We start from the raw sequence: 41,840 nt of genomic DNA on the forward strand, positions 1-41,840 counted from the left end.
TTATTTATGCTGTGTGGGTCGGTGAGAACCCTCGCCAGAGTTCGATAAATTGCGAAAGCAATCTAGGCAAACTGCACCCACCGTCACTATCAGGTAGAAATTAAGCTGCGCTGGAAATGACCTCGCCCTGCTCACTCAAGTCTTCGCCGCCAAACGCACCTAAGACAGCGGGAATAAACTTGGCAAATTCCGCCGTCATAATCGCGAAATCAACATCAAACTGTTCCGCAGCGCTTTCTGTATTCACATCACCAATTTTGTCTTGAATTAAATCACCAAAATTTAAGCGTTTGATGGTGAGTTGGTCATCGACAACGAATTCGATATCTCCGGTCCAGCGCAAGGCTAATTTATTCACAAACATACCGGCCTGAATATGGCTGCCTATTTCCGCAGCGCAAAGATTTTGATTTTTGCAGCGAATCACTGAACTTTCATCGGCTTTGTCTTTGAGTTCGCACTCCCCACCCAGTTCAAAACCGGCGGGCGCCGCACCCTGGATTAACCATTCAGTCATTTGGTGTTGGGCAACGTTTTTCGCTTTGACTGGTATCACCGGAAGGCTGCCCAAAGACTCTCGCAGGAAGTTCAGCAACTCTTCCGCCTTGTTATGTGAAGCCGCGTTGACGATCAATAAACCTTGTTCCGGGGCGATATAGGCAAATACGCGATTTGAGCGAGTAAATGCGCGCGGAATTAAAGAGAACGTAATTTCGTCTTTCAACTCTGTACGCTCTTTACGGCCGGGTACGCGATCTTCCGCCAACTTAATTTCTTCGATCTTGTCAGCCAGCACCTCATTCACCACCGATGCCGGTAAAATTTTATCCTGCTTTTGGGCGCATATCATGATGCAGCCATTGCCGGCGTGGATATATTCACTGCCCTGATTACCCAAGGGCATTGTCCAACCGTAGCTAGATACATCCTGACTATTACAGGGTGTAAACGACTTTTCGGCGAGCTTTTCGTTGACCTCTTCGGCGGTCAGGGTGAAAGGTTTGGTAAAACGGTAGATAAGAAGATTTTTAAACCACATGTAAATGTCTGCCTGTACTGCTGTATATGAAGCTATCGAATTGATCGCGTATTGTATTACCTAAAGCGGCTCGATGTTTGAATAAATTTATCAAACTTCGGGTGACGAACCTTCACGCTTTGCAAAGTCTGCACTCATGTCAGCGCACTGCGCTTCATCGAAGTAGCGCTTGCAAACTTTCTCAAGTGCCACTCCGGGACTGCGTTCACAGCGCCAATCAGCCTCATTGAAACTTTTGCCGCCGCGAGCACAGCGCTGCATTGACTCATCCAATAAAAGCGCTTCGCTCTGCTCATACCACTTATCTAGATCATCTAAAATTTGTGCTTTCATTGCCGTCGCTGAATCGCGCTTGGCCGTATTCCAGGTAGCCAAGCGCGCGATGCCCTGACGCTGCCAGCTCGCCCACAAATTAGCCAAGCCAGCTACCTGGCCATCTTTTGCTATAGGTTGGTTTTCTTCGATATCTTCCAATAAGGCCGACTTAAGCTTGGCGAGTTCGCGGGGCGATAAAATAGTATCGCCAAGCACGTTATTAAACTGCGTGTTTATACGTTGCTTATACCACTCATAGCGGCTATCAAGCTTATCCCGAAAATCGTCGTCAGGTAGATCGAAGCTAGTGCTTTCTTGACCAAAGCTAAGGTATTCGGCCCCCTGCTCATCTGCCCGAATACCAATACCTACGGGCTTGCCCAGCTCGTAATTTCGGTAACTTTGCAATTGGCCATAGTGCATTACCGTCACTGGACCGTGGTATAACCATTTTCCATCGTAAATGGCGTCAACATTTACCGATGCCTTTGTGATAACACCGTGATGGTATATTCGCAGACGGTGAAATAAGCCGCCGTTATCAAGGTCTTTGGCCGCAATCTCTATGACTGACGCGGGGTAATCCTCACTGAGCGCATAATATTTTGCATTCTCACAATCGTAGGCGAAAGCCTGCAATAACTTCTGTGGCACCGTTAGGTTTGGCGCTCGCTCACAATTACCTAGCAGCTCTAAGTTCGAAAAACTTCCCGGCTCATAATAGAAATACTGAATGGGGTTCTGCACAATTTGGTAGTTAAAATATTGCCGCTCAACCGTGTAAAACGTGTTATCTGCGCGCTGCGCGCTGACTTTTATGACACCTCTCGGCAAACCGCCCCGAAAGCTGACATCTAAGCGGAAGGGGCCGGTCAGATTGCGATGCACGACAGGAAATGCTTCGGGCCGCCCCTCAGGACTAATATCTCGCCGATACTGTAGATATTGGGTTTTGCCGTCCATCGCCATTAGCGGCGGCGCGCGAAAAGGATGTAATTCCGGGTAGTGCGCTAACCAGTGGCTTCGCTTCCCTTCCGCAAGTACTCGCTGCTGTGAATCAACAATAGTAAAAGCGCCAAGAAAGGACAGGCTGCGCGCCGAGGCGTTTAATTTGAAATCACCGTTAAGTCTAATCTCAAGACGCTCATTATTACCGTCCGTATAAGACTGGCGTAACTCACCGCGCTGCGGATAGCCCTTGCTATCAAATTTCCCGTCAAATTGGCTGTTAGCTGTATCTTCATACGCAACACTACCCTCGAGAAATACATCACGCTTGTAAATTCCACTGAATATTGGGGCCACTTGGTCGTCAAGTGCAAAGCGCTTATTTTCTACGTGACCTGCGCATCCACTTAACAGCAACACACATAGACACCACCATGCTGTATAGTTGTGTCGACTCGCCATACCCTGCTATCTCCTTATAGTCTTGTTATTTTTGCGCGATCAATCATACCCTAGTCACGCGGATTTGAATTGAACTAATTCCCAACTTTGACTTAAATGCATTAGGCATGACATCTTGCAATGCATTGATATTAAAACCATAACGAGTCCAATAAATGACACATGCTTTAGTCAGTATTTTAGTCGCTGGTATTTTTTGCCAATGGTTGGCATGGCGCTTTCGCCTACCCGCAATCGTGTTACTCGCAGGCTGCGGACTGCTACTCGGTCCTATTACCGGCTGGATTCAGCCAGCCGAAGACTTCGGCGATGGCCTCACGGCAGTTACTTCCCTGTTTGTTGCGATCATACTGTTTGAGGGTGGGCTTAACCTACAGTTCCATGAACTGCGGGAAACCGCACAAGTCACCCGCCGACTCACATCCATCGGCGTATTACTGGCATGGGGGATTGGCACTGCCGCCGCTCATTTCATTGGCAGCTTGGGCTGGGGAGTTTCTGCGTTAATCGGCGCTATTCTGGTTGTCACCGGCCCCACGGTAATAATGCCGCTGCTCAAACATGCCAAACTAAACCGGCGCACTGCATCCTATTTAAAATGGGAAGGCATTATCAACGACCCTATCGGCGTCTTACTTGCCGTGCTGGTCTATCAATATCTACTCTATTCTGGCGAAGGTCCCGCCATTCAGTCTATCTTTGCCAGCTTAGGCTTGGCGCTCGCCACATCGGCGATATTAGGCGGCGGTATCGCCTATGGTTTGGGCTACTGCTTTCGCAAAGGCTGGATTCCTGAATACCTGAAAGCCCCATCCATTATCGCCTGCGTGCTCGCCGTCTATGCCCTATCGGACCTTGTGCAACATGAATCGGGATTGTTAGCGACCACCCTCATGGGAATTGTTATGGGGAATATGGGGCTGCGTAGCTTAGATGAAATGCGCCGTTTTAAAGAATACATCACCCTCATATTAGTCTCCTTCCTGTTTGTTGTGCTCACTGCATCGCTCACCAAAGCCTCTATACAGTCTATCCACTGGGAGCTAGTGGCAATGGTGCTGAGCTTTGTATTTATAGTGAGACCACTTGCGGTATTTTTAGCGACCATCCGCACCGACTGCAGCTGGCAGGATCGAGTGCTGATTGCATGGATTGCGCCGCGCGGGGTGGTTGCAGCCGCCTCAGCTGGCGCCTTTGCACCGGCGTTGATAGACGCCGGCTTCGAAGACGCCCAATACCTCGTGCCTGCAGTGTTTATGCTGATATTCGCCACCATTCTCGCCCATGGCTTTTCGCTTGGGCCGTTGACTAAACTACTGAAGCTGGGATCGCCAAGTAAAGGGCGAATCTTAATCGTCGGCGCCTCACCGTGGACAATTGAACTTGCAAGTGCCCTGAAAAAAATCAATCAGGAAGTCGTTATTGCCGATACTGAATGGGGGCGTCTACAAACGGCGCGCCAACAGGGTGTAGAAACCTGGTTTGGGGAGGTGTTGTCTGATATGGCAGACGAAGCAATGGTGCTAGACAATATCTACACCGTGTTAGCGGCTACCGGAAACAATCACTACAACTCGATGGTCTGCAATCACTTCGCTCCCCACATTGGGCGCCACCGTGTATTTCAGCCTTACGATAGCGGTTACGAGCGCAATAAAAGAGTGGTGTCAGAGACCCGCCGAGGCATTACTGCGTTTTCAGGGAATACCACCTTTGCCGAGTTGTGGACCCGAATGATACGGGGCTGGACTATCCGCAAAACCGTTATAACCGAGACCTATAGCGAGAAAGATTTTCTCGCAAAGCTGCCTGAAGACGCCGTCCGTCTTGCCATCATCCCTGAAAACGGCAAACTGGAATGGCATAATCAAAAGACTCGCAAGCTACAATCTGGCGATACCGTTATCAGCTTCGTGCCACCGGAAGTGCGCGAATCTGAGGTTGAATTGGAGCCAGCGCCCAGCTTACCGGGATAATAATTAGACGAGGCAAACGACATGACACCACTTCGCACTCCAGACAATTGTTTCGACAATCTGCAGGATTACCCCTACTCGCCTCACTACTTACAGCTGGACGATACCGAAGGGGGTGAGCTTCGAATGCATTATATCGACGAGGGACCAAAGACGGCCCCCGTGATATTGTTAATGCACGGCGAACCCACTTGGAGCTATCTTTACCGGCATATGATTTCACCGCTGGCCGCTGCCGGCTATCGAGTCATCGCGCCCGATTTAATTGGATTTGGTCGCTCCGACAAACCGAGCGAGCGCCGCGATTACACGTATCAACGGCATGTTGACTGGGTGCGATCACTTTTAGAGCAACTCAATCTACAAAACATCAGTCTTTTTTGTCAGGACTGGGGAGGACTTATAGGCTTGCGATTACTTGCCGAAGAACCAGCTCGCTTTAGTCGCACCATCGCGGCCAACACCATGCTACCCACCGGAGATCATCACCCCGGCGAGGCTTTCATTGAGTGGCAAAAATTGTCTCAAAATATTCCGGTGTTTACGGTGGGGAAAATTATTGCAGGCGCCTGCGCTAAGCCGGTCTCTGCCGAAACTATAAAAGCCTACGACGCCCCCTTCCCTGATGAAAGTTTCAAGGCTGGCGCACGGCAGTTTCCAATGCTTGTCCCGGTCACCCCAAACGACCCCGCCGCTGAGGCAAATCGCGCCGCGTGGCAGGTGCTTAGTAAAATGGAGAAACCTTTCTTAACCGCCTTTAGCGACAAGGACCCAATTACCGCAGCAGGCGAGCCGATTTTTCGCAAGATGATTCCCGGTACACAGGGACATGACCACACCACTATCATTAATGGCGGGCATTTTTTACAGGAAGATCAAAGTGCGAGATTAGTCGAGGTGATATTAAAATTTATTGCGGATACCACTAAGCTTTAATACGAATTAAGCGTGTGCGGCAATGACGCCGCACAAACTCAACACTTACAAAGCCATAAAATCAGGCACATTGAATACCCAACTCTTTTCTTCTTTGCGACTGCTTATACGCCACCCGTCGGATGTGCGGCGATAGGTATCTACATACCAAAGCCCCAGCATAAAGACCTGCTTTTCAGCCCCCAACGGCATCTCCATGGGGTTGAAACACATCACTCGACCGCTGGCCGTGTCTCCCTCAACGCAAATTTGCACATTGGCATTCAAGTGTTGCGACGCACTAAACGCAGGCAAGGCTTCTTTTAAAAACGCCAACGTCGACGGCCTATCGCCAACCGAACCACCAAAGGCGCTGTAGTCGATATGCGCATCGGCAGTGAAAATATCATTTAATTCATCCACCGCTTTGCGATCAATAATGTCCGCATACTGATACAGCATATCTTGAATTTCAAAACGATCAGACATTTCCTGCAGGCTTAAGGCCATTGCACTTCTCCATTATTATTTTATTTAGTATGAGACCTTTGCACGATTGTTATGTTGCCCTCTGCGGGCGTCCCTTAAAGGCGCCTACTGTTGGCAAAATCGTACCCAAAGCACTCGCTCCGCTCGCGTACCCACAGAGCATAAAGGGCAGGCGCTACTCAATCGGTCATTTATAGCTATAAACACGACGGTCGGCCCCGCCCTATTCTGTGTGTTTTTTCCTTGCCAGAAAACAAAATTCAGGCTCGTGCAAAGGTCTCAGTATGCCGGTATTGCGCGCCGTCGTTTAAACGGCCGACGCGCAAAAAGACTTAAGGCACCTCTGATTAATCTAATTTAAACACTTTGCGTGCATTTTCCCGCAAAAACTTAGGCCACACCTCTTCTTTAAAAGGCACATTTGGCATGTCTTTAAAAATACGATCTAGCGACAAGCCCATCGGGAAGTAACCGGCGTACATGACTTTATCGGCACCGCGGCTGTTAGCAAAATTAATAATTTCTTCTGGGTAGTGCTTAGGTGCAAAGGCACTGGTCATATAATACAAGTTGGGGTACTTGAGCATTAACTTCCACGCCAACTTTTCCCAAGGCTCGGCGCCATGGCGCATAACAACTTTTAGTTCGGGGAAGAACCAGCAAACCTCATCAAGCAACTCGACCTTTTGCGGCGCCATTGGCAAACGCGGACCAGGAACACCAACGCAGGGGCAAAACGGAATGTCCAACTCAACACATTTCGCGTAAATGGGATACCATTTCTTATCGTTATACGGAACCTGTGGACACAGACCAGAGGCAAAACCCGTAATTGCTTTTATGCCGTAATCCTTGTGCAGACGCACCATCTTACGGACTTCTTCCATACCATTATTAGGATTGACTTCTAAGCTAGCAAAAAAGCGATCTGGATGACGTGCAAGTGCCTCTTTGGCAATCTCGTTGTGGTCGTCAATGCCCAGCATAGCGCGTTCGATATTGTGCTTATCCATTTGTTCAATGGTGTAAGCGATATAATCTTCTTTTTTACCGCTGTCAGGAATATCTTTGAACATATACTGCGCCGGCATTTTGAACATATTGCGGCTTTCTTCGTCCATCAGCAGCGGCTTCATAAATTCATACCACTGGCTATTGTCTTCGCCCGGCACGCTAAGCATCAAATCAATAACCTTAATATCATTTGGCATTGCCATGCAGTCGGCTCCTCAGGTGTATTGTAAGTGTCGATGCGAGATTGCATCAGCTAGCGGACATTTTTGACGATGGAGGTGGTAATCACAATAACAATTGGCGTCATCCCTATAAGCAAAATCGGTCAGTTGAAACGTGTGAATTTGCTTATTTCAACGCCGCACGCAAGCGCTCAGCCATATCAGCTAGGTCGCTCTGTGCGGCCGGTTTTCTGCCGTGAATTTGCATTGCTTTGCCGTGAAAGCAGGGAATGAGATGAGTGTGGTAGTGAAATACAGTTTGCCCAGCAGCTCGACCGTTTAGCTGATGGACGCCTAAGCCATCCGCACCGCTCACCCGCTTTACCACCGGCGCTAGCCGCCGCGACTGAATCGCCAATGCAGTAACTTCTTTTTCGTTGAGGGTGAATATATTGTCATGATGTTTAATGGGAATAAGGAGGGTATGCCCCGCTGAAACCGGCGCAATATCCAAAAAGCACATCACCTCGTCATCGCGATAAATAATATGCCCAGGCGCTTTACCAGAAATAATTTTACAAAAGATGCAGTTTTCCGCTGCCGTCTCGTCGCCAAATAAACCGCCCTGCACGCTTACACCTCCATCGGCCCTGCATCCAACTCGTGGACACCTCGGTAAGGACTGTGTTCTGCATCTATAGTTTGATACTGGTATACACCGCTTTCATCTAACTTTCGCGTCATTCGGCCCTCTGCACATAAATAATGCAAATGCGCTATCGCTTCACCAAGCGCCAAACCCAACTGCGACATTTCTATTTTTCGAGCGAATAACACGCTAAATAAATCGATTGCTATTTTAGGCTCAACACAGGCCTTTTCAATAGCCGACAAGTGCCCCTCATGATGATCGATAAGGTAATCCAGCCGCGCGTGAACACCATAAAATGGCGCATTGTGTGCTGGCATAACCAAGGTATCGGCGTCAAGGTCACGTCGAAACCGACGCAAGGCGTCAAACCAGTCCTGCAGCGGATTCGCTTCTGGCTCAGACGCCATCACGCTGACATTAGAGGTAATACGGGGAATAATCTGGTCGCCAGACAACATCAATTTGTCCGCCGCGCAGTAAAGCGACACGTGCTCTGGCGAGTGACCGGCGCCGGTCATTATCTGCCAATCCCGGCCTCCTATTTGTAAAACCTGACCATCTTGCAAACAATTAAATGCGGTAGGTAAAGGTTCTACTACAGAGCCAAAACCGCGCATTTTTGCGCCATCGCTTTCTAAATAATCATTACCTACACCGGCACGACGGTAATATTGCTCCGCGGTCCAGCTCATGTCGCCGGGTGGCAGCGTAGTAAATGCCCGAGCGCAGTAAAATTCGCGGAAGCTCATATACAAAGGTACACGAAGGCTCCCACACAGCCAGCCAGCCTGACCTACGTGATCTGGGTGCATGTGAGTACAAATAACGCCCAACACGGGTTTAGACGCCATCTGATTTGCCAGCAGTAACTCCCAGCGCTCGCGTGTATCACCGAGGTTTATCCCAGTATCGACAATCCACCAGCCCTTATCGTCTTCCAATACATAAAGATTTATATGGTCCAAGGCCATTGGCAGTGACATTTGCAGCCAATAAACACCGCGAGCCACCTCGAGCCACTCTCCTTTCTGTGGTAGATCGGCAAAAGGATAACGTATCTCAGAATCAGTGCTGCTACTCATAAAAGACCAACTTATTTATTACAGATACAACGATAACTTATGCCCATATGGGCACAAGTCACTCGATCGACACATACTCAGCTTGAGGGCACGCTCAAGCTTGATGTTAACTTAACTTTAATGGCAGTTGCCGCAAACGCTGTCCGCTTGCAGCAAATACCGCATTTGCCAATGCCGGCGCTAACGGCGGCACACCTGGCTCGCCGACGCCCGTCGGTGATTCAGCACTGGGCATAATATGGACTTCAATTTCCGGTGTTTCATTCATCCGCAGCATTTCGTAATTGTGGAAGTTACTTTGCTGAACCGCACCATCCACAACGGTGATATCCCCCTTCAGTGCTGCGGTAAGCGCAAAGACAATTCCACCCTCCATCTGCGCCGACACAATATCAGGATTAACCGCGATACCACACTCGACCACACAGACGACCTTGTGGACCTTGATTTTCTTCGCCTCTATCGATACCGATACAACTTGCGCCACCATGGTATGGAATGACTCATGCACCGCAATGCCCTGGAACTGCCCCGCTTCAGGCTTACCCCAGTCTGCCCTTGCTGCCGCTTCCTCTATGACTTTTCTGCGCCGTGAATCTGCGGGTAAATGGTTTAAGCGGAACTGCAATGGGTCTTGCCCGGTTCTCGCAGCGAGCTCATCGATAAAGCTCTCCATGAAAAAAGCGTTTTGCGAATGACCCACTGAACGCCAATAGCCGATCGGGATGCTCGTTTCCTGCATAATATAATCAGTCCGCATATACGGAAACTGATAGTCGTTTTCTACCAAACCTTCTGTCGCTGCCGGATCGGAACTGGCTGCCAAGCCCGCTAATTTATTGTGGAGACCATCGGGAATCCACTGCGGCATAAGCGTATTACTAACTGCCCCTACAAACTGCCCCATGATACTGGGGGCGGCAACCTTAGCCTGAAGACTGGTCACCACATTATTATCGATGGTCGCCGACATTTTGACTGAGGAGTTCGGCCGATAAAAATCACCGCGCATATCGTCTTCACGGCTCCAAACGACCTTAATGGGGAAGCCACTAAGTTGCGCCACCCGAGCGGCTTCGACCAAGTAATCGGATAAAATCCGCCGTCCAAAACCGCCACCCAGCATCTGGTTGTGAATGCGAATTTGCTCACGGCGGTATCCAGTTGCATCTGCAATCGCTGACAAGGCGATGTCGGGCGATTGATTTCCTGTCCAAATTTCGATGGATTCCGGGCTCACCACCGCTAAGGCATTCATGGGTTCCATCGTCGCGTGCGCAAGATACGGCACGTCATAGAGTGCAGTGACTTCGTCACCACTGGCCGCACTTTGCTCGCCCTTCTCTTCGACATTTTTTCCTGATTCAGTTTCTAATAAGGTATGTCGCTCGTCACGCAAAGCATCGCTGCTTACCCCACTTAACGGGCCTTTTTCCCACTCAATCGTGACAGCAGAGGCGGCCTGCCGAGCCTGCCAATAGGTGTCAGCAACAACAGCCACTGCACCATCTACATCTAGCACAGTCCTAACGCCTGATTTCGCCAAGGCGGCAATTGCATCGAAACTTTTAGCCTTGCCACCAAAATCAGGTGATCTTATCAAAACAGCCGTTAAGGCTTCAGGATACTGAACGTCTATGCCAAATTGCGAGCTACCGGTTACCTTAGCTCTAGCATCTAAACGCTGATTGTAATAACCGATATATTTGAAATCCTGGGGCGCTGTTAAGGTCACCGCTTCTGGTGATGGAACCGTGCGAGCGGTATCAACTATGTCCGCGAATAGGATGTCACCGCTTGCATGAACGACTTTGCCATCTACGACACTGAGAGACGACTCCGGTAAATTCAGTTGCTGCGCTGCCGCTGATTTCAATATCGCGGCGAGCGTAGCAGCAGCTTCTCGAATTGAGACAAAACTCAATCGAACTGAGGAGCTTCCGCCGGTTATCATCACGTAGAATTCAGGGTCGCGAAAGTCTGGATGGAACTCTGCGTGCTGCACAATTATTTGCGCAGGATCCATATTGAGTTCTTCGGCGGCCAAGGTCGTCAATCCAGTAAATACACCCTGACCCATTTCGGATTTATGAAGCTGCAGAATAACATCCCCTTGAGCCGTCACCTGTAGAAAGGCATTGGGCTGCAAGGCAGTTGAGCTCATATTTGGAAACGGTGGCGACTTGGAGCAGCCAGTTAAGTTGAAACCAATCGCTATTCCGCCACCCAATAAAGCGGTGCTTTTAATAAAATTTCGCCGAGACAAACTCATGATGCTGCCTCCGACTCTTTATCCACTGGCTGGTAATATTGCACGCTCAACTCTGCGGCACGATGAATCGCCTTGCGAACACGGGGATAAGTGCCACACCGGCAAATATTGCCTGACATTGCGGCATCTATGTCGGCGTCACTGGGGGTTTGATTCGTCTCGAGTAGCGCGACCGCAGACATGATTTGACCAGACTGACAGTAACCGCATTGCGGTACACTCATTTCCAGCCACGCCTGCTGCACTGGATGTAAAACATCGTCAGCTGACGCCAGCCCTTCTATCGTCGTAATATTTCGGCCATCTACCAATTCGACTGGATAACTACAGCTGCGGATTGGACTGCCATCTAAGTGCACAGTACATGCACCGCACAAGCCCATACCGCAACCGAATTTAGTACCGGTCATCGCCAGTTGCTCGCGCAAAACCCATAATAAAGGGGTGCCAGAATCAACGGTCAGTGTTTGCGCCTGACCATTCAATGTAAAACTCAACTCAGCCATGTTTACTCCGATAACACTTGCAATGGGCACACTATACCGACACCGAAAACCAATGTCCTGTCAGGTATTACTGCGAGGAGGTAATTATGACGAAGGAGCGACACTATGCTGATTAAATCTTGTCCATAAAGTCGATGGACAACAATACCAAAAAAGCCCTACTTTCTTTTGAAAATAGGGCTATCTAGGGTCTGTTGTCGTTTCATCACCGCCTCTGTTGCGCCTGAAAGCGCGCCAATTTAGCGGAACCCCGCCGGGACGCGACGAGTGTGGTTTGGTGGTTCCAAGTGAGCGAGGAGCAACGACAAGTGGCACGCTTTCAGGCGCAACCCAAAGGGCTGGGGCCATTTTTCCGTCTAGCGGCGTTATCAGTCGCTTATTTGGAACAACCAAACCGCGTTCCTTCTGCCTTGCCAGACGGAAAAATGTCCTCCAGCGGTGGTGGTGATGAAACGGCAACAGACCCTAGTAAATAAGCGGAATTTAAATCGTGGTACGCAAGACGCTTTTGCTAGAAGCGGAGAACCATATCAACTGAAAAAGTGTCTGCTGCCGTCTTTATCGACTCGTCGTCATCTAAAATGTAGTGGTCGTACGCTAACGTCAGACTGGCATTCTGCGCAATATCCATGCGGACGCCAATACCTGCATAGGGGTCCGTCCCTTCTACGGTGAACCGACCACTGCGACTGCTGTCCTCCAGCGTGCCATCTATCTCCCAACTATATACACCAAAGCGCGCAAACAGGCCGAATGGCTCGTTATAGGGTGTATGAACATTGATCCCTAGAAAAACACCGTCAGCATCGGCATCCATATCAACCCGACCCGCACTAAAACCATTGGTCAACACCTGAGAGCCATCCGATATCGCACTCCCGCTAAGGGAACCTAGCGACGCATAACCAAACTCCAAACCGAGTTCCGGGCTGAAATCAAAACCAAAACCAATACGGCCGCCGCTCGATTCGGTGTCCAGCGTAATGTTCGACAAGGAGCCATCACCGAAGCTGTAGCGAAAATCAGAGCGATCAAAATCGAAGGAAGAGACACCAAGCCCACCGAAAACATACATCGCAGGGCCGCTCCGGTAGTGCTGGCCGCTGCGAAGATGATCCGCTTCGGCAAACATTGGAAATAGCGAAACAGCTGCAAGACTTAACAAAGGTAGCGTTTTCATTTTTTTACTCCGCACTGAGAATGCCTGCATTATGAATAACGCTATCTGAATCGAGCCTGAACGCCACAAACACCGTTACATAAGATAAATATGCGCGACTTTGACGCAGGCGCTCAAGCACTGCGTAAACATGGTGCAACGAGCGTTTATATAGCTAATTGAAACGCAAGTCGTTTAAAGCCGAATTAACAATAAAGCGGTTTAGTACGCGGCGATTCCGACATGCGCGAATACTTCCACGCCGCGATCCGACTAAATACAGTGCTTATCAACGCCGCAAATACTTGGCCTGCTTGATGCATTGAAAGAATTACAAAGGCATTTTTTAAACACTGCAACAAATACCGCCTCAGCACTGTCACATTAGGGTCAAAGAGTTTCGCTAGGATGCAAAACAACGCGTTCTGGAAATACAACCGGTTGCGACCGAAGCAGCTAACGGGGTCAAATTAAATGGATACAAGTAACGAGGGTTCACAAACCCTACTCCACCTCAAAGGCAAGCATGTCCTTATTACCGGCACTACCGGCTTTGTCGGCAAAGTCATGCTAGAAAAAATCATGCGCTCCGTACCCGACATTGGCGGTGTTTACCTACTGATTAGAGGCACCAAAAAATACGCGAATGCTGGCAGCCGCTTCGCCAATGAAATTGCGACATCATCTGTATTTGAATTTTTGAAACTAAACGCACCAGACTATTTTAACGATTTTTGTCACGACAAAATCCACTGCATTTCTGGAGAGATAACAGAATACCAGTTTGGTTTGCCGCGGATTGAATTTCGCGACTTAGCAGCCAAAATTGATGCTGTTGTGAACTGTGCTGCAAGCGTGAACTTTCGCGAAGAGCTAGATCGTGCCCTTAAGATAAACACCTACAGTTTGCGCAATATTGTCGAATTATCAGACCTTGCAGGCAATATCCCCGTTATCCAAGTCTCAACCTGCTACGTCAACGGATTCAATAAAGGGCATATTCACGAGTCCCTCTCAAAACCCGCTCGTGTAGACATTCCTCGCCATAAAGAAGGCTATTTTGAAGTCGGCAATTTAATCGAAGAGCTCGAACTGAAAATCAATCAAACACAGGAAAAATATGAAGGTAAGGAGTTAAAAAGACAACTCGTAGATTTAGGAATCCGTGAAGCACACGCCTGTGGTTGGAACGATACCTATACATTTACTAAGTGGCTGGGTGAACAATTGCTGCTCAAATCACTTAGAGGGTATTCCTTAACGCTGCTAAGACCGTCTATTGTAGAAAGCACGTTGCGTGAACCTTCACCCGGCTGGATAGAAGGTGTAAAAGTAGCCGATGCCATTTTACTCGCCTACGCCAAAGAAAAAGTGACCTTCTTTCCAGGCAAACGCAGCGGTGTTATTGACGTGATTCCCGCCGACTTAGTCTCAAACAGCATCCTTCTTTCTTTGGCAGAACAATTTAAGAGTCCAGGCAAACACCATATCTATCAATGCTGCAGTGGTTCAGCAAACCCACTAACTCTCGGGAATTTTATAGACCAACTCATGGCCGAAGCGAAGGAGAATCACGGTAGCTACGACAAATTATTTTCGAGGCAACCCCGCAAGCCTTTCATTGCCGTCAATAAACGCGTGTTTAATGCCATTGCATTTTGCTTGGGCGCAGTCCTCTCGGTGGTAAGCCAAACACTAATCCGTTTAGGGTTTAAGCGCGGCCTCAAAGCCCATCGCAACTTAGAAGCGGCAATGACACTATCAACCCTTTTCTCGTTTTATACCGAACCAGAATATGTTTTCCATAACGACAAATTAATGGATCTAGCAAAACGCATGGGCAAAGCAGATCAAGACCTTTTCCCGGTAGATTCAAAGGCAATCGAATGGGAAAATTACTTGCGAAAAATTCATATGGCGGGTTTAAATTGCTACGCCTTAAAGGGACGTAAACAAGCACTCAATAAAGCCAGCAAGACAAGCCTTGTCAGTAGCAGCGAAAAACAGGCTGCTTGATATCTCGCAAGGTGGTGTGGATGCTAAGTTTAGCTCCACACCACCAAACAACCACCGTTAGTGACGTTTTTGTAAATTAGAAGCGGTAGCTTAGTGGAGCTTCAGTCGTGGTCTTAGCAGTCGGTTAAACCGCCCCGCCATCAATAACATCAATGTCCGCAGCCAACCGTAGATCGCAGCTTGATGCAGTCGATACAAACTGACGTACATCATGCGCGCCATCCAGCCTTCAATAAAGAAGCTGCCACCGCGCACACTACCCATCAGATTTCCTAGGGCAGAATACTCCGACAGTGACACCAGTGAACCGTGATCGCGATATCTAAAAGGCTTCAGCGGTTCACCTTTTACAATGCGTAGTAAATTGGCTGCGGTGTGATTAGCCATTTGCTGAGCAGATTGTGCGCGTGGTGGCACATTTTTACCTTCAACAAGCTCACAAGCACAGCAATCGCCTATCGCAAATATTGCTGGGTCTGCCGTTTGTAAATTAGGATCAACCACTAACTGATTGATACGATTGACCTCAAGGCCCCACTGTTTCAGTACATCCGGCGCCTTAATCCCCGCGGCCCAAACTAGCAAGGCTGCATCAATTCGCTCATCGTCTCCAGTGATAAAACCGTGTTCATCGGCTTGTTTGACCATCGTAGAGGTATGTACCTTAACCCCCATATTTTCAAGCTCAGCCTGTGCAGCACTAGCAATTTGTTCACTCAGTGCAGGCAACAGACGAGGCCCCGCCTCAATAACATGGACTTGCAAACGACTGCGATCCAACTCTTTATGTCCATAGAGTTTCAGCAAAGCAACGGCGTGATGAATCTCCGCAGCCAGCTCCACGCCCGTTGCGCCGCCACCAACAATCGCTACCGATACCGTGTCACGATAAAAGTCGGCGCTTAAGCAGTGATTTAAAAAACGCTCATGAAAGCGGTCAGCTTGCTCGCGGGTATCTAGGAACAAGCATTGCTCCCTAACGCCCAGCGTATTGAAATCGTTACCTAAACTACCCACGGTGATCACCAGATAGTCATAGGGAATTCTGCGCTCGGGCAGAATTTCTTTACCACCTGGACCAGTGGCAGGCTCTAGAATAATTTCTTTGTTCTCACGATCAAGGCCGCTCATGCGCCCTTTAGAAAAGCTATAGTAATTTTGATGAGCGTGGGCGCGATAGTCCACCGCATCTAGGTCTGAATCTATAGCTCCTGTGGCAACTTCGTGAAAACGGGGCTTCCAGATATGACTAGCACTGGCATCTACTAGCGTTATATTGGCTTTACCGCGCTTCCCTAAACGGCGGCCCAACTTTGTCACCAACGGCAATCCACCTGCACCACCGCCTACAACCACGATATTCATACTCGTACCTCTACAACTATTAATTCATATTCCTTTACTCGTCGATACTTGATTGACTGTCACCATCACTTACCACCACTACAGTGCCGGCAATTTTATCGTGCCATCCCTGCTTTTTGGGATCTAAGGCCACCCAAAGAATACCGAGGAACAAGGGAATCATAGACACGTAATAGCCAATATATCGCAGTACAAATTGCGTGGTCGTCGGCTTAGCTCCAGTGCGCGCATCTATTATGCGTAAACCGGTCATCATTTTTCCGGGAGTTGCCGATTTGTAAACCCAAAACAAAATCACAGCTAGCGGCGGCAACAGGTAATTTAACAACACATCCAAACCGGTGCCCATGCCTGATCCATTGACCCAATAAGCGCGACCGTAAATTGCCGTTATCAAAGGTCCCAGTACCAGCAAAATTAATAATGTATCGATGATCGACGCGCCTACGCGCACCCAGAAACCGGCATAATTCGGTTTGCTCATAAACAACATATCTCTGTTTGATATATGGGTTTGTAAAATGGAATTAGACTTAACATATAAGCCTTAAGCGAGACCTGGGTAAGCAGATCGGCTTGCCGCAATGCTGCAGTAAATAAGTCAAATAGGAATGCTAGAATTGATACCAAGGGTAACGCTACTCAAATTCTAGCGCCAGCACTTCCTTGCATTAAAAGCAAAAATAATCCCACGTCGGTACTGACTATAAAATCAATACTCGCACTCACACTTCTGGCCAGATCCAATCAAACTCCATTTGCTTTGCTGTACGAACGGCTAATTCACTGCCCTGCAAGCGCCCGACAATATACAAGCTCATATCAATACCGGCAGATATACCGCCAGAGCTAATGATGTTGCCACTATCTACCCACCGAGTTTCTTCGCAAACGTGTAGATTCGGGAAGCGTTCACGCAGGCTGACCACATCTTCCCAGTGGGTTGTTACCTTGTGATCTGTTACCACATCCGCGGCCGCCAACAAAAAAACACCTGTACACACCGAAGCGACCAAAGACGCCTGCCGAGCCTGAGTTTTGATCCAAGCAAGGACCGCCGGCTTATTCATTTCCAGATCATGTACACCGCCCACCACAATAAGAAGGTCAATAGTCGGATGATTAGCGAAATGATAATTAGGGCTGACCGAAAAACCCGCTCTGGCTAACACCGGCCCCGGCTTTTCTGAAATTAAAAAAACTTCAAATGGTGGCGACTCACCGCATAGCCGCGAAGCTGTCGAAAACACCTCAAACGGCCCGGCAAAATCGAGAACCTCGGCATTCTCGTAGCAGTATATTCCTACGTTCATCAAGCAACTCCCACTGAACTATAAGAGTTATACATAATAACGCGCATGAATTTGCTGACAGTAGCTCGTCAAATTCTCGTAGCGTTTGGCAATAGTATTAAACTCATTATCAATGGTAGCCAGCACAAACTCAGCCAGAAAAGCAAACGCACAGGCATCGAGAAAACTCGGTTTATCAGTCATAAAATACGGCTTGGTCCCTAATAAAATCGACAAGCTATCCATGGTGTAAACAAATATCTGTTTGACTTCATCTTTAGAGTGCCGCCCCATCCCCTGCTTATAAATCGTCGAACGGACGTTCTTACGAACCCACCACGCCGCGCCGTGATTTAGAGGAAAAGGTAAAGAGCCAAAAAATGCGGCTTTAGTTTGCGGCCATGTCTCCTCACAGACCCATCGCGAGTAGAGCAAACACCAATACAGATTCTCATCCAGCGACTTGGCAATGAGATACGCTTGCGCTCGCTGCTCAGGACTTAAAGCCGAACTCATAGTGACGTCCGTTCTAGCATTTAAATAATCTAAAATGAAGGCTGAATCGGCAATGGTTTTATCGCCATCCACAATATAGGGTAGCTTGCCTTTAGGGGCATGTTGCAAATTTGAAATAGCGGACTTGCGTTCAAATTCTAATCCCGCCATGCGCAGATACACATCCACTTTTAATACAAAAGGGCTGGCGTCTACCAATCCAAAAGCTTCATTAAACCCATACAAGGTAATCATCGTGGCCTCCGTGGCAAATCACCCAATCTACGTTCAAATAGTTCTGTTATGGTCCATTCAACATTATGCGTGTCGCCAACTGGATTTCGCGCAAAAAACCCGTCAACGCGGCAATCAAAAAGCACATTGCAAACACAAATAGCGAAGCAACAACCAAACTGCTATTCCAGCCAATCACGGCGCTTAAAAACAATAGCGCAATGACCACACAGACCAGCAAGGCACTCGCCGTACTGAAACCAATCGCTCGGTGCACGACCCGCGCTCGGCGAGTCAACATCCCCAACTCATCTCGAATTGTCGCGCCGCGCGCATCGCTGACAGATTCCAGGCGATGATGAAGATTGCGGCTGCGGTCAATAATTCTCGCGAGTCGGTTTGTGAGAACATTTAAAATACCACCAATACCCGCAAGCAAAAACACCGGCGCTACCGCTTGCTGGATTGCATGAGTAATGGTGACAACTTCGATATCAACTGCCATGTACGTCCTTAACGCGTTAAACGCGACAACAACTACAACTTATATATGAATAAAAACTTGCTCGCCTTCACACTCTACTTTAAAGGTTTTCAATGCCTGTGGCGATTTACCTAGAGCAATCAACTTGTGCGTCCAGCCAGGCATGGGCATACCGATAAAGGCGTTAGTCCAATCGACATTTTCACCCGTCAGCAAATTAAAACTGGAACCATGGAAGGGACAAACCACCGCACCATCGCAGACTTTGCCCTTAGCTAAGGGCAAACCTAAATGCGGACAGCGATTTTCTACTGCGCAAAGCTGGCCATCTATCTTGCTCAGCAATACTTTTTGACCATTCACCGTTTTACTCAATAATGCATCACTTTGAATATCGTCTAGATTTGCTACGAATATTTTTTCCATGTATCCCCCTAGTTAGACAAACCGATTACCGTCAACGGTATTAATTACTCTGGGATGACAACAAGGGCAGCGAGGTTTTGTTCACCGGCGACTTCATCACAAAGCTTGAGTGTACGCCGGTCACACCATCTATTCGAGTGATCTTATTTAGCAGCAGTGCCTGAAACCCATCCATGTCGGCAACGATTACCTTTAGGAGATAATCCGCTGATTGCCCGGTAATCAAATGGCATTCTAATACCTCCGGATACGCGCCGACATGACGTTCAAAGTTTTCAAAGCGCTCAGGCGTATGCCTGTCCATACTAATCTGTATAAACGCCATCAAATTAAGCCCAAGGGCACGCGCATTGAGTACGGCACGATATGCACCGATAAGCCCCGCCTCTTCCAAACGTCGCACACGCCGCAGGCACGGCGACGGCGACAAACCGATGCTATCAGCCAAATCCTGGTTACTAAGGCGACCGTCTTCCTGCAAGGCTTCTAAAATGCGCCTATCATAGGCATCTATATTCATTAAATTTCAACCTGACTCACATTAAAGGCATTATATTCTACTAATTTAACTTTATACGCAATTAGTCGCTATAAATTCTTTAATTCAAGCACAACTTCGCAATCCCCTGCCAATGCCAATTCCCTATACTGGGAACCGTGGAGTTACCGCTCTGCACAATACGTCCCGCTGACCGCCACACCCCGCTCTCAGCGAGCACGACAGTAGAAGCTTTTACAAAAAGCAGAGCAACAACGGCATAACGCCCGGCACACCGGGCTCCGCCGATGGACATAAAACAAACCAAATATACCAATAGAGGAAATATCAGATCATGGGCGAATTCAACCACCGCAAATATCAGCCCGCGCCACAAATCGCTATGCCTAACCGTCAGTGGCCCAACAACACGATCACCCAAACACCGCAGTGGTGTTCGGTTGATTTACGCGATGGCAATCAGGCTTTGGTTGAGCCCATGAACGTGCAACAAAAACTCCGTATGTGGGACCTGCTAGTCAAACTTGGTTTCACCCAAATTGAAGTCGGCTTCCCCGCGGCATCACAGCCCGACTTTGATTTTGTGCGAGCGCTCATCGACGGCGACCGCATTCCAGGCAATGTCACTATTCAGGTACTGACTCAGGCACGCGAAGAACTGATTGCACGCAGCTACCAAGCGCTGAAAGGCGCAAAGAATGCCATCGTGCACGTTTATAACTCCACCAGCCCGGTGCAACGTGAGCGAGTTTTTGGTTTAGACAAACAGGGCATCGTCGACATCGCGGTGCAGGGTGCGAAGTGGGTGAAGGAATACGCAGCTCATCAGCCAGAAACAAACTGGTCATTTCAGTACTCACCAGAAAGTTTTAGCAGCACCGAGGTTGAATTTGCCGTTGAGATTAGCGATGCAGTGATTGCGGAATGGCGAGACAGCGGCAATCAAATCATCATTAATCTGCCCGCCACTGTCGAGTGTGCCAGCCCCAATGTGTTTGCCGACCAAGTGGAGTGGTTCTGCAATCACACCCAGTACCGCGAAGATATTACCGTGTGCGTACACACCCATAATGATCGCGGCTGTGGCGTTGCCGCAGGTGAATTAGCGGTCATGGCAGGCGCAGATCGAGTTGAAGGTACCCTGCTTGGCAATGGCGAGCGCACCGGCAATATGGACATTGTCACCATGGCGATGAACCTATACAGCCAAGGTGTCGACCCCGGTCTGAATCTGGCGGATATGGACGAAATCATCGCAGTGGTCGAACACTGCACAGCCATTCCGCTGCACCCACGCCACCCTTATGCGGGCGAGCTGGTATTTACCGCATTCTCTGGCAGTCATCAGGACGCTATCCGCAAATGCCTGAGTAAACAGCAAGACGACGAACATTGGCAGGTGGCCTATCTGCCGATTGACCCCGCCGATTTAGGGCGCAGCTACGAAGCGGTCATTCGCATTAACAGCCAGTCTGGAAAAGGCGGCGTAAGCTGGGTGCTGGAAAACGACTACGGCCTGCAATTGCCGCGCTGGCTGCAAATCGATGCCAGCCGCATGGTGCAAGCGCGCGCAGAAGAGATTTCGGGCGAAGTGACGTCGGCGCAAATATGGGAATTGTTCGACGCTCACTATTTGCAGGCGCACAAAGATATTCGGATTGAAAACTTTTCTGTGAGCCAGGACAACACAGAGAATGCCGGCCAAGACGTATTGAGCCTCAGCTTTAAAAATCAATCCGGCAGCACTGTTTTAAAAGGTCATGGCGATGGCGCCATCAGCGCACTGGTTGATGCATGGCAAAATGAGTACGGCGACAAGATTGAGATCTTGGACTATCGCGAACACGCCTTGGGCAGCGGCACAGATTCCCAGGCTATCGCCTATGTTCATTTGTCGATTAACAACCAACGCTATATCGGCATAGCAAAACATCGCGATGTCATTTCGGCCTCGTTGCAAGCGGTACTCAATGCCTCGGTGCAGGCTGCATCGAATAGCGCAGAAGCCGAACGGTTAGCAAGTTAGTTCACGCTGTAAAAACCAAAAAGCCGCACTGAATTTTCCAGTGCGGCTTTTTTGCTTAGCCATCATTAACCACCGTAAATTGAGAGTTAGTTTGTCAGACACTTCTCTATATAGACGCGCAACTTGCGCTTGATTTGACTCATAAATTCGCGGGTCGCGCCGTAGCTGCGGCCAAGCAGTTCCGACACCGCACGAAGATCTAATTCATCGTCCATTACCCATGACAAGGCTTGCGCTCCGTCCGGATGGTCGCGGGTGAAAGCTGACATTTGCCCTTCAATACAGGCCTTTAATCTGCCCTCATCGTAGCTGTCGTTTTCATAGTGTCCGGCGTCAAACACAGCATCATTACCATCCACATACTCGGTAGCTTTGCCTGAACTGCGATAGCGATCAGCCAGCTTAGATCGAACCACCGACCACACCCAACCACGCCCCTGCCCCATCGCGGTAAAGTTTTCTGCACGGGCGATTAAGGATATAAAAATGTCGTGAAGAACATCTTCAGCCTCGTGTAATGGCACGCCCCGAAGTTTAAGGAATTGGGTCACTTTTTGAGCAAAAGCTATGTAGAGCTGGGTGACGGCTCGCTTGCGGGTATCGCCGCCTTGCTGCAGGTCAATAATAAGCGCATCGACATCCGCATTGCTTAAATTAGTCATCGCTAATAATGACCTCAATGTTAAGCTCTACGTCTATCGGCCACTCACCATCCTTCGACGCCTCAGGCAGCTTCGCTAACCATTGCGCCTTTGCTGCTTCGTCATAAAGAACAAGTATCCAAGAACCCTCTTGATCGCCTTTAGTGAGTGAAAGCACCTCTGGATTCAACGCCAATAACGCCTGCCATTGAACTGGATTTAAAGTCAGCCTTACTGGATGTGCTGCATTCTCAACCTCTGACGCCATATCCCTTATAAGCCTGGACTCTGCCATGTCTGCCGCAAATCCCTGAACGCGATATTCGCTTAGAGCTTGCTGTTTAGGCGGCGAAGAGAGCGCCTGTGGCTTAGCCGGCGCGGCCATAGCGGGTGATTCTTCGGCCTCTGCGCGACCAGCAATCTCGCTCTGCATCGTCGCTTCGCGCTCCTCGGCGATCATCGCATCGCTAAATGCGGGCGATGCCTTTTTAGCTGATTCAACCTTGCTAAAGCGCGCTTCTGACTCTTGCAGTGCAGCTTCATGTAAAGGCTTATCAATCACTCCAAAGTTAATAACCAGGCTGACACCTACAAGCAAGACCGCCGCGTAGCCAACAAATTGCAGACGCCTGGAACGAGGTAACGATCGTGATGGCGTGGCAGTTTTATCGTAAAGACCTTCACTGGCAAGACGCTGATGCAATCGCTTAAGGGCAAGTTCATCTGCTTGTCCAGGTGAACCCGCCGCCCGCAAACCCGAGCGAACGGCCTCCATAACCGCCCGCTCTTTTGGGGATTCGCATGCGGCGGGGTCCGCCAGCCGCTTTAGCCAGTTTTCAATATCGTCTGCCATTACTCTTGCGCCAGCACCATCGGAGTGAGTCGTTCAATCAGTTGAATAAATTCCGCACGCTTAGCGTCAGCCTGCTTAAAGGTGACCGCCTTGGCACGGTGTAAAACACCCTGCAGACTTGACGATCCCGCATGCTCAGACTCAGATAATAGCAGACTCAATTCAGCCACCGCAGACGCCCACTGTAAATCGACGCTCGCCGCCTCGATAGCTTTAGCTTTGGTGGTCATCAGGTGATCAAACTCAATACCTTTGTCACCGTCGGGCTGCTTGTAGCGCAACTTCACATAAGCCAGTTCCATATCCTTGCTGCCGGCTGGGAGACTGGTTTGATAGCGGCGCTCAATATCAGGCGTCTCACCGGTGCCTGCGGGAATAATCTCGTAAAGTGCGACCACCGAGTGTCCGGCGCCAATTTCGCCAGAGTCCTTTTTATCGTCCCGAAAATCCTCCGCATTCATTACCCGGGATTCATAACCCAGCAAACGATACTGCGCAACCGCAGCGGGATTAAATTCAATCTGTACTTTGACATCTTTGGCCGCGATATGCAGAGTGCGAGTTAACTCCGATCCAAATAGCCGCTGCGCCTCTATGTCGGAATCTAAATAATGCGCTACACCGTTGCCAGCCTCGGCGAGCACCTGCATCTTAGCGTCTTGGTAATTGCCGCTGCCCATGCCAATCACACTCAGAAAAACGCCACTTTCGCGCTGTTTCTCAATCATCGACTTCAGCTCACCGTCACTACTCACACCCACATTAAAATCGCCATCGGTGGCCAATATAACGAGATTAGTCGCGTTTTTATCGTACTGCTTGCGGGCAACATCGTAGGCCAACTGAATGCCTGCACCACCCGCCGTCGAACCGCCCGCGCTGAGATTGGCCAGAGCTTGATGAATTCGCTCACTCTCCGTTACAGGTGTTGGTGCCAACACCAATCCCGCGCTGCCTGCATAAGTCACAATCGCGACCTGATCCTGGGGCTTTAGGTTTGCCAGTAATGTCTGAAAACTGCGAATCAACAGCGGCAATTTATCACTGCTATTCATTGATCCTGATGTGTCCAGCAAGAAGGTAATCCGTGCGCCTTTATCACTGCTTGCGGTCACATCGCTGGCTTTTACACCGATCATTGCTAGACGATGCTTCGGGTTCCAGGGCGCAACGGCGTAATCAGACATAACAGATATCGGATGGCCATCACTGGGCTGAGGGAAGTTGTAGTCAAAATAATTAACCATTTCCTCTAAGCGCACGCTTGATGGCAGCGGCACGCCACCTTGATTGATTTGGCGGCGTACATTTGAATAGCTCGCTGAATCCACCTCTAAGCCAAAAGTCGATAATGGCGACAGCGCAACGGACAAAAACCGATTTTCGTTTTTGGCGGCGTAATTTTCTCGATCAAGTGGTGCTGGCTGCGGCGCAAGCTGGGGCGCAATATGTCGCGTCATCATCGACATTGCCTGACCAGAAACTATATGCCGCTGCTCCATCAAATCGTAGGCCTCACTCTCCATTTTCGCCTTAGCAGCAGGCTTTGCGATGCTCGGCTTCACTGCAGAGTAATTGCCTGCTGCTGGTGCGTCAGCTGGCGGCTGACTTGCATAGTCGTTGAGCGCAAGCGGATCAACTTCGTTTATCGCGTGGGACTCAGTCCCAGCAGTAAGTTTTATATCGCTGACGTCAACGTCGCGGAAAGTGGAAAAGGCGTAAATTACACCTATCACCGCCAGCATTAAGCTGAGTGTAAGACTGAATTTGAGTTTTGAAATATGGGTATACGACATGGCCATTCTCCTTGGTTTTTAGCGCGGTCATAGCTATAAACGCATGGGAGAAGCAATTGTCAGGAAGAAATAGTCATTATTTTTTAAATAAGCCCTACCAGGCTTCAATGTTATGAATTTGCTCAACAATATCGTGAGCCGTTTCTGCATTAGCCATTCGCCCGCTCGACCACTGCACGGCGTACCACAACACCGTTAAATATCGATAGATAACCCGCCAATGACGCAGTCGCTGCCAGTCAGTGTCAGTCACCGGGCGCGCCAAATACTCGGTCATCAATAGCTGTTGCTGCCATTCGTTCAAACCGTGGCCGTCTATCACCACGGCCAGCTCGTAAAAAGCGTCGCCCATCGCCGCGTATTCCCAATCAATGGCATATAGTTGACCATCATCTGCAACAATTAAATTTTCCAGTAACAAATCGTTGTGACAAAGATAAACACCGTCACTAAGTGCCGTCGCACGCTCAATATGCGAATTCACCTGTTCCGCTAAAGCGCGCAATTCAGGCGTAAACTCCGCTTTTGAATCTATCGCTCGCCAATAGCTAGCCACTTTCTTATGTACATCTAAGTGTGACGCTACAGGCGGAAGTGCATGAATACGTCGCAACATAGCCGCCAACGAGACCAAGCCAGCCTCATTCGCTTGCCAGTGCTGCCCCCCCACAAAATGGCTTACCACATACTGATGATTGGCATCGTAATGAACCAAAGGCGCGCATAGTTCAGCGCGATGCGCCAGCGCAAGGACCTCAGCTTCGGTGGCTCGGTCTAAATTCAGTGCCTCACTAATTGCTGAGTTCAAGCGCAACACCATGTCACCGTCACTTGCACTAATTAAGTAGCTTTTATTTGTTAAACCTCCCAACAAAGGCTTAAGGCATTGGGGCTTGGTTTTACTCCAAAGCGTCCAATCCTCGGGGATAATGTCTGCCAATGAACAACTCATAGCCAGGTCTTCACAACAATGTAGCTATAATAAAATGTTTACGCAGTAGTAGCGGCCAAACGCTCACGCTGATAAATCCTATTCCACTGAAAAAAGCCAATCACGACTAGGACGACATACAAAACAAATAACAGCGCAGTTAAATACAACTCACGATCTATATACAAATACACCGACGCCCCATCTATGACAATCCAGTAAATCCAGTTTTCCAGCACCTTGCGAGTGACCATATACGTTGTGACCACCGCACCCCAGGTAGTAAAGGAATCCAAATACGGCAACTCGGCGTGGGTGTTGTTGGAGAGCACATAACCAAACACCAGCGTTAACACGCCTACTGCACTAAAAACCAACAGATGGGTTCGCAGCGACCAGCAGTGAATTTGCAACTCCTGCCCCTCACTGCCTTTGCGCCACTGCCACCAGCCATACACCGCCATCGCCAAATAGAAAATCTGCAGTGCTGACTCCATTAGCAAGCTCACATCCCAGAACAGAAAGATGTAAATTGAGGTGCTAATAAACGCGGCATACCAGCAAAGGCTATTTTCCCGCATAGCAAGTATCAGATAAGCAAGAGCCAGCGCTACCGCGCCAAGCTCCCACCAGGACATGGCCGCGAGCGCACCCGTTATCGCACTCGCAAACTGCTCGTCAAACATCGCTGGCCACTGGGCTTAAATCGCCATCGATAAACTTGCAGACAAAAATAGCGCGGCCAAATTGTTCGTAAGACAAACGTATTTCTTTTTTTAATACATCCATAACCACGTCGTAATCACCAAACACCTGCGTACTCATGGTATTGGTCAGCACCTTCAAAGCCGGATGGGTATTCAGGCGATCAATAAAATTCTGGATCGCGGGAATAAATTCATCTTTAAGCGGGTACATGCTTATTTCAACAGAAAGCTTCATGTCATCTCCTTAAAAGGTGTAGTTTGCAGACACGCCAAACACTCTTGGATCGCCAAACTGATAGTAGGCCTCAGGCGCATAACCATTGGCCGGGTTATTGCCAAAGGCATTACTAAAGTAAAAACCACGGGTTTCGTAGTCTTTATCTGTCAAATTGCGGCCCCACACAGACACATCCCAGTTGCTGGCGTAGTACGTTAGACGCGCATTAAACAATTCATAGTGGCTAGATTTTTCATTGTGGCTGTTAGAGAAATAGAACTCGTCCTTGCCTTCTACTTCAAGCCGCAAGACTAGGTTAGGCATCAACGACACTTCACTGCCCACAAAGAATTGGTAATTAGGTGCATGAGCCACTTCCCTGCCACCTAAGTTTACTGGCGATAAAGGAACGCCGTTGTTGTCATCTTTGGCGTTAACGTGGGATTTGCTGACAAAATCCTCAAACTCCGCACTCAGCACACCTGCTGCCGCAAAGAAGCGCAAGGAGTCACTGGCAAGGTAATTTAATTCCACTTCAAGACCCGTGGTTTCGCCGCCCGCCGCATTGGCAAGAAAATCATCGAAGGAGAAATTAGCAGGGTCAAAAATGGATTGTTTTGCCTGCACATCGCTGCGGTCCTGATAAAACACCGCCACCTGGGCTTGTAAGCGGCGGTCTAACCAAGCCCCTTTTACGCCGACTTCGTAATTGATCATGCTCTCGGTATCGAATTCAAACAGATCGGGAGTAATATCCGAGTTGCTCGCAGACGCAGAAATAATTCGACCGTTCACCCCGCCCGCCTTATAGCCGCGAGAGATGGTTCCATAGAACAGCGTGCTGTCGGTGTGACGGTATTCCAAGGTCAGGTTACCACCCCACAGGTCCTCGTCTTTATCTGAGCTCACCGCCAAGGAGTCGCTGTAATCGGCATTGCGCTGCTCAAAACGCAAGCCAGTCACTAAACTCAGCTTGTCGTTTAACGCCGTTTGTAGCTGGCCATAAACGGCATGGTTCTCAGTGTTAAATTCGCTGCTGAAGTTAGCATTGCGATCCAGATCTACATCTTCCTCACGTATATACGCGCCAACCACCCAACTGGTGCTTCCGTTAAACAGCATAGATGCGTCGTTTGAGATAAACCGAACATCGGCAGTGATATTGTTTCTATCCCGCAAATAGCTATCGGTCGAGACGTACTCGTCAGGATGAAATCCCACATAGCTCCAGTCTTCATCGTAGCTGTATTCAGATTCAGAGCTAGCTGCACTCAATACCGCCTCAAGGTTAAACCATGCACTACCAGACCATTGCGTAATAATCGACCCTGCAAAGGTTTCCTGGCTGTCTTTGCCGGGTTCATCAGATTGGGTTTTACGATTTTGGTATAGAGAAAAGGCGTCATAGCCATTATCCGCATCCAAATACAGCAGATTAAAATCTAGCTGCAAAGTATCGCTGGCAGCGAATCTCAACTTACTGCGCAGCACAGACTCATCTATATTATTAACGTCGTCTTTATTTAAAAATACGTTCTCGATGTAGCCATCGGACTGCTGATTCTTCAGAGCTACACGGTAGCCAAGACGTTCACTCAATGGCCCGCTGGCGACCACGCCCAGGGTTTTACCGTTGTAATCGGCGACCTCGGCCGACACTTTCAAAAAAGTATCTGCGCTCGGCGCATTGCTGCTCATACTGATCAAACCGGCCAAGGCGTTAGCGCCGTAGACGGTTCCCTGTGGACCGCGCAACACCTCTACTTGGCCAATATCCAGTGTGCTAGCAGCCAAGCCCAAACCACTGAAATCAATACCATCAATGATCAAACCCACCGACGGACTCACCGGATCAATAAACTGGCTGCGCTCGCCAATACCGCGGATCTGAAAGAAACGCCCGCGCGAGGCGCCGCTAGAAAAATTCACATTGGGAGCAAGGTTTAATAGCTGCTCAATATTATTGGCGCCCCGCGCCTCAATCGTGGCGGCATCAAACACGCTAACCGTCGCGGCCAAATCCAGCAAACTGCTATCTCTAAACTGGCTGGTCACCACCACCTCTTCAGGTGTAATGGCACGTTTGGCGACGTCAGAACTGGCGGCATAAGCAGTGCTCGCTGTGACGAAGCAGGCAAAGCCAACAGACCAAAGAGTGGGTTTTGAGGTAAATAAAGGATTCATGGTTCTCTCATAAATAACAAAATAAGAGACCCGGCACGCGCTAGAAGAGGATGTGAAACTGCACCTATTCCTACGCCGGTATTAACCGGATCAGGTTCAAGGGTTTGCAGTTCAGACTTGTTCAAGTCCTCCGCATCTCAGGCCGCAGCCACCCCTTAGGTTTTCGGGTGCGACTATATCAGATATTCCGGCGGATAATAAAGACGGACGCACCGCGTGGGTGGTACCCGCCGTCGCCGACTCCGAACGCATGGCAATCGATGGCGGCTTGTTTGTGGCGCGAACGACAGATGGCGGCGAGTCCTGGCAAACCTTTCGTGATGGGCTTCCTCAGCAAAATGCCTACGACATTGTATTACGGCACGGACTAGACGTGGCCGATGATGTTGTGTGTTTTGCCAGCACGACCGGCAATGTCTATCTGTCGGAAGACCGTGGCGAGCACTGGCAGTGTCTTGCCAATAATTTGCCACCGGTCTATTCCGTGAGGTTTGCTTAATCGCCATGGCTAGCGTTGAAATGACCCGCCATTTATTTCGATTCTTTCCGCAGTTACAGGATCAAAAAATCACTGTGCCCGCCGGATCAGTGGCGAATGTTATCCAAGCGGTAGAGTCGATGGCACCGGGCTTTAGTCACTATGTTCTAGATGAGCGCGGCGCCCTGCGCCGCCATGTTAATTTAAGCATTAACGACAGCATTGTGATTGACCGAAAAACGCTTTCAGATCGCGTGCCCGAAGACGGAACTCTTTTTATTTTTCAAGCGCTGAGCGGCGGCTGATCCGTCGGACTATAGCGATCATAGGTTCGGAGTCAGAGTAAAACTAACGCACTCAGTGAGTCTAAAGGACCAAATCGAAGTGCCGCAGTTACCCCTTTGAGCTCGCCGAGCATCGAATAGATTTAATGGTAAGGCTCCTGGCGAGGACTGTCTGAGCGAAGCGAGTTCCGCAGCGTTTTACCATTAAATTTAGTCGACGCGCAGGGAACCCGAAGGGCGAGTGAGTGGGGTGTGCTTTTCTTGCCTACTTCTTTTTCACATAAAAAGAAGTAGGTCGCCCAGCTGGGCGAAAAAATCGATACCAGAAGAAATATAATTAAAAAATAGCGCCGCAGATGCTCAGCTCAGCGCACCCTCAATGCGCTTTTTTGGACAAGGCCATAATCAAATCTGCTTCACCGGCAGTGATGCCGCAGCGCTGGGCTAATTCGGGTGCCGCGACTCCCTGCCCGGCCATTACGCTCACTTGTTGATAGAAACGCCTGTCTTTTTTGTCAGCGTCGCTGCGTTGCTGGCGCTCACCGAGCATTTCTAAATATTCTTCCAGCGCAGAAACCCGCTCGCCGAGTATGGCCATGGCGGAATTCTGCAGTTCAATTTTGCGTTCAAGTGCGATCACTACGGCATCTGCGTTTTGGGTTTGCATCGCTTCACTACTCGCCTGATCCCTACGACGCGCTTTACGCATATACACTAACAGGCCAATGCCCACTAAGCTGAGCACCAAACCCAGCATCGACGCCTCTGATAAATTCTGACACCATTCAATAAACTTCATGGGGAATTCAAGATAGTCATAAGTAGTCATTGCCGTTTCTTCCTGTTAATCCTTAGTCTGCCGCGTTTTGCAGCGCTATTCTTTGTTTCTGGATCTATGCCGCAGTCCACTCGCTTAGCCTGCCTTTTAGGCGGACGATGGCTTGGCTGTGGATTTGGCACACCCGTGATTCGCTGACCTCCATGACCTCACCTATTTCTTTAAGGTTGAGGCCATTCTCGTAGTACAGCGCCATCACTAATTTCTCTCGCTCTGGCAAGGCATTTATCTGACTGGCCAACGCGCTTTGAAAATCGTCTTCTAATACATTTTCGAGTGGCGCGTAGCGGTCATCACCGCCGCCGACTTCAATTGTGTCGTGCTCGCCTTCGCTCATTTGATCCAGGCTAAACAAACGCACCGAGCTGGTATCGCGCAAAAGCTCATGGTATTCGTCCAGGGAAATCGACATTTCCTCGGCGATTTCATTGCCACTGGCTTCCCGCCCCAGCCGACTTTCGACTTTGCGGACTGCTTCGCTCATTTCCCGCAGTTGGCGAGTAACCGAGCGCGGCGCCCAGCCGCTGTGGCGCATTTGATCAATCATGGCGCCGCGAATACGAATACTGGCGAAGGTTTCGAAACTCGCGCCTTTATCCATCTGGTAGTTGCTTCCCGCTTCCAGCAGGCCAATCATGCCAGCCTGGATAAGGTCATCGACTTCTACACTGGCCGGTAAGCGACTCACGAGGTGGTAGGCGATTCGCTTAACCAAAGGCGCATGACGGGTCACCAGCTCTTCGCGGCTGCCGTATTGCACATTTAAGTAGGCGGAGTGCCCGTTCACATCGCAGCTCCTGCGGTTTCTTCTTTGGAGAACATACGGTCGACGAAGAATTCGATATTGCCACTGGGACCCGTGGGCATTGGCCATTTGTCGACGGTTTCAGCTAAACGCCGGAACGCCAATGAAGACTCAGCACCAGGGTACAAATCACTGACGGCTTTCTGGCGAGTATCGGCTTTGATTAAATAGGGATCGCGGGGAATAAACCCAGCGTACTCCAAGGTGACGTCTAAGAAGCGCTGCGCAACTTCGTTTAAGCGCTCAAAGCCGTCGCGGGCTTGATCGTAGCTATTCACCATATTACGCAACACTTTAAAGCGCTTGATGCCGGCGTCGCGGTTCATGACTTTGATCAAGGCGTAGGCGTCTGCCATCGATGTTAGTTCGTCTGTTACCACCACCAAGACATATTGGCTGGCCCGGCTAAAGGTAATAACGCTGTCCGAGATGCCCGCAGCGGTGTCGACAATCATCACGTCGTAATCGCCGCTAAGCGCGCTTAGCGAGCGAACAATCGCCGCGTGTTGATCATTGCCCAACTCAGCCATTTTCTTGATACCAGAGGCGGCGGGAATAATTGAGATACCGTCGGGCCCCGGAAGCAAAATATCTTCGATTGAGCACTTGCCATCGAGCACGTGGGATAAATTCCATTTGGGCTTGAGGCCCAGCATGATATCGACATTGGCGAGACCTAAATCAGCGTCCATCAGCAATACTCGATTACCGCGCCGAGCTAATTGGCAAGCCAAGTTTACTGATACATTGGTTTTACCAACACCACCTTTACCACTACTGACCGCTATGACTTTTACCGCATTCATTGTTTTTATCGCTCTCCCGATACATTTTTTTCCGCTCCGTGCAGGCTGCGGACTCTCAAACTATCGTTCTTCTATGGTAAATCTGTCGTCTTTCAATTGATCTACGCAATATCACTAACTATTAAACTCAGTCTAGCCTACACCCGCACATTTAGGGCTGATCCGCGCTGAGGAGCTGCCGACGCGACAACAGCCGCAGGCACTGACTCTGACGCAGCCTGTTCTTCCGGCGCGCTCTGCTGACCATTGCGACGAACTTCAAAGGCTTTTGCCATGCGCACGGCCATATTGATTAATTTACCAGCATCGGCTGCTGACAAATTCTGTGGGACGCGAGGGCCATTGGCACACCACACAAGCGGCAAACGATGTTGGATCAAGTTAGATACCGCACCGCCCAATCGCATGGCCTCGTCGATACGGCTCAATACCGCACCCTGTGCGTTTAGTGATGAGTAAGCATCAATAATTTCGCTTTGCACGTAATTCTCGGCATCGGCTGGCAAGGTTAGAAAAACTTGTACATCTTGCATACCAGCCAACAAACCTTGCAGCTCGCTAATGCCGTGTTTATCTCGGAAAGAAATACCTGCCGTGTCTATTAACACCAGATTCTTTTTACATAGGAGACGGTAGGTTTTTACCGCCTCTTCCGCATTTGAGGCAACATGCACCGGCACTTGTAATATCCGGCCGTAAGCTCGCAATTGTTCCTGTGCGCCCACTCTGGCGGTATCCGTGGTTAATATCGCGATGCCACTGCGACCGTGAGTCAGCACATATTGGGCGGCTATTTTGGCGATGGTGGTGGTTTTACCCGCGCCCTGTGGGCCAACCAAACAAATTGCGCCGGACGTGGGTGGCGCTTTGACCATTAGTTTTTTACTCAGCAACATTTTAAGCATTTCACGCTGTACCGTGACGCTCTCATCCGCCGGAATTTCTGCGCTGAGTCGTTTACCCAGCGACGGATCGATATCGATCGCTGATAGAAAACTATTCAACTCTTGATACTCTGGGGCCTGATGACTTGCTTGCTGCCAGTTATGACCCTTTAGTTGATCCATTAGCATCGATTTCATCGAGGCCATTTCCTGCTTCATGGTATGCAGCTCTTCATTCTGCGACCACACCATTTGCGGTTCTGCGGCGCTTGGTCTTTTATTGTCGCTAGCTGCGGCCTGAACGGTTTGACTAATTTCCTCTTCCGCCTTTTTGCGGCGATTGAATAAGGCGTCAAGCGCGGTGGGTTCGCGCTCTACCTGCGTACTAGGGGTTTGCTGAGGGGTGGCAAATGACGGCGCTTGTGGCGCAGCCATCGCTGTTTCAAGCATGCCTTCAAGGCTTACGACCACCTCGACACCGCCGGCGACGCTACGACAGTCTAATATGACGGCGTCGGGACCGTGGGCGGCACGCACCAATCTCATGGCTTGTTGTGTATCCGCTGCTTGATATTTTTTAACTTGCATATGTTTCTCCCAACACATTTCAATTATTTTGAAATGTCATATTTAACATGACTACTCGCGATCTTTTTTTACTGCGAACACCCTAATTGAGGCGCCCTTGTTGACCGATTGTAGACAGTAATCTCACTTGCTTGCTGTCAGGTACTTCGTTGTACGACAGCACCGCTAATCCCGGTACACTGCGGCGAGTAAAACGTGACACCCATGAACGTATTGACGGTGACACCAGTACTACCGCAGGTTGCCCTGCTAACTCTTGGCGTTGACTGTAATCCGCCAATTCATTCTGTAATCGCTCAGCGATTCCAGGTTCTAATCCGGCGGCGCCCGCGTTGCCTCTGAGCATGTCTTGCAACAACTGTTCCAGATCTGGGTCGAGTGCAGAAACCGGCAAATCTTCTTCTAAGCCATTGATTTCCTGTACAATCATTCGTCCTAAAGCGACGCGAACCCCCTCCAATAATTCGTCAGGATTTTTGCTACGCGGCGCTTGCTCCGCCAAACTTTCGGCGATAAGACGAATACTGCGAATTGATACACCTTCTTTCAGCAGGTTCTGTAAAACCCGTACCACAATGCTGAGCGGCAATTGCTTGGGCACCACGTTTTCAACTAGACGCGGATCGGTCTTGGCAAGACGATCCAAGAGCTGTTGAACCTCTTCGTGGCCGAGTAATTCGTGGGCGTGCTGCTTAATAATTTGGCTGAGATGCGTCGCAATAACCGTACAGGGATCGACCACGGTGTAGCCCATGGTTTGCGCTTGATCGCGTTGGCTAGAATCGATCCAGACGGCATCCATACCGAACGCGGGATCTTTGGTTGGCGAGCCACGCAACTGTCCCTGCGCGCCGCCTGGATTAATCGCCAATTCTTTGCCGGCCTGAATATCACCCTGGGCAATGGTGTCGCCCAGCAGTTGAATACGGTAGCTGCTGGGAGACAGCTCAAGGTTGTCGCGGATATGCACAGGCTGAATTAGAAAGCCTAAGTCCTTTGACAGCTTTTTACGCACGCCGGTGATTCGCGCAATCAACTCACCACCTTGGTTGCGGTCAACCAGTGGGATTAAACGGTAGCCAACTTCCAGACTCACCACATCCATTGGTGTGACTTCATCCCAATTTAACTCGCTGGGCTCACGCGCAACGGGAATCTCTTCGATATTCTCATCTTCATCGACGAGTTCTTGCGCATGTTTTTTCTGATTCTGCATCCACCAGCCGCTGCCAGCACAAGCACCGGCGAGCATTAAAAATACTAGATTTGGCATGCCGGGAATGATGCCGATTAAGCCCAATAGGGTTGCCGACATATACAGCACATTGGGGTTGGCAAACATTTGCCCAACAATTTGCTTACCCATGTTTTGTGAGCGAGAAATCCGCGTCACAATAATCGCAACCGCAGTAGACAGCAGCAATGATGGCAACTGCGCCACCAGGCCGTCACCGATGGTCAGCAAGGTATAGTTATGCATCGCCTGCGAGAAGCTCAAACCATGCTGGGTCATACCGACGCCAAGGCCGCCGATGATGTTGATGAACAAAATCATTATGCCAGCGACCGCGTCACCGCGAACGAACTTGCTGGCACCGTCCATGGAGCCGTAGAAATCTGCCTCGGTCCGCACTTCTTCGCGGCGCCGGCTGGCTTCTTCTTGATTCAACAAACCGGCGTTTAGATCTGAGTCTATCGCCATTTGTTTGCCGGGCATGGCATCCAAAGTAAACCGCGCCGTCACTTCAGATACACGACCGGCACCCTTGGTTACCACCACAAAGTTGATAACAACCAGGATGATAAATACCACGATACCAACGACGTAGTTGCCGCCAATAACAAATTCGCCAAAGGACTCGATAACCTTACCCGCCGCGCCGGGGCCATTGTGACCTTCAAGTAACACCACGCGAGTAGATGCCACGTTCAGTGCTAAACGCAGCAGTGTGGCTAAGAGCAATACAGTTGGGAAAACCGAGAAATCGATGGGACGTTCAACATAAATAACCGCCAGAATAATGACTAGCGATAAAGTAATGTTAAAGGTGAATAATAAATCGAGAAGAAACGGCGGCATGGGTATAACCAACATGCCCAAACATGCCACGAGCAATAGCAATACCCCAATGCCGCTGTCTGCGGTCTTTTGAAGCCATACCGGCATTGCTATGGATTGTGTCGCCATACTCACGTCTCTTAGCTATAAGGTCTTGCGTGTGTCTTTTTGACAGCTAAGGCACATAAATTCTGCGCCAATTTTCTGTCGTTATAGCTAAGAGTTGCAACAAGGGGGCCAAGAATCGTAGGGGTAAATACGGACTCTGGATGAGAGGACTACAGCAGATTACCTAAGTACTCGTCTGCAATATCAGGTTGCGGTGTTTCCGGGTAATCGCCGCCCATGGTTTCCCAGCTACGCAGCTGGTAGATGTAGGTTAAGATCTGCGCTACCGCAAGGTATAGACCACCAGGAATTTCGGAGTCCAGGTCGGTACTGGCAAATACGGCCCTCGCTAAACGGGGCGATTCCACAATTGGAATATCGTGTTCAGCGGCGAGTTCACGAATTTTAGCAGCAATATTATCGGCGCCTTTCGCCAACAACATAGGCGCCGCCATGCGCGCCTCATCGTACTTCAATGCCACCGCAAAATGGGTGGGGTTGGTAATGATGACGTCGGCAGTCGGAACTTTTTCCATCATGCGGTTATTTGCAGCGGCCTGCTGCATTTCACGCAATTTGGCTTTGACCTCTGGGCGACCGTCAGACTCTTTGTGCTCATCTCGCACTTCTTGGCGAGTCATTTTAAGTTCTTTATTAAAATTCCATACCTGCCAAGGCACATCGATCGCGGCGATCGCCACCAGCGGCAAACTCACCACAAAAAAGAACCACACCAATAATTCTGCGCTATGGATAATCGCGTCTTTGGGGGCTTGTAAACTTAAGACCAAAATATCATCGGCCATTCCCGACAGTAACCACACCGCTGCTACACCGATAAATACCATTTTCATTATCGATTTAGCCAGCTCACCGAGGCTGCGCAGAGAAAAAATCTTGCCGATGCCTTTTATCGGGTCCATGCGCTCGGGCTTTACGCTCAAGCTAAAGATCCAACCGCCCAAAATAGTCGATGACACCATAACCGCCACTAGCGCAATCGCAAGTAAGGGCCAAATGGTAAGCAGTCCACTTACAAGGGTTTGATAAAGACGGGACACAATAAGGGATTTTTGTTCCACCAGTAAAAATTCCGGCGACAAACTGTGGGCCAGCAAATCTTTAAGCGCGACGGCGAGGCCACCTCCGGTAAACAGCAACATCGCCGCCCCACCCACGGTTACCATCATAGTGGTCAATTCTTTAGAGCGCGCTACCTGCCCTTTCTTTTTGGCGTCGGCTAATTTCTTAGCCGACGCCTCTTCGGTGCGTTCTTGACCGTCTTCGTTCTCAGCCATACATCAGGCTCCGAGAAACAGTTCGGCGGCAATAAATGCGTCGCCCAACATAGACGTTAAAATGGGAAGTAAATTTGGCAGCAAGCGATCTACCACCAAAAAACCAATTAGCATCGCGATAGGGAAACCCACCGCAAACAAGTTCAGAGTTGGTGCTGCCCGGCTAATAATACCTACCGCTAACTGCACAACAAGTAAGGCCACTACCGCAGGAATCGCTACTTGAATCGCACCGGTAAATAATTCCCCACCGCGCAGCCATATCACGTTGAGTTGCCCCGGAGACACACCGTCACCGGCCACTGGCCAATATTCAAAACTGCGTGCCAGCAAGGCCAAAAAATCGATATGGCCGTTCATAGCCACAAAGATCAGCATGGTAAATATAAGCAGAAACTGCGAGAGCACCGGCACCTGCGCGCCACGCTGGGGGTCAACCATCATCGCAAAACCGAGCCCCATACCCATGGCGATAATCTGGCCAGCAAGGATAATGGCGTCAAACACCAGTTGAATAATGAAACCGATACACACGCCAATCAGCAATTCATTGGCAGCGAGTAATATCGCCTGATAGCCAACCAAGTTCATCACCGGCGCGGGCGGTAGCAAGGGTAAAATAATGGCGGTAATGAAGACGGATAGCAGAATACGTGCGCGGGCGGGGATATACGCTGCGCTAAATAAGGGGGCAGTAATCATCGCCCCACCCACCCGCATAAACGGCAGCCAGGCAGACGCAAGCATTACGCTGAGCTGGTCTGCAGTAGGCGCGATGATACTCATGCTAGCCAACCAAGCTTGGAATCATGGCAAATAATTGACGGGTGTAGTCAATCAGTTGACCCAACATCCACGGGCCAGTCACACCGAGTACAACGATTAACACAACCAGCTTAGGGATAAAGCTTAAGGTCATATCCTGAATTTGGGTTGCGGCCTGAAACATACCAATCATCAGGCCCGCCGCAAGCGCAGACAGCAGCAGTGGCGCTGCTAGCAGCACGGTAAGGTTCATCGCTTGGCGGCCAATCTCGATTACCGTATCGGCGTTCATTGCGCGACCTCATTACGTGATATTGCGGTCAGTGTCGTCATTGATAAAAACTCGCGGCCAATGATCCCATCACCAGACTCCAGCCATCAACCAAGACAAACAACATAATTTTAAACGGTAGCGAAATCATCATGGGTGACAACATCATCATACCCATGGACATCAATACACTGGCTACCACAAGATCGATTACCACAAAGGGGATAAAGAGCAGGAAGCCAATTTGAAACGCCGTTTTTAGTTCGCTGGTAAGAAACGACGCCATCAGAATAGTAAACGGCACATCCTCCGGCTTATCGATTTGTGCCATGCCGGCTATCTCTGCAAAGCGACCAATGTCTTCTTCGCGGGTTTGTCTCAACATAAATTCGCGAAACGGCTGAAAGCCTTTTTCGAGTGCTTTATCAAATGTGAGTTCTTCCGCTATATACGGCTTTATTGCGTCGTTGTAGGCAATCTCGGCAACTGGGTGCATGATAAATAGCGTCAGAAACAGAGACAGACTCAATAGAATTTGGTTGGACGGGGTTTGGCCCGTGCCCAGTGCCTGACGAAGAATCGACAAGACAATCATAATGCGGGTAAACGCCGTCATACCCAGCAATATCGCGGGGAGCAAGGTCAGCGCCGTCATTACGGCTAAAAGCTGCAAGGAGACCGTATATTCCTGGCCGCCGGCCGGTGTTGGCACAGAGGTTACCGCAGGCAATGACAAGGATGCCGCATTGGCGAACATAGGCATGGCGCACAAGCAAATCAAGGTTACAAGGCGAGTAAGTCTCATTGCTGCTCTCCATCGCGCGAAGACCTTGATGGTTTCGTCACGACTTGGCGCTTTGCCATCAATTTGGCAAATGCCGATTCCGGCATTTTGGCATTGCTGTCGTCCGCCGCCGACGCCCAGGTGTGTAGCGTATTGATAGAAGTGCTTGTGCAACCTAGCAATAGCTTCTCATCGCCTACCTGAACAACTAATAGTTTTTCTTTCATACTTAGCGGTATCTGCGATACCAAGCTCACACCACTCTGACCGGTAGCACCAACTAAACGCGTGCGACGCAAAATCCACATCAAGCCGACAATGCATAATATGACAAACAACAAACTGCCAATCATGCCGGTCACGTCAAAGGACGGACCAACTGGCATCGTAGCGGCCGCCGGTTGAGCTGCCTCGTCTTGCGCATAAACGTTAAGCGGCAGTCCGGCAACGCTTAGTAATAGCGCCATGCGTCCTGCTTGAATGTGCGTCCCGAGCTTAGTCATTAGTGGCGCTCGCGCTCATCCTGACCAACTACCTCAGTCAGCATGATGCCGTATTTATCTTTCACCACCACGATTTCGCCGCGTGCCACCAAAGTGCCATTCACCAGCACGTCTAATGGGGTTCCCGCTGCGCGGTCAAGTTCGATAATTGCACCCTGATTTAAATCACGTAAATCGCGGATGCTCATTTTGGTTCGGCCCACTTCAACGGCAACGCTGACGTTGACATCCATAATCATGTCCAGACTCATATCCTTGCTCATGCGCCCGTTTCCTTTTGTTGCCGATGTTGATTGTGCTGCATTGTTTTCACTCACGCTTTTATGCTCCGCGCTGGCGGCCATTGTGTTGGGATTAGTAGCATCGCCACCGTTTCCATGCTCTTCATTTATTGAATCAGTCATAGTCAATCCTCAGTGCTGATGTCGATTCGTTTCAGACCTACCGGTCAAGCGTACGGCCAACTTATCTTCATTACTGCCAAACCGACCGTGCATAAATGGCGTGTCGTCGATCATTAACACCACGTCTTCGGCAGAGGGGATGTCAATCACATCGCCTACCTTTAATAAGGAAACGCGTTTTAAACTCATTCGGGTTTGCGCCAAAATCGCCACCAATTCAATCGGGGCCATTTCCAGACCTTCGCACAGACGATCTCGCCAATCAGCGCTAGACGCTTTGGTGGCCGGCTTAGCGGGATCACTTAAACTATCTCGTACTGCGTCGATGGCACTCCACGGCACTATCGACCAAAGCCCGCCAGAAAACTCTCCAACGCTAACGACAAAGCGAGTTGCCACCAGCGAGTCAGCCTCACCAATACTGTCCAACATACGAGGGTCGCTAACCTGTGCAGCGATGGTTGGCTCGGTTTTGATAACTGATTTCCAGGCACTGCCAACATCGCTTAATAAGGCCGAACTCAGCATTTCCATAAAGCTAAACTCAGAAACGGACAACTGTTCACGCTGTCCTTTTTGCGAGCTGCCCGAACCACCAAAGTAGCGATCAACCATTTGAAAAACCAAATCCGATTCGAAGGCCAAGAGAATATTGGCGTTCATGGGTAAACCGCGAACCACTGATATACTGCAAGGTGCAGGCAGCGTATTCAGCATCTCGTCAAATTTCATCACTGTAATTTTGTCTACTCGAACGCCCTCAACCGTAGAGACAAACTCACGCATACGATCGCGGGTGGCGGTGGCAAACTGGGCTTGGATCAAAGACAAGGCTGGGATCAAACGCTGAATCGCGTAGTCCTGTCTCGCTAAATTATATTTAGCGCGGCTGGGATCATTTTCATCCTCGCCCGCCATCAAGGCTTCTAGTTCTTCTGGATCGAGAATATCGCTCACGTCGCTAGCCTCACTGAACTACAAACTTGGTGAAATAAACGGCCTCAACACCCGGCTTACCCGACTCCGCCTTAAGCACACCATTGATGGTAGCCAAAGCCTCATTCTGCAGTTTTTGACGCTGCTCAGCAGTCGCAATAGCCTCTCTATCGAGTTTGCTAAACAACATCAGTAAATCATTGCGAATACGGGGTTCGTATTGCTCAACCTTTGAAAAAACATCGTCTTTGCGTGTCATTAAATCGATTTCGATCATCAAGAAACGAATGCCGCGCTCATTCTGCAAATTCACCACAAAGGACGGTGACAAGCTGTAGTACTCAGGTTCTTTTTTCTGATCCTTTGCAGCCGCCGCTGGTTTACCATCGGCGCCAACGGCAACCGGCTCCGGCGCAGGCTCGTGCATAAAAAACCAGGTACCACCCACTGCGGCCACTAACACCAAGACCTGCACCGCAATCATAATAATTTTCTTATTCATACCTGTTCCCAATTCCTATACCGCCACAAAATCAGCATTCCTACGTGATTAGAGCAAGCCTTATGCCAATCAAAACCAACCTTAAATAACAATGACTTACAAAAAAGTTACAGTGGATTGACAAAAAAATGGCGAACCTCCTTAAACCCTGAGCCACTGTAACAACACAGGGATTTCAGGCCATTAGTAATAACCGAGGCAGGCGTATGCGAATATGGCGTTTAGGTTTTATTCTTAGAAAAAACCAGCGAGTGGGAATGCGGGTTACATGAATACTCGATCGGGGTCGAGTATGACGTACTTCTGGATTCAGACCTTTTAACGTCAGACGTCAGGTGTCTGGCGTCGGACTTTAAAAGCATTCGCTATCG

Annotated in this window: 43 protein-coding genes and 1 riboswitch; of the genes, 7 read left to right on the forward strand and 36 right to left on the reverse strand. The window is 49.6% G+C overall.

Annotation, left to right across the window (positions count from 1 at the left end; translation table 11 throughout):
* Positions 1–100: 100 nt before the first annotated feature.
* Entirely contained in the window at positions 101–1,039 is a 939-nt protein-coding gene (rdgC, locus tag AAC007_RS15440) for a recombination-associated protein RdgC (RefSeq protein ID WP_339677967.1), read from the reverse strand.
* A 90-nt stretch (positions 1,040–1,129) separates the two neighbouring features.
* Positions 1,130–2,764 carry a hypothetical protein gene (locus AAC007_RS15445; RefSeq protein ID WP_339677968.1) on the reverse strand — a complete coding sequence of 545 codons (1,635 nt, stop codon included), beginning with the start codon at positions 2,762–2,764 and terminating at the stop codon, positions 1,130–1,132.
* Between the two features lie 155 nt (positions 2,765–2,919).
* Here AAC007_RS15445 and AAC007_RS15450 point away from each other — a divergent pair, with 155 nt between their 5' ends.
* Complete coding sequence (locus AAC007_RS15450) at positions 2,920–4,740, forward strand: sodium:proton antiporter (RefSeq protein WP_339677970.1); 1,821 nt, start codon at positions 2,920–2,922, stop codon at positions 4,738–4,740.
* Between the two features lie 21 nt (positions 4,741–4,761).
* Positions 4,762–5,676 (forward strand): haloalkane dehalogenase, encoded by a 915-nt coding sequence (locus tag AAC007_RS15455; RefSeq protein WP_339677972.1) that lies wholly within the window; start codon positions 4,762–4,764, stop codon positions 5,674–5,676.
* A gap of 45 nt (positions 5,677–5,721) precedes the next feature.
* Here AAC007_RS15455 and AAC007_RS15460 read toward each other — a convergent pair whose 3' ends face one another.
* The 6 genes from AAC007_RS15460 to AAC007_RS15485 all read right to left on the reverse strand — a co-directional run bounded on the left by AAC007_RS15460 (position 5,722) and on the right by AAC007_RS15485 (position 11,831).
* Positions 5,722–6,165 (reverse strand): nuclear transport factor 2 family protein, encoded by a 444-nt coding sequence (locus tag AAC007_RS15460; protein ID WP_339677974.1) that lies wholly within the window; start codon positions 6,163–6,165, stop codon positions 5,722–5,724.
* Between the two features lie 326 nt (positions 6,166–6,491).
* A complete protein-coding gene (locus tag AAC007_RS15465) occupies positions 6,492–7,361 on the reverse strand; it encodes an amidohydrolase family protein (protein ID WP_296436509.1) in 870 nt (289 codons plus the stop codon).
* Positions 7,362–7,506: 145 nt separating this feature from the next.
* Positions 7,507–7,950 (reverse strand): HIT domain-containing protein, encoded by a 444-nt coding sequence (locus AAC007_RS15470; protein ID WP_339677975.1) that lies wholly within the window; start codon positions 7,948–7,950, stop codon positions 7,507–7,509.
* A 2-nt stretch (positions 7,951–7,952) separates the two neighbouring features.
* Positions 7,953–9,053 (reverse strand): MBL fold metallo-hydrolase, encoded by a 1,101-nt coding sequence (locus AAC007_RS15475; protein WP_296436507.1) that lies wholly within the window; start codon positions 9,051–9,053, stop codon positions 7,953–7,955.
* Between the two features lie 106 nt (positions 9,054–9,159).
* Positions 9,160–11,325 carry a molybdopterin cofactor-binding domain-containing protein gene (locus AAC007_RS15480; RefSeq protein ID WP_339677978.1) on the reverse strand — a complete coding sequence of 722 codons (2,166 nt, stop codon included), beginning with the start codon at positions 11,323–11,325 and terminating at the stop codon, positions 9,160–9,162.
* Positions 11,322–11,831 (reverse strand): (2Fe-2S)-binding protein, encoded by a 510-nt coding sequence (locus AAC007_RS15485; RefSeq protein WP_339677979.1) that lies wholly within the window; start codon positions 11,829–11,831, stop codon positions 11,322–11,324. The genes AAC007_RS15480 and AAC007_RS15485 overlap by 4 nt, the downstream gene beginning before the upstream one ends.
* 308 nt (positions 11,832–12,139) lie before the next feature.
* Between AAC007_RS15485 and AAC007_RS15490 the strand changes: the two genes are divergently transcribed.
* On the forward strand, positions 12,140–12,307 hold the full coding sequence (locus AAC007_RS15490; RefSeq protein WP_339677981.1) for a hypothetical protein: 168 nt from the start codon (positions 12,140–12,142) through the stop codon (positions 12,305–12,307).
* 35 nt (positions 12,308–12,342) lie between these two features.
* Here the strand turns inward: AAC007_RS15490 and AAC007_RS15495 are convergent, their stop codons facing one another.
* On the reverse strand, positions 12,343–13,011 hold the full coding sequence (locus AAC007_RS15495) for an outer membrane beta-barrel protein (protein WP_296436505.1): 669 nt from the start codon (positions 13,009–13,011) through the stop codon (positions 12,343–12,345).
* A 453-nt stretch (positions 13,012–13,464) separates the two neighbouring features.
* Between AAC007_RS15495 and AAC007_RS15500 the strand changes: the two genes are divergently transcribed.
* Positions 13,465–15,006 carry a fatty acyl-CoA reductase gene (locus AAC007_RS15500; protein WP_339677983.1) on the forward strand — a complete coding sequence of 514 codons (1,542 nt, stop codon included), beginning with the start codon at positions 13,465–13,467 and terminating at the stop codon, positions 15,004–15,006.
* Between the two features lie 90 nt (positions 15,007–15,096).
* On the opposite strand, the gene AAC007_RS15505 is transcribed toward AAC007_RS15500, so the two are convergent.
* The 7 genes from AAC007_RS15505 to AAC007_RS15535 form a co-directional block, all read right to left on the reverse strand.
* The gene (locus AAC007_RS15505) at positions 15,097–16,371 is read right to left on the reverse strand and encodes an NAD(P)/FAD-dependent oxidoreductase (protein ID WP_339677985.1); all 1,275 of its coding nucleotides are present in this window, start codon (positions 16,369–16,371) and stop codon (positions 15,097–15,099) included.
* A gap of 34 nt (positions 16,372–16,405) precedes the next feature.
* Entirely contained in the window at positions 16,406–16,855 is a 450-nt protein-coding gene (locus tag AAC007_RS15510; protein WP_339677987.1) for an RDD family protein, read from the reverse strand.
* A 241-nt stretch (positions 16,856–17,096) separates the two neighbouring features.
* Positions 17,097–17,684 (reverse strand): DJ-1/PfpI family protein, encoded by a 588-nt coding sequence (locus AAC007_RS15515; RefSeq protein ID WP_296436492.1) that lies wholly within the window; start codon positions 17,682–17,684, stop codon positions 17,097–17,099.
* Between the two features lie 27 nt (positions 17,685–17,711).
* Positions 17,712–18,413, reverse strand: coding sequence for a glutathione S-transferase family protein (locus AAC007_RS15520; RefSeq protein WP_339677990.1), 702 nt, complete (start codon positions 18,411–18,413; stop codon positions 17,712–17,714).
* A 46-nt stretch (positions 18,414–18,459) separates the two neighbouring features.
* The gene (locus AAC007_RS15525; RefSeq protein ID WP_339677992.1) at positions 18,460–18,897 is read right to left on the reverse strand and encodes a DUF2721 domain-containing protein; all 438 of its coding nucleotides are present in this window, start codon (positions 18,895–18,897) and stop codon (positions 18,460–18,462) included.
* 39 nt (positions 18,898–18,936) lie between these two features.
* Positions 18,937–19,302: a Rieske 2Fe-2S domain-containing protein gene (locus AAC007_RS15530; protein WP_295872241.1), complete on the reverse strand. Its 366-nt coding sequence runs from the start codon at positions 19,300–19,302 to the stop codon at positions 18,937–18,939.
* Positions 19,303–19,342: 40 nt separating this feature from the next.
* Positions 19,343–19,822 carry an Lrp/AsnC family transcriptional regulator gene (locus AAC007_RS15535; protein WP_219043809.1) on the reverse strand — a complete coding sequence of 160 codons (480 nt, stop codon included), beginning with the start codon at positions 19,820–19,822 and terminating at the stop codon, positions 19,343–19,345.
* 313 nt (positions 19,823–20,135) lie between these two features.
* Here AAC007_RS15535 and leuA point away from each other — a divergent pair, with 313 nt between their 5' ends.
* Entirely contained in the window at positions 20,136–21,827 is a 1,692-nt protein-coding gene (gene leuA / locus AAC007_RS15540; protein WP_339677993.1) for a 2-isopropylmalate synthase, read from the forward strand.
* Between the two features lie 86 nt (positions 21,828–21,913).
* Here leuA and AAC007_RS15545 read toward each other — a convergent pair whose 3' ends face one another.
* From AAC007_RS15545 to AAC007_RS15575, 7 genes are all read right to left on the reverse strand, one after another.
* Complete coding sequence (locus tag AAC007_RS15545) at positions 21,914–22,489, reverse strand: sigma-70 family RNA polymerase sigma factor (protein ID WP_339677995.1); 576 nt, start codon at positions 22,487–22,489, stop codon at positions 21,914–21,916.
* Positions 22,482–23,321, reverse strand: a complete 840-nt coding sequence (locus AAC007_RS15550) for a hypothetical protein (RefSeq protein WP_339677997.1) — start codon at positions 23,319–23,321, stop codon at positions 22,482–22,484. Before AAC007_RS15550 ends, AAC007_RS15545 begins: the two co-directional genes overlap by 8 nt.
* Positions 23,321–25,117, reverse strand: a complete 1,797-nt coding sequence (locus AAC007_RS15555; RefSeq protein WP_339677999.1) for a von Willebrand factor type A domain-containing protein — start codon at positions 25,115–25,117, stop codon at positions 23,321–23,323. The genes AAC007_RS15550 and AAC007_RS15555 overlap by 1 nt, the downstream gene beginning before the upstream one ends.
* A gap of 94 nt (positions 25,118–25,211) precedes the next feature.
* Positions 25,212–26,069 carry a choline kinase family protein gene (locus AAC007_RS15560; RefSeq protein WP_339678000.1) on the reverse strand — a complete coding sequence of 286 codons (858 nt, stop codon included), beginning with the start codon at positions 26,067–26,069 and terminating at the stop codon, positions 25,212–25,214.
* A gap of 38 nt (positions 26,070–26,107) precedes the next feature.
* Entirely contained in the window at positions 26,108–26,734 is a 627-nt protein-coding gene (gene pnuC / locus AAC007_RS15565; protein ID WP_339678001.1) for a nicotinamide riboside transporter PnuC, read from the reverse strand.
* On the reverse strand, positions 26,727–26,990 hold the full coding sequence (locus AAC007_RS15570; RefSeq protein ID WP_296436479.1) for a YkoF family thiamine/hydroxymethylpyrimidine-binding protein: 264 nt from the start codon (positions 26,988–26,990) through the stop codon (positions 26,727–26,729). The genes pnuC and AAC007_RS15570 overlap by 8 nt, the downstream gene beginning before the upstream one ends.
* Positions 26,991–26,999: 9 nt before the next feature.
* The gene (locus AAC007_RS15575) at positions 27,000–29,156 is read right to left on the reverse strand and encodes a TonB-dependent receptor (protein WP_339678004.1); all 2,157 of its coding nucleotides are present in this window, start codon (positions 29,154–29,156) and stop codon (positions 27,000–27,002) included.
* A gap of 50 nt (positions 29,157–29,206) precedes the next feature.
* Positions 29,207–29,322, reverse strand: a riboswitch (TPP riboswitch).
* An 84-nt stretch (positions 29,323–29,406) separates the two neighbouring features.
* Between AAC007_RS15575 and AAC007_RS15580 the strand changes: the two genes are divergently transcribed.
* Positions 29,407–29,655, forward strand: coding sequence for a hypothetical protein (locus AAC007_RS15580; RefSeq protein ID WP_339678006.1), 249 nt, complete (start codon positions 29,407–29,409; stop codon positions 29,653–29,655).
* A gap of 5 nt (positions 29,656–29,660) precedes the next feature.
* Positions 29,661–29,939, forward strand: coding sequence for a MoaD/ThiS family protein (locus AAC007_RS15585; RefSeq protein WP_339678008.1), 279 nt, complete (start codon positions 29,661–29,663; stop codon positions 29,937–29,939).
* 355 nt (positions 29,940–30,294) lie between these two features.
* Here AAC007_RS15585 and AAC007_RS15590 read toward each other — a convergent pair whose 3' ends face one another.
* From AAC007_RS15590 to AAC007_RS15650, 13 genes are all read right to left on the reverse strand, one after another.
* Positions 30,295–30,747 carry a DUF2802 domain-containing protein gene (locus AAC007_RS15590; protein WP_339678010.1) on the reverse strand — a complete coding sequence of 151 codons (453 nt, stop codon included), beginning with the start codon at positions 30,745–30,747 and terminating at the stop codon, positions 30,295–30,297.
* A gap of 64 nt (positions 30,748–30,811) precedes the next feature.
* Positions 30,812–31,543: an RNA polymerase sigma factor FliA gene (locus AAC007_RS15595; protein ID WP_295872272.1), complete on the reverse strand. Its 732-nt coding sequence runs from the start codon at positions 31,541–31,543 to the stop codon at positions 30,812–30,814.
* Positions 31,540–32,376 carry a MinD/ParA family protein gene (locus AAC007_RS15600; RefSeq protein ID WP_295873093.1) on the reverse strand — a complete coding sequence of 279 codons (837 nt, stop codon included), beginning with the start codon at positions 32,374–32,376 and terminating at the stop codon, positions 31,540–31,542. Before AAC007_RS15600 ends, AAC007_RS15595 begins: the two co-directional genes overlap by 4 nt.
* A 128-nt stretch (positions 32,377–32,504) precedes the next feature.
* Positions 32,505–33,839, reverse strand: a complete 1,335-nt coding sequence (flhF, locus tag AAC007_RS15605; protein ID WP_339678012.1) for a flagellar biosynthesis protein FlhF — start codon at positions 33,837–33,839, stop codon at positions 32,505–32,507.
* An 82-nt stretch (positions 33,840–33,921) separates the two neighbouring features.
* Entirely contained in the window at positions 33,922–36,027 is a 2,106-nt protein-coding gene (flhA, locus tag AAC007_RS15610) for a flagellar biosynthesis protein FlhA (protein WP_219043826.1), read from the reverse strand.
* 149 nt (positions 36,028–36,176) lie between these two features.
* A complete protein-coding gene (gene flhB / locus AAC007_RS15615) occupies positions 36,177–37,304 on the reverse strand; it encodes a flagellar biosynthesis protein FlhB (protein WP_295872279.1) in 1,128 nt (375 codons plus the stop codon).
* A gap of 3 nt (positions 37,305–37,307) precedes the next feature.
* Positions 37,308–38,090: a flagellar biosynthetic protein FliR gene (gene fliR, locus AAC007_RS15620; RefSeq protein ID WP_219043828.1), complete on the reverse strand. Its 783-nt coding sequence runs from the start codon at positions 38,088–38,090 to the stop codon at positions 37,308–37,310.
* A 1-nt stretch (position 38,091) separates the two neighbouring features.
* On the reverse strand, positions 38,092–38,361 hold the full coding sequence (fliQ, locus tag AAC007_RS15625; RefSeq protein ID WP_219043829.1) for a flagellar biosynthesis protein FliQ: 270 nt from the start codon (positions 38,359–38,361) through the stop codon (positions 38,092–38,094).
* Between the two features lie 37 nt (positions 38,362–38,398).
* Positions 38,399–39,145, reverse strand: a complete 747-nt coding sequence (gene fliP / locus AAC007_RS15630; protein WP_339678016.1) for a flagellar type III secretion system pore protein FliP — start codon at positions 39,143–39,145, stop codon at positions 38,399–38,401.
* Positions 39,142–39,627, reverse strand: a complete 486-nt coding sequence (gene fliO, locus AAC007_RS15635) for a flagellar biosynthetic protein FliO (protein WP_339678017.1) — start codon at positions 39,625–39,627, stop codon at positions 39,142–39,144. Before fliO ends, fliP begins: the two co-directional genes overlap by 4 nt.
* Entirely contained in the window at positions 39,627–40,031 is a 405-nt protein-coding gene (fliN, locus tag AAC007_RS15640) for a flagellar motor switch protein FliN (protein ID WP_219043832.1), read from the reverse strand. The genes fliO and fliN overlap by 1 nt, the downstream gene beginning before the upstream one ends.
* Before the next feature lie 9 nt (positions 40,032–40,040).
* On the reverse strand, positions 40,041–40,988 hold the full coding sequence (locus AAC007_RS15645; protein ID WP_295872294.1) for a FliM/FliN family flagellar motor switch protein: 948 nt from the start codon (positions 40,986–40,988) through the stop codon (positions 40,041–40,043).
* Between the two features lie 10 nt (positions 40,989–40,998).
* On the reverse strand, positions 40,999–41,469 hold the full coding sequence (locus AAC007_RS15650; protein ID WP_295872296.1) for a flagellar basal body-associated FliL family protein: 471 nt from the start codon (positions 41,467–41,469) through the stop codon (positions 40,999–41,001).
* Between the last annotated feature and the right edge of the window lie 371 nt (positions 41,470–41,840).

The organism is uncultured Zhongshania sp. (assembly GCF_963975605.1).
GTDB lineage: Bacteria > Pseudomonadota > Gammaproteobacteria > Pseudomonadales > Spongiibacteraceae > Spongiibacter > Spongiibacter aquimaris.

Coding starts and splice junctions, on each gene's coding strand:
- AAC007_RS15525 (WP_339677992.1), bottom strand. CDS start 18,897: ATGGCAGTTGATATCGAAGTTGTCACCATTACTCATGCAATCCAGCAA.
- AAC007_RS15590 (WP_339678010.1), bottom strand. CDS start 30,747: ATGACTACTTATGACTATCTTGAATTCCCCATGAAGTTTATTGAATGG.
- AAC007_RS15580 (WP_339678006.1), top strand. CDS start 29,407: ATGGCAATCGATGGCGGCTTGTTTGTGGCGCGAACGACAGATGGCGGC.
- AAC007_RS15460 (WP_339677974.1), bottom strand. CDS start 6,165: ATGGCCTTAAGCCTGCAGGAAATGTCTGATCGTTTTGAAATTCAAGAT.
- AAC007_RS15545 (WP_339677995.1), bottom strand. CDS start 22,489: ATGACTAATTTAAGCAATGCGGATGTCGATGCGCTTATTATTGACCTG.
- AAC007_RS15535 (WP_219043809.1), bottom strand. CDS start 19,822: ATGAATATAGATGCCTATGATAGGCGCATTTTAGAAGCCTTGCAGGAA.
- fliQ (WP_219043829.1), bottom strand. CDS start 38,361: ATGAACGCCGATACGGTAATCGAGATTGGCCGCCAAGCGATGAACCTT.
- AAC007_RS15485 (WP_339677979.1), bottom strand. CDS start 11,831: ATGGCTGAGTTGAGTTTTACATTGAATGGTCAGGCGCAAACACTGACC.
- AAC007_RS15455 (WP_339677972.1), top strand. CDS start 4,762: ATGACACCACTTCGCACTCCAGACAATTGTTTCGACAATCTGCAGGAT.
- AAC007_RS15495 (WP_296436505.1), bottom strand. CDS start 13,011: ATGAAAACGCTACCTTTGTTAAGTCTTGCAGCTGTTTCGCTATTTCCA.
- AAC007_RS15515 (WP_296436492.1), bottom strand. CDS start 17,684: ATGAACGTAGGAATATACTGCTACGAGAATGCCGAGGTTCTCGATTTT.
- flhA (WP_219043826.1), bottom strand. CDS start 36,027: ATGGCGACACAATCCATAGCAATGCCGGTATGGCTTCAAAAGACCGCA.
- AAC007_RS15505 (WP_339677985.1), bottom strand. CDS start 16,371: ATGAATATCGTGGTTGTAGGCGGTGGTGCAGGTGGATTGCCGTTGGTG.
- AAC007_RS15560 (WP_339678000.1), bottom strand. CDS start 26,069: ATGAGTTGTTCATTGGCAGACATTATCCCCGAGGATTGGACGCTTTGG.
- AAC007_RS15550 (WP_339677997.1), bottom strand. CDS start 23,321: ATGGCAGACGATATTGAAAACTGGCTAAAGCGGCTGGCGGACCCCGCC.
- pnuC (WP_339678001.1), bottom strand. CDS start 26,734: ATGTTTGACGAGCAGTTTGCGAGTGCGATAACGGGTGCGCTCGCGGCC.
- AAC007_RS15650 (WP_295872296.1), bottom strand. CDS start 41,469: ATGAATAAGAAAATTATTATGATTGCGGTGCAGGTCTTGGTGTTAGTG.
- AAC007_RS15510 (WP_339677987.1), bottom strand. CDS start 16,855: ATGAGCAAACCGAATTATGCCGGTTTCTGGGTGCGCGTAGGCGCGTCG.
- AAC007_RS15530 (WP_295872241.1), bottom strand. CDS start 19,302: ATGGAAAAAATATTCGTAGCAAATCTAGACGATATTCAAAGTGATGCA.
- fliR (WP_219043828.1), bottom strand. CDS start 38,090: ATGAGTATCATCGCGCCTACTGCAGACCAGCTCAGCGTAATGCTTGCG.
- fliN (WP_219043832.1), bottom strand. CDS start 40,031: ATGACTGATTCAATAAATGAAGAGCATGGAAACGGTGGCGATGCTACT.
- flhB (WP_295872279.1), bottom strand. CDS start 37,304: ATGGCTGAGAACGAAGACGGTCAAGAACGCACCGAAGAGGCGTCGGCT.
- AAC007_RS15555 (WP_339677999.1), bottom strand. CDS start 25,117: ATGTCGTATACCCATATTTCAAAACTCAAATTCAGTCTTACACTCAGC.
- AAC007_RS15575 (WP_339678004.1), bottom strand. CDS start 29,156: ATGAATCCTTTATTTACCTCAAAACCCACTCTTTGGTCTGTTGGCTTT.
- AAC007_RS15445 (WP_339677968.1), bottom strand. CDS start 2,764: ATGGCGAGTCGACACAACTATACAGCATGGTGGTGTCTATGTGTGTTG.
- AAC007_RS15585 (WP_339678008.1), top strand. CDS start 29,661: ATGGCTAGCGTTGAAATGACCCGCCATTTATTTCGATTCTTTCCGCAG.
- AAC007_RS15570 (WP_296436479.1), bottom strand. CDS start 26,990: ATGAAGCTTTCTGTTGAAATAAGCATGTACCCGCTTAAAGATGAATTT.
- AAC007_RS15520 (WP_339677990.1), bottom strand. CDS start 18,413: ATGATTACCTTGTATGGGTTTAATGAAGCTTTTGGATTGGTAGACGCC.
- fliO (WP_339678017.1), bottom strand. CDS start 39,627: ATGACTAAGCTCGGGACGCACATTCAAGCAGGACGCATGGCGCTATTA.
- flhF (WP_339678012.1), bottom strand. CDS start 33,839: ATGCAAGTTAAAAAATATCAAGCAGCGGATACACAACAAGCCATGAGA.
- AAC007_RS15465 (WP_296436509.1), bottom strand. CDS start 7,361: ATGGCAATGCCAAATGATATTAAGGTTATTGATTTGATGCTTAGCGTG.
- fliP (WP_339678016.1), bottom strand. CDS start 39,145: ATGAGACTTACTCGCCTTGTAACCTTGATTTGCTTGTGCGCCATGCCT.
- AAC007_RS15475 (WP_296436507.1), bottom strand. CDS start 9,053: ATGAGTAGCAGCACTGATTCTGAGATACGTTATCCTTTTGCCGATCTA.
- AAC007_RS15450 (WP_339677970.1), top strand. CDS start 2,920: ATGACACATGCTTTAGTCAGTATTTTAGTCGCTGGTATTTTTTGCCAA.
- AAC007_RS15500 (WP_339677983.1), top strand. CDS start 13,465: ATGGATACAAGTAACGAGGGTTCACAAACCCTACTCCACCTCAAAGGC.
- rdgC (WP_339677967.1), bottom strand. CDS start 1,039: ATGTGGTTTAAAAATCTTCTTATCTACCGTTTTACCAAACCTTTCACC.
- AAC007_RS15480 (WP_339677978.1), bottom strand. CDS start 11,325: ATGAGTTTGTCTCGGCGAAATTTTATTAAAAGCACCGCTTTATTGGGT.
- leuA (WP_339677993.1), top strand. CDS start 20,136: ATGGGCGAATTCAACCACCGCAAATATCAGCCCGCGCCACAAATCGCT.